At 66.5% G+C, this 54868-nt stretch carries 60 protein-coding genes and 1 tRNA gene (2 of these 61 only partly in view); 28 read left to right on the forward strand and 33 right to left on the reverse strand.

What is annotated here, in order from left to right:
- The 3 genes from CLG96_RS15245 to panB all read right to left on the reverse strand — a co-directional run.
- A protein-coding gene (locus CLG96_RS15245; RefSeq protein ID WP_107969129.1) for a mechanosensitive ion channel family protein crosses the window boundary here: on the reverse strand, positions 1-524 show its 5' portion. It extends 571 nt beyond the left edge of the window; 524 of the gene's 1095 nt are visible here — the first part of the coding sequence; its start codon is at positions 522-524; its stop codon lies off the left edge, out of view.
- Between the two features lie 93 nt (positions 525-617).
- Positions 618-1469 carry a pantoate--beta-alanine ligase gene (gene panC / locus CLG96_RS15250; protein WP_107969131.1) on the reverse strand — a complete coding sequence of 284 codons (852 nt, stop codon included), beginning with the start codon at positions 1467-1469 and terminating at the stop codon, positions 618-620.
- A 4-nt stretch (positions 1470-1473) separates the two neighbouring features.
- Entirely contained in the window at positions 1474-2325 is an 852-nt protein-coding gene (gene panB, locus CLG96_RS15255; protein WP_165799671.1) for a 3-methyl-2-oxobutanoate hydroxymethyltransferase, read from the reverse strand.
- Positions 2326-2476: 151 nt separating this feature from the next.
- Here panB and panD point away from each other — a divergent pair, with 151 nt between their 5' ends.
- Positions 2477-2854 carry an aspartate 1-decarboxylase gene (gene panD / locus CLG96_RS15260; RefSeq protein ID WP_107969133.1) on the forward strand — a complete coding sequence of 126 codons (378 nt, stop codon included), beginning with the start codon at positions 2477-2479 and terminating at the stop codon, positions 2852-2854.
- A complete protein-coding gene (coaA, locus tag CLG96_RS15265; protein ID WP_243395817.1) occupies positions 2851-3849 on the forward strand; it encodes a type I pantothenate kinase in 999 nt (332 codons plus the stop codon). The genes panD and coaA overlap by 4 nt, the downstream gene beginning before the upstream one ends.
- A gap of 100 nt (positions 3850-3949) precedes the next feature.
- On the opposite strand, the gene CLG96_RS15270 is transcribed toward coaA, so the two are convergent.
- From CLG96_RS15270 to CLG96_RS15280, 3 genes are read right to left on the reverse strand one after another with little or no spacing between them, the layout of a single operon-like run.
- The gene (locus CLG96_RS15270; protein WP_107969263.1) at positions 3950-5137 is read right to left on the reverse strand and encodes a dihydrolipoamide acetyltransferase family protein; all 1188 of its coding nucleotides are present in this window, start codon (positions 5135-5137) and stop codon (positions 3950-3952) included.
- 2 nt (positions 5138-5139) lie between these two features.
- The gene (locus CLG96_RS15275) at positions 5140-6144 is read right to left on the reverse strand and encodes an alpha-ketoacid dehydrogenase subunit beta (protein WP_107969265.1); all 1005 of its coding nucleotides are present in this window, start codon (positions 6142-6144) and stop codon (positions 5140-5142) included.
- A gap of 17 nt (positions 6145-6161) precedes the next feature.
- Positions 6162-7433 carry a 3-methyl-2-oxobutanoate dehydrogenase (2-methylpropanoyl-transferring) subunit alpha gene (locus tag CLG96_RS15280; protein WP_107969135.1) on the reverse strand — a complete coding sequence of 424 codons (1272 nt, stop codon included), beginning with the start codon at positions 7431-7433 and terminating at the stop codon, positions 6162-6164.
- 196 nt (positions 7434-7629) lie between these two features.
- Here CLG96_RS15280 and CLG96_RS15285 point away from each other — a divergent pair, with 196 nt between their 5' ends.
- Positions 7630-8244, forward strand: a complete 615-nt coding sequence (locus CLG96_RS15285; RefSeq protein WP_107969137.1) for a Pr6Pr family membrane protein — start codon at positions 7630-7632, stop codon at positions 8242-8244.
- A gap of 112 nt (positions 8245-8356) precedes the next feature.
- On the opposite strand, the gene CLG96_RS15290 is transcribed toward CLG96_RS15285, so the two are convergent.
- The 10 genes from CLG96_RS15290 to CLG96_RS15335 form a co-directional block, all read right to left on the reverse strand.
- Positions 8357-10474, reverse strand: a complete 2118-nt coding sequence (locus CLG96_RS15290) for a M3 family metallopeptidase (protein ID WP_243395818.1) — start codon at positions 10472-10474, stop codon at positions 8357-8359.
- 68 nt (positions 10475-10542) lie between these two features.
- Positions 10543-11892 (reverse strand): ATP-binding protein, encoded by a 1350-nt coding sequence (locus CLG96_RS15295; protein WP_107969139.1) that lies wholly within the window; start codon positions 11890-11892, stop codon positions 10543-10545.
- Positions 11892-12590, reverse strand: a complete 699-nt coding sequence (locus CLG96_RS15300; RefSeq protein WP_107969141.1) for a response regulator — start codon at positions 12588-12590, stop codon at positions 11892-11894. Before CLG96_RS15300 ends, CLG96_RS15295 begins: the two co-directional genes overlap by 1 nt.
- Positions 12587-13219: an EF-hand domain-containing protein gene (locus CLG96_RS15305; RefSeq protein WP_207796718.1), complete on the reverse strand. Its 633-nt coding sequence runs from the start codon at positions 13217-13219 to the stop codon at positions 12587-12589. The genes CLG96_RS15300 and CLG96_RS15305 overlap by 4 nt, the downstream gene beginning before the upstream one ends.
- Positions 13216-14424, reverse strand: coding sequence for an ABC transporter permease (locus CLG96_RS15310; protein WP_107969142.1), 1209 nt, complete (start codon positions 14422-14424; stop codon positions 13216-13218). Before CLG96_RS15310 ends, CLG96_RS15305 begins: the two co-directional genes overlap by 4 nt.
- Before the next feature lies 1 nt (position 14425).
- Positions 14426-15148: an ABC transporter ATP-binding protein gene (locus CLG96_RS15315; RefSeq protein ID WP_107969268.1), complete on the reverse strand. Its 723-nt coding sequence runs from the start codon at positions 15146-15148 to the stop codon at positions 14426-14428.
- Positions 15141-16535: an efflux RND transporter periplasmic adaptor subunit gene (locus CLG96_RS15320; RefSeq protein ID WP_107969144.1), complete on the reverse strand. Its 1395-nt coding sequence runs from the start codon at positions 16533-16535 to the stop codon at positions 15141-15143. Before CLG96_RS15320 ends, CLG96_RS15315 begins: the two co-directional genes overlap by 8 nt.
- Entirely contained in the window at positions 16532-18025 is a 1494-nt protein-coding gene (locus CLG96_RS15325; RefSeq protein ID WP_107969146.1) for an efflux transporter outer membrane subunit, read from the reverse strand. Before CLG96_RS15325 ends, CLG96_RS15320 begins: the two co-directional genes overlap by 4 nt.
- 125 nt (positions 18026-18150) lie before the next feature.
- The gene (locus tag CLG96_RS15330; protein ID WP_243395819.1) at positions 18151-20319 is read right to left on the reverse strand and encodes a S46 family peptidase; all 2169 of its coding nucleotides are present in this window, start codon (positions 20317-20319) and stop codon (positions 18151-18153) included.
- A gap of 140 nt (positions 20320-20459) precedes the next feature.
- Positions 20460-20936, reverse strand: coding sequence for a DUF1465 family protein (locus tag CLG96_RS15335; protein ID WP_107969150.1), 477 nt, complete (start codon positions 20934-20936; stop codon positions 20460-20462).
- Positions 20937-21163: 227 nt separating this feature from the next.
- Here CLG96_RS15335 and CLG96_RS15340 point away from each other — a divergent pair, with 227 nt between their 5' ends.
- Positions 21164-21646, forward strand: coding sequence for an Hsp20 family protein (locus CLG96_RS15340; RefSeq protein WP_107969152.1), 483 nt, complete (start codon positions 21164-21166; stop codon positions 21644-21646).
- Positions 21647-21838: 192 nt separating this feature from the next.
- Here CLG96_RS15340 and CLG96_RS15345 read toward each other — a convergent pair whose 3' ends face one another.
- Positions 21839-22036, reverse strand: a complete 198-nt coding sequence (locus CLG96_RS15345; protein WP_107969154.1) for a YdcH family protein — start codon at positions 22034-22036, stop codon at positions 21839-21841.
- Between the two features lie 205 nt (positions 22037-22241).
- Here CLG96_RS15345 and CLG96_RS15350 point away from each other — a divergent pair, with 205 nt between their 5' ends.
- Positions 22242-22418 (forward strand): YdcH family protein, encoded by a 177-nt coding sequence (locus tag CLG96_RS15350; protein ID WP_107969156.1) that lies wholly within the window; start codon positions 22242-22244, stop codon positions 22416-22418.
- 116 nt (positions 22419-22534) lie between these two features.
- On the opposite strand, the gene CLG96_RS15355 is transcribed toward CLG96_RS15350, so the two are convergent.
- The 4 genes from CLG96_RS15355 to CLG96_RS15370 form a co-directional block, all read right to left on the reverse strand.
- Entirely contained in the window at positions 22535-22921 is a 387-nt protein-coding gene (locus CLG96_RS15355; protein ID WP_165799672.1) for a PilZ domain-containing protein, read from the reverse strand.
- Positions 22922-23100: 179 nt separating this feature from the next.
- On the reverse strand, positions 23101-23556 hold the full coding sequence (gene dksA, locus CLG96_RS15360) for an RNA polymerase-binding protein DksA (protein ID WP_107969160.1): 456 nt from the start codon (positions 23554-23556) through the stop codon (positions 23101-23103).
- Between the two features lie 227 nt (positions 23557-23783).
- Positions 23784-24317, reverse strand: coding sequence for a hypothetical protein (locus CLG96_RS15365; RefSeq protein WP_107969162.1), 534 nt, complete (start codon positions 24315-24317; stop codon positions 23784-23786).
- A gap of 116 nt (positions 24318-24433) precedes the next feature.
- A complete protein-coding gene (locus CLG96_RS15370; RefSeq protein ID WP_107969164.1) occupies positions 24434-24877 on the reverse strand; it encodes a host attachment family protein in 444 nt (147 codons plus the stop codon).
- 115 nt (positions 24878-24992) lie between these two features.
- On the opposite strand from CLG96_RS15370, the gene serS reads away from it, so the two are divergent.
- The 9 genes from serS (at position 24993) to argC (ending at position 34334) form a co-directional block, all read left to right on the forward strand.
- Complete coding sequence (serS, locus tag CLG96_RS15375; RefSeq protein WP_107969270.1) at positions 24993-26273, forward strand: serine--tRNA ligase; 1281 nt, start codon at positions 24993-24995, stop codon at positions 26271-26273.
- A complete protein-coding gene (gene surE, locus CLG96_RS15380) occupies positions 26273-27037 on the forward strand; it encodes a 5'/3'-nucleotidase SurE (RefSeq protein WP_107969166.1) in 765 nt (254 codons plus the stop codon). Before serS ends, surE begins: the two co-directional genes overlap by 1 nt.
- On the forward strand, positions 27037-28173 hold the full coding sequence (locus CLG96_RS15385) for a M23 family metallopeptidase (RefSeq protein WP_107969168.1): 1137 nt from the start codon (positions 27037-27039) through the stop codon (positions 28171-28173). The genes surE and CLG96_RS15385 overlap by 1 nt, the downstream gene beginning before the upstream one ends.
- Positions 28173-29210, forward strand: coding sequence for a potassium channel family protein (locus CLG96_RS15390; protein ID WP_107969272.1), 1038 nt, complete (start codon positions 28173-28175; stop codon positions 29208-29210). Before CLG96_RS15385 ends, CLG96_RS15390 begins: the two co-directional genes overlap by 1 nt.
- Positions 29211-29264: 54 nt before the next feature.
- Entirely contained in the window at positions 29265-30599 is a 1335-nt protein-coding gene (gene rimO, locus CLG96_RS15395) for a 30S ribosomal protein S12 methylthiotransferase RimO (protein WP_107969170.1), read from the forward strand.
- Positions 30600-30672: 73 nt separating this feature from the next.
- Entirely contained in the window at positions 30673-32061 is a 1389-nt protein-coding gene (locus CLG96_RS15400; protein ID WP_107969172.1) for a leucyl aminopeptidase family protein, read from the forward strand.
- Positions 32062-32201: 140 nt separating this feature from the next.
- Complete coding sequence (locus CLG96_RS15405; RefSeq protein ID WP_107969174.1) at positions 32202-32534, forward strand: MarR family transcriptional regulator; 333 nt, start codon at positions 32202-32204, stop codon at positions 32532-32534.
- Positions 32458-33396: an NlpC/P60 family protein gene (locus tag CLG96_RS15410; RefSeq protein ID WP_423828207.1), complete on the forward strand. Its 939-nt coding sequence runs from the start codon at positions 32458-32460 to the stop codon at positions 33394-33396. Before CLG96_RS15405 ends, CLG96_RS15410 begins: the two co-directional genes overlap by 77 nt.
- On the forward strand, positions 33393-34334 hold the full coding sequence (gene argC / locus CLG96_RS15415; protein ID WP_107969176.1) for an N-acetyl-gamma-glutamyl-phosphate reductase: 942 nt from the start codon (positions 33393-33395) through the stop codon (positions 34332-34334). Before CLG96_RS15410 ends, argC begins: the two co-directional genes overlap by 4 nt.
- Before the next feature lie 218 nt (positions 34335-34552).
- Here the strand turns inward: argC and mltG are convergent, their stop codons facing one another.
- The 5 genes from mltG to fabD all read right to left on the reverse strand — a co-directional run bounded on the left by mltG (position 34553) and on the right by fabD (position 39115).
- Positions 34553-35557, reverse strand: coding sequence for an endolytic transglycosylase MltG (gene mltG, locus CLG96_RS15420; protein WP_107969178.1), 1005 nt, complete (start codon positions 35555-35557; stop codon positions 34553-34555).
- A gap of 69 nt (positions 35558-35626) precedes the next feature.
- The gene (gene fabF / locus CLG96_RS15425; RefSeq protein WP_107969276.1) at positions 35627-36889 is read right to left on the reverse strand and encodes a beta-ketoacyl-ACP synthase II; all 1263 of its coding nucleotides are present in this window, start codon (positions 36887-36889) and stop codon (positions 35627-35629) included.
- A 147-nt stretch (positions 36890-37036) separates the two neighbouring features.
- A complete protein-coding gene (locus CLG96_RS15430) occupies positions 37037-37273 on the reverse strand; it encodes an acyl carrier protein (RefSeq protein WP_107969180.1) in 237 nt (78 codons plus the stop codon).
- 143 nt (positions 37274-37416) lie between these two features.
- Positions 37417-38154, reverse strand: coding sequence for a 3-oxoacyl-[acyl-carrier-protein] reductase (gene fabG / locus CLG96_RS15435; RefSeq protein ID WP_107969182.1), 738 nt, complete (start codon positions 38152-38154; stop codon positions 37417-37419).
- 25 nt (positions 38155-38179) lie between these two features.
- Positions 38180-39115, reverse strand: coding sequence for an ACP S-malonyltransferase (gene fabD, locus CLG96_RS15440; protein ID WP_107969184.1), 936 nt, complete (start codon positions 39113-39115; stop codon positions 38180-38182).
- Positions 39116-39348: 233 nt separating this feature from the next.
- On the opposite strand from fabD, the gene rpsF reads away from it, so the two are divergent.
- Genes rpsF through rplI form a run of 3 tightly spaced genes read left to right on the forward strand, consistent with a single transcriptional unit; the run spans position 39349 to position 40619 of the window.
- A complete protein-coding gene (rpsF, locus tag CLG96_RS15445) occupies positions 39349-39780 on the forward strand; it encodes a 30S ribosomal protein S6 (protein WP_107969186.1) in 432 nt (143 codons plus the stop codon).
- 14 nt (positions 39781-39794) lie between these two features.
- Positions 39795-40019 carry a 30S ribosomal protein S18 gene (gene rpsR, locus CLG96_RS15450; protein ID WP_010125005.1) on the forward strand — a complete coding sequence of 75 codons (225 nt, stop codon included), beginning with the start codon at positions 39795-39797 and terminating at the stop codon, positions 40017-40019.
- Between the two features lie 12 nt (positions 40020-40031).
- On the forward strand, positions 40032-40619 hold the full coding sequence (gene rplI, locus CLG96_RS15455) for a 50S ribosomal protein L9 (RefSeq protein ID WP_107969187.1): 588 nt from the start codon (positions 40032-40034) through the stop codon (positions 40617-40619).
- Between the two features lie 161 nt (positions 40620-40780).
- On the opposite strand, the gene CLG96_RS15460 is transcribed toward rplI, so the two are convergent.
- Positions 40781-41479 (reverse strand): CHRD domain-containing protein, encoded by a 699-nt coding sequence (locus CLG96_RS15460; RefSeq protein ID WP_133175409.1) that lies wholly within the window; start codon positions 41477-41479, stop codon positions 40781-40783.
- Positions 41480-41795: 316 nt separating this feature from the next.
- Between CLG96_RS15460 and ku the strand changes: the two genes are divergently transcribed.
- A complete protein-coding gene (ku, locus tag CLG96_RS15465; RefSeq protein WP_107969191.1) occupies positions 41796-42668 on the forward strand; it encodes a non-homologous end joining protein Ku in 873 nt (290 codons plus the stop codon).
- A 139-nt stretch (positions 42669-42807) separates the two neighbouring features.
- Positions 42808-45222: a DNA ligase D gene (gene ligD / locus CLG96_RS15470; RefSeq protein WP_107969193.1), complete on the forward strand. Its 2415-nt coding sequence runs from the start codon at positions 42808-42810 to the stop codon at positions 45220-45222.
- Here the strand turns inward: ligD and folE are convergent, their stop codons facing one another.
- From folE to CLG96_RS15485, 3 genes are all read right to left on the reverse strand, one after another.
- Positions 45223-45840 (reverse strand): GTP cyclohydrolase I FolE, encoded by a 618-nt coding sequence (gene folE, locus CLG96_RS15475; protein ID WP_107969195.1) that lies wholly within the window; start codon positions 45838-45840, stop codon positions 45223-45225.
- A 129-nt stretch (positions 45841-45969) separates the two neighbouring features.
- Positions 45970-46054, reverse strand: a tRNA-Leu gene (locus CLG96_RS15480).
- Between the two features lie 47 nt (positions 46055-46101).
- Positions 46102-47610 carry a YifB family Mg chelatase-like AAA ATPase gene (locus CLG96_RS15485; RefSeq protein ID WP_107969278.1) on the reverse strand — a complete coding sequence of 503 codons (1509 nt, stop codon included), beginning with the start codon at positions 47608-47610 and terminating at the stop codon, positions 46102-46104.
- A 162-nt stretch (positions 47611-47772) separates the two neighbouring features.
- On the opposite strand from CLG96_RS15485, the gene CLG96_RS18835 reads away from it, so the two are divergent.
- The 8 genes from CLG96_RS18835 to CLG96_RS15520 all read left to right on the forward strand — a co-directional run bounded on the left by CLG96_RS18835 (position 47773) and on the right by CLG96_RS15520 (position 52190).
- Entirely contained in the window at positions 47773-47925 is a 153-nt protein-coding gene (locus CLG96_RS18835; RefSeq protein WP_165799673.1) for a hypothetical protein, read from the forward strand.
- 65 nt (positions 47926-47990) lie between these two features.
- Complete coding sequence (locus CLG96_RS15490) at positions 47991-48299, forward strand: hypothetical protein (protein WP_107969197.1); 309 nt, start codon at positions 47991-47993, stop codon at positions 48297-48299.
- Positions 48300-48389: 90 nt separating this feature from the next.
- A complete protein-coding gene (gene rpmH / locus CLG96_RS15495) occupies positions 48390-48524 on the forward strand; it encodes a 50S ribosomal protein L34 (RefSeq protein ID WP_107969199.1) in 135 nt (44 codons plus the stop codon).
- Positions 48525-48562: 38 nt separating this feature from the next.
- On the forward strand, positions 48563-48889 hold the full coding sequence (rnpA, locus tag CLG96_RS15500) for a ribonuclease P protein component (RefSeq protein ID WP_107969201.1): 327 nt from the start codon (positions 48563-48565) through the stop codon (positions 48887-48889).
- The gene (yidD, locus tag CLG96_RS15505; RefSeq protein ID WP_107969203.1) at positions 48886-49098 is read left to right on the forward strand and encodes a membrane protein insertion efficiency factor YidD; all 213 of its coding nucleotides are present in this window, start codon (positions 48886-48888) and stop codon (positions 49096-49098) included. The genes rnpA and yidD overlap by 4 nt, the downstream gene beginning before the upstream one ends.
- Before the next feature lie 18 nt (positions 49099-49116).
- Entirely contained in the window at positions 49117-50823 is a 1707-nt protein-coding gene (gene yidC, locus CLG96_RS15510; RefSeq protein ID WP_107969205.1) for a membrane protein insertase YidC, read from the forward strand.
- On the forward strand, positions 50820-51458 hold the full coding sequence (gene yihA, locus CLG96_RS15515; protein WP_107969207.1) for a ribosome biogenesis GTP-binding protein YihA/YsxC: 639 nt from the start codon (positions 50820-50822) through the stop codon (positions 51456-51458). The genes yidC and yihA overlap by 4 nt, the downstream gene beginning before the upstream one ends.
- Positions 51459-51524: 66 nt before the next feature.
- Entirely contained in the window at positions 51525-52190 is a 666-nt protein-coding gene (locus tag CLG96_RS15520; RefSeq protein ID WP_107969209.1) for a glutathione S-transferase family protein, read from the forward strand.
- 3 nt (positions 52191-52193) lie between these two features.
- Here the strand turns inward: CLG96_RS15520 and CLG96_RS15525 are convergent, their stop codons facing one another.
- The gene (locus CLG96_RS15525; protein WP_107969210.1) at positions 52194-52643 is read right to left on the reverse strand and encodes a cupin domain-containing protein; all 450 of its coding nucleotides are present in this window, start codon (positions 52641-52643) and stop codon (positions 52194-52196) included.
- Between the two features lie 48 nt (positions 52644-52691).
- Here CLG96_RS15525 and dapE point away from each other — a divergent pair, with 48 nt between their 5' ends.
- Positions 52692-53822: a succinyl-diaminopimelate desuccinylase gene (gene dapE, locus CLG96_RS15530; protein ID WP_107969212.1), complete on the forward strand. Its 1131-nt coding sequence runs from the start codon at positions 52692-52694 to the stop codon at positions 53820-53822.
- On the opposite strand, the gene CLG96_RS15535 is transcribed toward dapE, so the two are convergent.
- Complete coding sequence (locus CLG96_RS15535) at positions 53800-54339, reverse strand: Smr/MutS family protein (RefSeq protein ID WP_107969214.1); 540 nt, start codon at positions 54337-54339, stop codon at positions 53800-53802. The two genes, dapE and CLG96_RS15535, sit on opposite strands and share 23 nt — an antisense overlap.
- Positions 54314-54868 carry the final stretch of a murein transglycosylase A gene (mltA, locus tag CLG96_RS15540; protein WP_107969216.1) on the reverse strand. The gene runs 657 nt beyond the window's last position, so the window shows 555 of its 1212 coding nt (coding positions 658-1212); its start codon lies beyond the right edge, outside the window; its stop codon occupies positions 54314-54316. Before mltA ends, CLG96_RS15535 begins: the two co-directional genes overlap by 26 nt.

The raw sequence follows: 54868 nt of genomic DNA on the forward strand, positions 1-54868 counted from the left end.
GCCGACGCCATCAGCGTGACGCCCACATTGCGCACGCCCGGTATGCTTAGCAGCATGGCGGAGAGGGTGAAGAAGAGAATGACGAATATGGCGATGCGGGAAAGTATGCTCACCCGCGTGCGATGCCGCCGGGCGCGCAGATTGTCCGCCATGCTGATGTCGGCGCGCAGCTCCACCACGTCCCTGAACGCGCCCACCATGGCGATCAGGCCCCAGCCGAACAGCGCCGGCAGGATGAAGCCCGAAAGCTGCGTCCACAACCGATCCGCCCAGTCGCCGATCGGTATCACGCGCCGCCCGGCCGACAGCGCCACCACCACGAATATCCAGCGCAGCGGCGCGGCAATGCGGGCGATCACCAGATCGTCGGCCATGCCCTGCGTCCGCCGCACGATACGCGTCAGGATGCGCACCGCCATCCAGTGCGCGATCAGGGCGAGGATCAGAATCAGGCCGAGCAGCAGATAGGGAATGGCGTCGCTGAGCGCGATCCCGGCCAGTCGAGTGTCGAAAAGGCTGGTCATGGCCGAATCAACCGCAAAAGCCCCTCCCCGTTCCGCAGTGCAGCAAAATCCGCCCCGCACCCGGCCCGTTCCGTCGCCCCGCGCGCATGACGATCAGGATGCGGACGCAATCGGCCCCAGCAGGATATTGTCGAGCAGCCGGGTCGATCCGAACCGCACCGCGAGCGAGACGATCGCGCCTTCCGGGCCGATCCGGTCCAGCTCCGCCAACGTCACCGGATCGGCGATGCTGACATAATCGATCACGCCCGCGCTATCCCGCTCGATCCCCTCGATGATGGTCCGGCGCAGCGCCACGGCATCGCGGTCGCCTGCATCATGGCATGCCCGCGCTTGCTCCAGCGCCCGATATAATGCCGGGGCCTGCCGCCGCTGCTCCGCATCGAGATAGATGTTCCGGCTGGATAGGGCGAGGCCGTCGGCTTCGCGCATGGTCGGCCCGATCACGATCCGGCAGCGCATGTTGAGATCACGGACGAGCTTCCTGATCACCAGCGTCTGCTGCACATCCTTCTGGCCGAAGAAGGCGGCATCGGCCCCGCTGATATTGAGCAGCTTGCACACCACCGTCGCCACGCCCGCGAAATGGCCAGGCCGGATCGCGCCTTCCAGCCGTTCGGTGACCGGCCCGACATCGATGCTGGTGGCGAAGCCCGCCGGATAGAGCTCGTCCACCGAAGGCGTGAAGACCAGATCCACCCCCGCCTGCTCGAGCAGCGCCAAATCCGCCGCCAAGGTGCGCGGATAGCGCTGGAAATCCTCGTTCGGGCCGAACTGGGTGGGATTGACGAAGATGCTGACGGCGACAGCCTCGCACTGTTCCCTGGCCAGCGCGACGAGGCTCAGATGGCCCGCATGCAAGGCGCCCATTGTAGGCACGAAGCCCAGCCTGCCATATTCGGCGCGCGCCTCGCGGAATTCCGCGATCGTCTCGATCACGCGCATCGGATCAGCAGCCTTCCGCCGCTTCGAAGCGGGCAACGGCCTCGGCGACCAGCCCCTCGTCCATCGACGCCGCATTGGCCGCCGTCGGGAAGACGCCCGCCGTCACCTCGCCGGCATAGCCGCGCAGCGCCTCCTCGATGGCGGGGCCGATCGCGGCATATTGCCGGGCGTGGCGGAAAGGCGGGCGATCGAACAGGCCGAGCAGATCATGCCAGACCTGCACCTGCCCCGAACATCCCGCACCCGCGCCGATGCCGATCGTCGGCACCTTCAGCCGCTTCGTGATCGCGGCGGCGAGCGGCGCCGGAACCAGCTCCAGCACCACGGCACAGGCCCCCGCCTGTTCCAGCGCATGGGCATCCGCGATCAGGTCCGCCGCAGTTTCGAGCGTCCGGCCCTGCACCCGGATGCCGATCTGATGCGCGGATTGCGGCGTGAAGCCGAGATGCCCCACCACCGGGATGCCGAGCTCGACCATCCGGCGCACGATCGGCGCCATCGATCGACCGCCCTCGAGCTTCACCGCCCGGACACCCGCCTCGCGCATCATCCGGCCCGCCGATCGCACGGCATCGTCCACCATCGCATAGCTCAGAAAGGGCAGGTCGCCGATCACCAGCGCGTCCGGCGCGCCGCGCACGACCGCCGCCGAATGGGAGATCATCTCGTCCAGCGAGACGCGCAGCGTGTCGTCATGGCCCAGCATCACCTGGCCCAGCGAGTCGCCCACCAGGATGAAGCGCAGCCCCGCCCGCGCGACGATCAGCGCCGAGGCATAATCATAGCATGTCACCATCGGGATGGGCCGGCCCTCGGCCTTCATGCGCGCAAAGTCTGCCGTTGTCGTACGCACCATGATTACTGCCTTCATATTTTTTCCTTGCGCCCTGCTCTAGCGGTGGCGCCGGACCCCGGCAACTTCACCCATGGCGGAGGCAGGATCGACAATCGGGATTGATATTCTATATAGCGCGAGACCGGACAAAGAATGTGGTCGGAGAGTTGCCGTGCGCTGGGTTTTGCGTTCCAAGATTCACAATGCCACGGTCACCGAAGCAAACCTTGCCTATGTCGGATCGATCACGATCGATCAGGATCTTATCGACCGTGTCGGCCTGTGGCCGGGCGAACGCGTTCTGGTCGTGTCGAATACATCGGGCGCGCGCCTGGAGACCTATGTCATTGCAGGCGAACGCGGCTCGGGCGACATTTGCGTGAACGGCGCCGCCGCCCATCTGATCGGCGCGGGGGAGGAAGTGATCATCATGGGCTTCGAGCTCACGGCCGAGCCGATCACGCCGCAGGTCATCCTCGTCGATCGCAAGAACAAGCTCGTGCGACATCTTGTCGAAGAGCCCCGGACGGAACTGGCGTCCTTCGGTTGACGGCCTTGGCCGACGCCGATCGCTTGTCCGGCCTGCCATTGCCGGGGCAGATTTCCGAAATGGACGCCGCGACCCATTCCGAATTCAGCCGGAAGAGCTGGAGCCGGCTGCGCTCCGCCGTGCCGATGACGCTGGACGAGGAGGAACTGGAGCAGCTGCGCGGCGCGAACGAGCCGATCTCGCTGGGCGAGGTGGAGGATATCTACCTACCCCTCACCCGGCTCATCAACCTGCACATCGCCGCCGCGCGCGGCCTTGCCCGCGTGACCGACGATTTCGTTGGCCGCCCGGCGGCGGGCCGGCCCTATGTCGTGGCGGTGGCGGGCAGCGTCGCGGTCGGCAAGAGCACCACGGCGCGCGTGCTGCGCGCGCTGCTGTCCCGCTGGCCGGATCATCCGAAGGTCGATCTGATCACGACGGACGGCTTCCTCTATCCCACCGCCACGCTCCAGAAGCGCGGGCTGATGCGGCGCAAGGGCTTTCCCGAAAGCTATGACGTGCGCCGGATGATGGATTTCCTGGCGGAGGTGAAATCCACCGGGCGGGGCCTTTCGCCCGTCTATTCGCACCATGCCTATGATATTCTGCCCGGCGAATATCATGAGGTCGACCGGCCGGACATATTGATCTTCGAGGGGCTCAACGTCCTCCAGATCGGCGTGACCAGCGAAGCCAGCCGCCCCACCCTTTTCACCGCGAGCGACTTTTTCGACCTGTCCATCTATATCGACGCGGAGCCGGCCCATATCGCCCATTGGTATGAAGAGCGGTTCCTGCATCACCAGCAGACCGCCTTTCAGGATCCCGGCTCCTATTTCCACCATCTGGCGACGGCCACGCCGGAAGAAAGCCGCGCCTTCGCCCGCGAGCTCTGGCTCCAGATCAATCAGGTCAATCTGTTCGAGAATATCCTCCCCAGCCGCCCGCGCGCCGACGTGATCATCCACAAGAGCGCCGATCATGCGGTGGACAAGCTCTGGCTGCGGCGGCTGTAGAGCATTTTCCTACCCCACATGCTCACCCTGAGCTTGTCGAAGGATGCTGAGACTCCCCCCGACAGGCTCGGCCTAAGCGCGACGGTGCCTGAAAGCCGGTTCAGGCCACGAACAGCAGCGCGGGCGTCTCGATCAGCCGCTTCACCGCCTGGATGAAGCGCGCCGCATCATAGCCGTCCACCACGCGATGATCGAAGCTGGAGGAGAGATTCATCATCCGGCGCAGCTCGATCCTGCCGTCGATCGCGACCGGCCGCTCGACGATCCGGTTCACGCCCATGATCGCCACTTCCGGCCGGTTGATGATCGGCGTGGAGACGATCCCGCCCAGGCCCCCAAGCGACGTCAGCGTGATGGTCGATCCGCTCAGTTCCTCGCTGGTGGCGTGGCCCTGCCGCACGGCATCGGCCAGCCGCGCAATCTCGCCCGCCAGCGCCCAGATGTCGCGCGCCTGCGCGTTACGGATCACCGGCACGAGCAGACCCGCCTCGGTCTGCGTCGCGATGCCGAGATGCACCGCGCTATGGCGGGCGACCACCCCGGCTTTGTCGTCATAGCGCGCATTGATCATCGGAAAGTGCGGCAGCGCCTTCGCCAATGCCGTCGCAAGGAAGGGCAGCAGCGTCAGCTTCGGCCGCGCTCCGCGCTCCGCATTCATCGCCGCGCGGAGCGCCTCGAGCGCGGTCACGTCCACTTCCTCGACATAGGAAAAATGCGGGATGCTGCGCTTCGCCTCGGCCATATTCTCCGCGATCCTGCGGCGCAGCCCGACGAGCCTGATCTCCTTCACCTCGTCCCGCTCGATGGGGGCGGGCGCAGCGGGAGCTTTCCCCTGAAGCAGATAGGCATCGAGATCGGCATGGCGCACCCGCTCGCCCGAGGCGGGCTTCACCGCCGCCAGATCGATGTTCAGCGCCCGGGCACGCGCGCGGACGGCGGGCGAAGCCAGGATCTTCCCTTCCCTCCTCTTCTCCTCCCCAGCCGGCCGGGGCTCAGCCTCCGGTACGGGCGCCACGGCCGCCGGGCCTTCCGCCACCGCTACGCCCTCATCCGTCTCGAATACGGCCAGGATGGAGCCGATCGCGAGCTGATCGCCCACCTCGCCGCCAATCTCGACGATGCGGCCCGTAACCGGCGCGGTCATCTCGACGGTCGCCTTGTCCGTCATCATGTCGGCGAGCGGCTGATCTTCCTCGACATGGTCGCCCGGCCTGACATGCCAGGCGACGATCTCCGCCTCGGCTATGCCCTCGCCGATATCCGGCAGCTTGAAGGCGATCCGCGCCACCGTCATTCCTCCATCACTCGCCTGAGCGCTTCGCCGAGCCGCACCGGCCCCGGGAAATAGGCCCATTCCAGCGAATGCGGATAAGGCGTGTCCCAACCCGTCACCCGCTCGACCGGCGCCTCGAGCGAATGGAAGCAATGCTCCTGCACCAGCGCGGAAAGCTCCGCGCCGAAGCCGCCCGTCCGGGTCGCCTCATGGACGACCACGCAGCGCCCGGTCTTCTTCACCGACGCCTCGATCGTTTCGATATCGAGCGGCACGAGCGTGCGCAGGTCGATCACCTCCGCATCCACCCCCTTTTCCGCCACTACCGACGTCGCGACATGGACCATCGTGCCGTAGCAGAGGATCGTCACATCATTGCCTTCGCGCACGATCCGCGCCGTGCCGAGCGGGATGCGATAATAGCCTTCCGGCACCTCCGCCTCCGGATGCCCGCTCCAGGCTCTCGCCGGCCGATCATAATGGCCGTCGAAGGGGCCGTTATAGATGCGCTTCGGCTCGAAGAAGATCACCGGATCATTATCCTCGATCGCGGCGATCAGCAGCCCCTTGGCGTCATGGGGATTGGACGGGATCACCGTCTTCAGCCCCGCCACATGCGTGAATATGCCCTCGGGCGACTGGCTGTGCGTCTGCCCGCCGAAAATGCCGCCACCGAAGGGCGAGCGCACCGTGATCGGCGCGGTGAATTCGCCCGCCGAGCGGTATCGCAGCCGTGCCGCTTCGGACACGAGCTGGTCCAGCGCGGGATAGATATAGTCGGCGAACTGGATCTCGGGCACGGGCCTCAGCCCATAGGCCGCCATGCCGACCGACACGCCGACGATGCCGAGTTCGGTGATCGGCGTGTCGAACACGCGGGTCTTGCCATATTTCTTCTGGAGGCCCTCGGTCGCCCGGAAGACGCCGCCGAAATAGCCGACATCCTCCCCCATCACGACAATATCCGGATCGCGTGCCAGAAGCAGGTCGAGCGCCGAATTGATCGCCTGGATCATGTTCATGGCGCGCACGGGCCCGCTCATAAGCCCGCCGCCTCGCCTTCCTCCCGCATCTGCCGCGCCTGCTCCTTCAGGTGCCAGGGCATCTCCTCGAACACATCCTCGAACATGGTCGAAAGGGGCTGGTGCATGCCGTTGCCGAGCACGCCCTGCTTCTCCGCCTCGCGGGCGGCGAGGCGGACCTGCTCGGCCAGCTCGCGTTCCATCGCCGCCTGCCGCTCGGCATCCCACAGGCCGAGCCGCGTAACATGCCCACTCAGCCGCTCTATGGGATCGCCCAGCGGCCAGGCGCTCCGTTCGTCGGCGGCTCGATAGCGGGCGGGATCGTCCGAGGTGGAATGGCCTTCGGACCGATAGGTGAAATGTTCGATCAGCGTGGGGCCATGATTGTTGCGCGCCCGCTCGGCCGCCCATTCGGTCGCGGCATGGACGGCGAGCGCATCATTCCCGTCCACCCGGAGGCCGGCAATGCCATAGCCGATCGCGCGCGCGGCGAAGGTGGTCGCCTCCGCGCCCGCAAAGCCGGAAAAGGAGGAGATCGCCCATTGATTGTTGATGACGTTCAGGATCACGGGCGCGCGATAGACGGCGGCGAAGGTCATGGCGGAATGGAAGTCGCCTTCCGCGGTCGATCCCTCGCCGCACCAGGCGGCGGCGATGCGCGTGTCGCCCCGCGCCGCCGACGCCATCGCCCAGCCAACCGCCTGCGGGCATTGCGTCGCCAAATTGCCCGAGAGGGAGAAGAAGCTCGCTTCCTTGGCCGAATAGAGGATCGGCATCTGCCGACCCTTCAGCCGGTCGCCCGCATTGGAATAGATCTGGCACATCATGTCGACCAGCGGCCAGTCGCGCGCGATCAGCAGCCCCTGCTGGCGATAGGAGGGGAAGCACATATCGTCGCGGTGGAGCGCATGGGCGGCGGCGACCGAGGTCGCCTCCTCGCCGGTACATTTCAGATAGAAGCTGGTCTTGCCCTGGCGCTGCGCGCGATACATGCGCTCGTCGAAGGCGCGGACAAGCGCCATCTGGCGGAGCATCATGAGCAGCCTTTCGGGCGCGAGCTTCGGATCCCAGGGGCCGACTGCCCTGCCCTCCTCATCGAGCACGCGGACGAGCTGATAGCATAGCTCGCGCATGTCGGCGGGCGCGCTGTCGATCGGCGGGCGGCGCGTCTCGCCCGCGCCGGGCAAATGGAGATCGCCGAAATCGACCACGTCGCCGGGGCGGAAGCGCGGTTCGGGCACATGCAGCGTCAGCGGGCGCAAATTGCGGCCCGGCCCTTCGTCAGCCATGTTCAGTCCATCCTCGCGGCCGGCTTGTTGCCGGTCCGGTCAAATATCGGCGCGATGATCTGCGCCAAATCTTCTTTTACTGGATAGATATTTTATTTCAATATCCGGAAGTATTATTCCGCATCGCACAATCATTCTCTTGCATGGACCAAGCCGATGACGGACATGGACAGCGTCAGGGGGAGGAAAGCCCATTATGAAGGACAGGCGCGAACGGGCCGTTGCCGCGATCATCGCCGCCACCGCCTGGGGCGGCCTTTCCGTCCAGTTCATCGTCGTGGAGCAGCGTCTCGGCTCGATGCTCGCCGCACTATGGCGGCTGGCGGGCTATTTCACCGTCACGACCAACCTTGCGGTGGCGATCCTCTTCGCGGCCGTCGCGGCAGGCAGCCCGCGCGTCAGGAAGCCCTTGCTGTTCGCGGGGCTGGCGCTGTGCATGGCGCTGGTCGGCATCGTCTATGAAGTGGCGTTGCGCCACGTGCTGAACCCGCGCGGGCTGCAGAGCGTGGCCGATCTTCTGCTGCACGATCTAGGGCCGATACTGGTCGTGCTCTTCTGGTTCTTCTTCGCGCCCAAGGGGCGGATGCGGTTGCGCGATCCCTGGCTGATCGCGCTCTATCCGATCGCCTATCTCATCTATGCGCTGATCCGGGGTGTCGCGACGGGGCGCTATGCCTATCCCTTCATCGATGTCGAGCGGATCGGCTGGGCGCTCACCGCCGCCAACGCCGCCATCATCGCCGCCTGCTTCCTCACCGTCGCCCATTGCCTATGGTGGCTCGATCGGCGGCTAGCGACGAAGGGAGCGTAGCAACTCCGCCCTCCAACCCCGTCATGCCAGCGCAGGCTGGCATCCCTCCCGGCCATCCACTTGCGGCGACCATGGAAGGGCCCAGCCTGCGCTGGGGCGACGGGGAGGAATGTCACTCGGTCGGAAAGCCGCGCTGGCGGAGCAGCGCCTTCACGTCCGGATCACGGCCGCGGAAGGCGCGGTAGGCCTCGGCACGGTCGGTCTCGTTGCCGGTCGAGAGCAAAGTCTTGAGGAAACGGCCGGCAGTCGCCTCGTCCCAGGGATTGCCCGCCTCCTCGAACGCCGCCCAAGTGTCGGCATCCATCGTCTCGGACCAGAGATAGCTATAATAGCCCGCCGAATAGGCGTCCGACGAGAAGAGATGGCCGAACTGCGGCAGGCGATGGCGCATCACCATCTCCTTCGGCATGCCGATCCGCGCCAGCGTCTCGCGCTCGAAACTGTCGACGTCGACCACGCCGTCGGCCCGCTTGTGCAGATCCATGTCGACGATCGCGGAGGCGAGATATTCGACCGTGGCGAAGCCCTGGTTGAACTTCTCCGACTGCTTGATCTTGTCGACCAGCGCCGCGGGCATCGGTGCCTTGGTCTGATAATGGCGCGCGAACTTGTCGAGCACGTCGCGGGTGAGCACCCAATGCTCGTTCACCTGGCTGGGGAACTCCACGAAATCGCGCGGCACGCCCGACAGGCCCGGATAATAGATATCCTGCGACAGATAATGGATCGCATGGCCGAATTCGTGGAACAAAGTCTCGGCATCGTCGAGGCTGATCAGCACGGGCTCGCCCGGTGCCGCCGGCGCGAAATTATTATTATTGGATGCAAGCGTGGTGCGCGGTCCGTCGAAACGCTGCTGTCCGCGATAGGTCGTCATCCACGCGCCAGAGCGCTTGCCCGTGCGCGCGAAATAATCGCCGTAGAAGAGGCCGACATATTTGCCGCCCTTCGTCACCTCCCACACGCGGACATTCTTCTCGAACACGGGCACCGTGCCCGTAATCTCGCGGAACTGATAGCCATAGAGCCGGCCCGCCGAATAGAAGGCGGCCTGGATCATATTGTTCAGCTCGAAATAGGGCTTTATCTCCGCCTGATCGAGATCATAGCGCGCCTTGCGCACCTTCTCCGCATAGAAGCGGTAATCCCAGGGCTCGATGCTGATCTTCGCGCCTTCCTTGTCGGCGATCGCCTGCATGTCGGCGACCTCCTCCTTCACGCGCGCGACGGCGGCAGGCCATACCTTCATCATCAGCGCATCGGCCGCTTCGGGCGTCTTCGCCATCGTATCCTGCATCCGCCATGCCGCATGGCTGGGAAAGCCGAGCAGCTTGGCGCGATCGGCGCGCAGCTTCACGATCTTCGCGATGGTGGCGTTGGTGTCGTTGGCATCGCCATTGTCGCCGCGATTGACGAAGGCGCGCCACACCTTCTCGCGCAGGTCGCGCTTGGTGGCGAAGGTCAGGAAGGGATCGACCGCCGATCGGGTGTTGACGATCGCCCACTGGCCGGGCTGGCCGCGCTCGGCCGCCGCCGCCTTGGCGGCCGCGATGCCGGAGGCCGGCAGGCCCGCCAGATCGGCCTCGCTGGTGAAGAAGATCGCCTTGTCCTCATCCGCCAGCAGCTTGCTGCTGAAATCGGAGAAGGCGGCGGCAAGCTGCTGATTATAGGCGGAAAGCTGCGCCTTCTGCGCCGGCACCAGCTTCGCGCCCGAACGGACGAACTGCTCGTAGAGGCGCGTCACCAGCCGCTGCTGCTGCGGATCGAGCGTCGCGCGCTGATTATAGACCGCTTCGATCCGGGCGAAGAGCTTGGAATTGAGGATGATCTCGTCATTCGCTGCCGAAAGCTTCGGCGCCCATTCCTTGTCGAGCGCCTGATAGGCGGGCGAATTCATGTTGCTTGTCATCACGTCGAACAGCGAATTCACCCGATCGAGCGTCTGGCCGGCGCGCTCCAGCGCCTCGACCGTATTGGCGAAACTGGCCGGCTGCTTGCTGCCGGCGATGGCCGCAATCTCCGCGCGGCGCTCGGCGATTGCGGCGGTAAGCGCCGCCGGGAACAGCTCGGGCTTCACCCTGTCCCAGGGCGGCACGCCGCCATAGGGGCCGGTCCAGGCGGCAAGCAGCGGATTGGCCGTGGCCGGCGCTGCGGCGGGAGCGGCCTCGGCCGCGCTCATGACAGGCAGGACCAGCGCCACGGCGCTGGCGGCAAGGAGCAGTTTACGCAATCGGACACTCCACCAATGAACCAAGTCTCGGGGTGATTTGCTGATCTAAGCAGGCAATACGGCATAGATCAACCCGTGCGCGGAAAGCTGCATCGTGCCTCCAGCCCGCCGCCGGGCCGATTGGCGAGTGTCAGGGTGCCACCATGATCCTCCGCGATCGCGCGCGCAATAGTGAGGCCGAGGCCGATACCCCCCGTCTCGCGGTTGCGCGAGGGATCCGCCCGCTCGAAGGGCTGGAAGACGCGGTCGAGCAGTTCCTCCAGCAGGCCGGGGCCCCTGTCGGCGACGGTCACGATCGCGCGGCTGCCCTCCTGAAAGGCATGGATCACAACCGCGCCGCCATAAGTCACGCCATTGTCGATCAGATTCTGGAACAGCCGGCCGAGCGTCAGCGGATCGCCCGCGATCATCAGCGGCCCTTCCCCCGAAAAGGAGACGTCGCGCCCCATGTCGCGATCCTGCTCGACGATCGAGCGCAACAACGCCGCCAAGTCGAGCGGCCGCCGATCCGTCGGGCGCGCCGAATGGCGGACGAAACCGATGGTAGCGGCGATCATCGCGCGCATCTGCTCGATATCCGCCTGCACCTTTTCGCGCACCGGCTCGGGCGCGGCCTCGATGCGGAAGGCGATGCGCGCGAGCGGCGTGCGCAGATCATGTGCGATCGCGCCGATCATCGCGGTCCGCTCGCTCACATATTGCGCCAGCCGCTCCTGCATCCGGTTGAGCGCATGGGCGGTCATGCGCAGCTCGGCGGGGCCCTCTTCGGGCACGCTCGGCGCCTGCGGATCGGCGCCCAGCCGGTCGGCGGCGCGCGCGAAGCTGCGGATCGGGCGGGATATCGCGCGCGCGAAGAGCCAGGCGAAGGGAAGCAGCGCCACCGCGCCCACCGCGAACCACAGGATCAACCCGCGCTGCCAGGGCGCGATCAGCGGCTTGGGCGGCGTCTGCACCACGCGCCAGCCGCCATCGATCGTCCGAAGGCCCGCCACCACGCGGTTGAAGAAGATAGGTTCGCCCCGGCGGAGCGGCACCATCCGATGCCGATGCGATCGGAAGGGAAAGCCGCCGCGCTGGTCGGGCTCGAAATAGAGGCGCACGCGCGCGGGATCGACCTCCATCCGCCGCGCGAGCCGGCGGGTGAAGCGGGGCTCGCTCACCATCTCGTCGCTGGGCAGGGGTTCGGTCGGCTGGAGCACGGCCTCAAGGCGCCGTTCGCGCTGCCGCTCGCCGCCGCCATCGGGCATGCGCTGCACCAACGCATCGGCCACATCCGACAGCCGGTTGAAATCCGGCCGGGGCGGATCGAGCGAGAGCAGCAGCGTGAGCGCCACCGCCTGGCTGACGATCAGGCTGGCGAAGAGCAGCAGCAGCGTCTGCCAGAAGATCGGCAGCGCGCCCGGCCGCCAGCGGAACATCAATCCTCCACCCGGAGCGTGAACATATAGCCTTCGTTGCGCACGGTGCGGATCGGATCGTCGCGGCCGAGCTTCTTGCGCAGCCGGCTGATCGTCACGTCGATCGCGCGGTCGAACACGTCGCTGTCGAGCCCCTTGCCATGTTCGATCAACTGGTCGCGCGTCAGCACGCGCTGCGGCCGGTCGAGAAAGGCGGTCAGCGTACGGAACTCGGCGTCGGTGAGCGGCGCGGGCGGCTCGCCCGGGCGATGCAGCTCGCGCTGGACGATGTCGAGCGTCCAGTCGCCGAAGCGGCGCACCGGGCGGGCGCCGCCCGCCCCCTGCCCCGCCCGCCGCCTGAGCACCGCACGGACGCGGGCGAGCAGCTCGCGCGGGTTGCAGGGCTTGGGCAGATAATCGTCCGCGCCCACCTCCAGCCCGATGATGCGGTCTGTATCCTCGCCCATGGCAGACAACATGATGATCCCCGGCCCGCCCGGCCGGCGCAGGCGGCGGAGGATCGAAAGCCCGTCCTCGCCCGGCATCATCAGATCGAGCACGATCAGGTCGAATTTCGATTGCGCCAGCTTCGCATCCATCTCCGCGCCATTGGCGGCGCTTTCCACCTCCAGATGGTTGGCGGCGAGGAAATCGGAGACGAGGCCGCGCAGATCGGCATCGTCATCGACGACAAGGATGCGGGCGGGGGCTTCAGTCATTTCGGCGGCGCTGTCGGCGACGTTTCCGCGGGGCGAGGACGACAGGGCATGAGCGCCCTTTCCTGGGCGGGCGTGCGCGGCAGATCGTCCAGCGCCAGCCAGCCGCGCCCGCCCTGATCGAGCAGGGTGAAGCGACGGCGCGCGGCATTCAGATATTCGGCGAGGCTGATCGCACGGTCGAGATCGGCGTCGGTGGAGGAAACGGGCTCGGGAATGTTGAGCCAGGCCCAGCGCCCCGCCCCCATGCCGCCCCCATAGCTGGCGTCCGGCCGCTGCGCATAAAGCGCGATCTCGGGCGCCATGTCGCGCTCATAGGCGATCACCTCCTCGGGCACGATCTGCGCATCGCCATCCTTGTCGATCCGCTTGAAGAAGCGGGATGCATCGGCGACGAACTCGCCCGCCGTCACCCGCCCATCCCGGTCCGCATCCGCCCCGGCGAACCAGTCGGCGGAGGGATAGGGCCTACCCTGCTCGATCCGGAAGGGCTCCCCCATCGGCGAAAGGAAGAGCAGCTTCGCATCGGGCGCCATGCAGAAGGGAGCGTCCTTGGGAATTTTGGGCGGCTTCGGCGCGGCGATGGCGGGCGCGGTTGCCGCAAGCAAAATGAGAAAGGCCAGCCGCTTCATTCGTGCCTCAGCGCGTCGATGGGATTGAGCGAGGCCGCACGCCGCGCCGGGAAATAGCCGAAGACGACGCCGATCAGCGCGGAAATGGCGAAGGCGATCAGATTGATGCGCGGATCGAAGAGGAAAGGCACCTGCATCATCGGCGCGAGCGACAGCGAGGCGATCAGCCCGATCAGCAGCCCGATCAGCCCGCCCAGGCAGGCGAGCGCCACCGCCTCCACCAGAAACTGCATCAGCACCTCGCGCGCCACCGCGCCGATGGCGAGGCGGATGCCGATCTCGCGCGTCCGCTCGGTGACGGAAACGAGCATGATGTTCATGATGCCGATGCCGCCCACCAGCAGCGATATCGCCGCCACCGCCGTCACGATCTGCGTCAGGATCGTCGTCGTGCCGGAAAGCGTGTCCGAAATCTGCTTGGTGTCGAAGATGTTGAAATCATCTTCCTTGTCGCCCGTAATCCGCCGCCGCTCGCGCAGGAGCTGCTGAGTGGATTGCTGCACCGTCGCCGTATCATAAGCGGGATCGACCGCGACCATGATCGCGCGGATGTCGCGATTGCCGGTGAAGCGGCGCTGCACCGTCTTGATCGGCATGATGACGACATCGTCCTGATCATTGCCGAAGCCGCCCTGTCCGCGCGTAGCGAGCGTGCCGATCACCTCGCAGGACAGGTCCCTGATGCGGAAACGCTGGCCGATCGGATCCTCGCGGCGGAACAGATTGGCCTGAACGGTCGATCCGATGATGCAGACGGCCTTGCCCGCCTGCTCCTCGGCGCGCGTGAAGATGCGCCCGGTGGAGAGCTGCCATTGCTGGGCGATGAAATAATCATTGGTCGTGCCGTTGATCGTGGTCGACCAGTTGGCCGCGTTGCGCACCGCCATGCCCGTCGACTGCGCCTGCGGGGCGACCGCGGTGACGCCGCCGATCTGGTCGCGGATCGCCTGCACATCCTCTTCCTTGAAATCGGGCGGCTGCGGCCCGCCGCCGCCCCGGCCGAAGCCCTGGCCGGGCCGCACCTGAAGCAGGTTGGAGCCGAGGCTGGCGATCTGCGTCTGCACCGCCGCGGTAGCCCCCTTGCCCAGCGTCACCATGGTGACGACCGCCGACACGCCGATGACGATGCCCAGGATCGTCAGGAAGGAGCGCAGCAGATGCCGCCGGATCTCGCGCACCGCGAGGATGAGCGTCGTGCCCAGCATGTCAGCCCACCCTTTCCGCCGTCTCGCCCGCATAATGGTTGGCATCGACCCGCTCCACCAGCCCGTCGCGGAAATGGACGACGGTGCGGGCATAGGCAGCCATGTCCGGCTCATGCGTCACCATCAGCACGGTGATGCCGCTCTGCCGGTTGAGCCCGGTCAGCAATTCCATGATCTCGATCGACCTTTCGGTATCGAGATTGCCGGTCGGCTCGTCGGCGAGCAACACGTCGGGCTGGGTGACGATCGCGCGCGCGATCGCCACGCGCTGCTGCTGTCCGCCCGAAAGCTCGGCCGGCGTATGATCCCACCATTGGGCAAGGCCGACCTTCTCAAGTGCTGCCATGCCCACCTCGCGCCGCGTCTTGCGATCCTCGCCGCGATAAAGGAGCGGCAGCTCGACATTTTCGAGCGCGGTGGTGCGCGCGAGCAGATTGAAGCCCTGGAAGACGAAGCCGAGATAGCGGCGGCGCAGCAGCGCGCGCTGATCCCGGTCGAGCGCCTCGACATGATGGCCGTGGAACAGGAAATGCCCGCTGGTCGGCACGTCGAGGCAGCCCAATATATTCATCGTCGTCGACTTGCCCGATCCGGACGGGCCCATCACCGCGACGAAATCGCCCCGGGCGATGTCCAGATCGACGCCCTTCAGCGCCTGGAACATCGCCCCGCCCGATCCGAACGTCTTGGTGACACCGCGCAGCCGGATCAGCGGATCAGCCATTGGCGCCCCGCTGCCCGCCGCGCTGACCGCCACCCTGACGCTGTCCGCCGCCACCGGCCCCGCCGGCGAACTGGCCGGTGATCACCTCCATTCCGGGCTTCAGCTCCTCGCTCGTCACCTCGGTCTGGCTGCCGTCGCTGTCGCCCACCGTCACCCGGATCGGCTGCGGATCGCCGTCCGCGCCGACGACATAGACGCTTTGCCGGCTGCCGCGCCCGATCGTCACCTCGCGGGCCGCACTGCCGCCGCGCCGGCCGGGGCGGCGCGGGATGAGCACGCTGGTAACGCCGCCGCCGCCGCCCTGACGCGCCGCCCGCTCGGGCGAGAAGCGCAGCGCCGCATTGGGGACGAGCATCACATTCTGCTTTTCCATCGTCACGATATCGGCCGTGGCCGTCATGCCGGGGCGCAGCATCAGGTCCGGATTGGAAAGCGACAGTACGGCGGTATAGGCGACGACCGTATTGGCAGCGGCGCTGCTGGTCGAACTGGTCGTACTGCCCGTGGCATTGGCGCCGACATCGACCCGCTCGATCCGCGCGGGGAAATCACGGCCCGGAAAGGCATCGACGGTGAAGGCCGCGCGCTGGCCCGCCCGGACCTGGCCGACATCGGCCTCGTCCACCTTCGCTTCCAGCTTCATCCGCGAAAGATCCTCGGCGATCAAAAACAGCACGGGCGCGTTCAGCGAGGCCGCGACCGTCTGGCCGGGTTCGACGCGGCGGGACAGCACCACGCCATTGACCGGCGAGCGGATCGAGGCCTTACTGAACTGCGTCTGGTCGGACGAAAGCTGCGCGCGCGCCTGCGCGACCGAGGCTTCGGCCGATCGCACGCCCGCCACCGCGCGCTGATAAGCGGCACGCGCCGTATCGAGCTCGGTGGCGGACGGCACCTTGCCGCCCGAGAGGCGATAGACCTGCTGCAGCCGGTTGAGCGTCGCGCGCGTCTCGTCGACGGTCGCCTCAGCGGTGCCGACGCTCGCCTGCGCCACCTGAAGCGAGGCGAGGCTCTGGTTGATCGCATCCTGCAGCCTCGACGTATCGAGCCGGGCGAGCACCTGCCCTTTCATGACCCGGTCATTATTGTCGACCAGCACTTCGGCGATCAGGCCGGAAAGCTCGGAGCCCACTTCCACCTGATTGGTCGGCTGGAGATTGCCCGTGGCCGATACGGTGACGGTCAGCGCGCCGCGCTCGACGGGCCGCGTGGCATAGGCCGCCGTCTGGCCGCCGCCGAAGAAGCGCGAGGAAATCCACAGAATCGCGATCAGGCCGATCAGGATCAGCGCCCAGCGTATGTAGCGGCTCCGGCGCGAGGGCGGCGTCGCGCCGAGGAAATCGTCAAGCTCGGCCTGATCGGGAACGGTGGTGGCTTGATCCATCATGGCCTCGTCATGGTAGCAGCGGCGCGTTCAGCGGAGGAGAGCGCGGTCGCGGGCATCGGCGCCCCCTCCCAGCCGCCGCCGAGCGCCTTGTAGAGCTGAACGGTCGCGGTAGCGCGATTGGCCCGCGCGGTGGCGCGATTATCCTCGCTGGAAAGCAGGCTGCGCTCGCTTTCGAGCAGCGCCTGAAAGTCGATCAGCCCCGCGCGATACTGGCTGCGCGCGAGGATCACGGCGTTGCGCGCCGCTTCGTCCGCGACGATCAGCGCCTGCTCGCGCTGCTCGGCGGCGGTCAGCGACTGGAGCGCATTCTCCACTTCCTCCAGCGCCAGCAGCACGGCCGAGCGATAGGCGGCGAGCGCGGCATCGGTCGAGGCGCGCTGCCCCTCGATCGCGGCACGGATCTGCCCGCCCTGGAAGATGGGTGCGGTGATGCCCGCAACGAGATTGCCGATCGAGCTGCTCAGCACGTCACCGATATTGGTGGCGGATCCGCCGAACGTGCCGCTGAGCCTGAGCGCGGGATAAAGCTGCGCCGTCTCCACGCCGATCCGCGCGGTTTCGGCCGCGAGCGTGCGCTCGGCCGACGCGATGTCGGGCCGGCGCTGGAGCATGTCCGCCGGAATGGCGGCGGACAGCGCGGCAGGCGCGATCGGCACGGCGCGCACGGGATCGATCGTCGCGGTGACGGCGCCGGGTGCCTCGCCCAGCAGTACCGCAATGCGGTTCACCGCCGCGACATAGCTGGTGCGGAGCGCGGGAATGCTCGCTGCCGTCTGCGCGCGAAGCTGCCGCGCCTGTTCCAGATCGAGCGAACTCACAAGGCCAGCCTGCACCCGCCAGCCGACGATTTCCACCGTCTCGTCCTGCGAGGCGAGATTGCGCTCGGCGATCGCCAGCCGCGCCTGCGCCAGCCGCGCGTCGAGATAGTTGAGCGCGATTTCGGACGCGACCGTGATCTGCACGTCGCGCAGATCGGCCTCGCTCGCCTGCGCGCCCGCCCGCGCTGCCTCGACCGAGCGGCGGATGCCGCCGAATATGTCCGCCTCATAGGCAGCATCGAAACTGCCGCGGAAGATGGTCGTGTCGCCGCCGCTCGTGCCGATCACCTGGCCCGTGGTCGGATCGAAGACGCTGTTGCTGTCCCGCCCGATGCTGCGCGAGGCCGATCCGCTGACGGAGGCGCTGGGGAGCAACCCGCCGCGCGCGCTGCGGAGCGAGGCGCGCGCCTGCCTGAGCCGCGCGCCCGCTGCATCGATATCGAGATTGGCGGCAAGCCCGCGCTCGACGAGGCCGGTCAGCACCGGATCGCCGAACGCCGCCCACCAGCGTGCGACATCCACCTCCCCCACCGTCTGCGGCCGTGCGGCGCCGAAGGACTGGGGGAGCTTGAGGTCGCCGGCGGATGGTGGCCGATAATCGGGCCCCACGGCACAGCCGCCAAGCAGCGTCAGCAGCAGCAAGGCGCGGGAAGCCGGGGCGGTGATCGTCATAAGAGCTGCCTCTAAACGCGAATCATGTCCGCGGATTTCAGCCTTGAAACAGAAAAAGGGCGGCCGGGAAAACCGCCGCCCGCCCCCTCCCGCCGACGGGAGGGGACTTGCAGGACGAAAGGAGCCTATTTGACGCCCATCTCGGTCAGCAGCCGATCGGCGCCATCCACCTTCTCCATATTCCAGAGCATGTAGCGGCTGTCGACATGGATCGATCGGGTGATGACGGGATCGAATGCCCAGTTGGAAATCACGCCCTCGATCGTCCCGTCGAACAGCAGGCCGACAAATTCACCCTGCGCGTTGAGCGTCGCCGATCCGCTATTGCCGCCCGTCGTATCGACCGTCGAAAGATAATTGACCGGAACCGTGCCCAGCGCGGGCGCGGCATAGCTGCCATAATCCTTCGCCTTGATCGCGGCGAGCTGCTTTGCGGGCGCGTTGAAGGGCTCGCGGCCCGTATCCTTCTCGACAATCCCTTGGAGCGTGGTGAAGGGCGACCAGCTCATGCCGTCGCGCGCCTTGCCCGTCACCTTGCCATAGGTGAAGCGCAGGCTGCCATTCGCGTCGGGCGCGATCGCCCGGCCCTGCGACTCCGCATAAGCGAGCATGCCCTTCATATATTCGGCCCGGGCCTGCTGGTCGCGTCCCTCCAAATCCCTCGCCGCGTTGCGCGCCGCGACATCGCCCGGCCACATCGCCACCGCGAGCCGGATGAAGGGATCGTCGGACGCCTCGAAGGCGGCGGCCGGCTTGTCGAGCCAGGCAAGGCGCGTCGCCGTGTCGCCGAGCTTGCTGTCCGCATAGAGACGGTCGAGCCCGATCTCCTTCAGCTTCGCCTCGAACGCCGCGTCGCGCTTGTCGGCCGGGATCAGCGCATATTCGCCCAGCGCCTGTTCCAGGATGATGCGGTCCACGCGCGGATCGAAACGGCGCTCGATCTGCGTCAGCCGCTCGACGGTCTGCGCGCGGTCGCGATCCTGATAGCCGGCGTCGCGCCCGGCATCGGGCTTCTCGCGTTCCTTGGCCCAGCGATAGGCGGTGCGCGCCGCGAGCAGCAGTTGCGCGCGGTTGAGCGCGCTCTTGCGCAGGTCGACAAGCTCCTGCGCATTCGCTTCGGCGACGATCCGGTCGAGCGCCGCGGCGGCCGCGCCATAATCCGCCTGCCGGGCCGGATCGGCGGCGATCCAGGCCCGATAGGCCTGCTCCTCGGCCGCCTTGCGGCCCGCCAGACCTATCGCCTCGGCGCCCGCAAGCTGGCCGGCCGTATTCTTCTTGTAATTGTCCGCGCTCCGGAGCGCCGAGGCATATTTGATCGTCGCCCCCCTGTCGCCCGCCGTCGCGCGGACGATCGTATCCGAATAGTCGGACAGGAATTTCTGGAAGGCGGGAAAATAGGTCTCGAAATTGAACTTCGCCTCTTCCGCCGTGCGGTGGCGATAGGTCACGCCCGGAAAGCCCGCCACCATCACGAAATCGCCGTCGTTCAGCCCCTGCTTCGCGATCTTGAGGAAGGATTTAGGGCGATAGGGCACATTATCCTTCGAATAAGGCGCGGACGATCCGTCCTTCGCGACATAGGCGCGATAGAAGCCCCAGTCGCCGGTGTGGCGCGGCCACTGCCAATTATCGACCTCGCCGCCATAATTGCCGATCGCGCTCGCCGGCGCATAGACCAGCCGGACGTCCTTGATCTCGAGCTGCTGCTGCAGGAAATAAGTGGCGCCGCCATAATAAGCGCGCACGTCGCAGCGGCGGCTGGCCTGCTTCTCGCATTCCGCGATCAGCGCCTTGCGGTTGGCCTCGATCCGCTCATAGCGGGCAAGGCCCGACATCCTGTCCGTCAGCCCCCTCGTCATCGCCGAGGTCACGTCGCGCAGATCCTCGATCACGAAGATGCGCGTGCCGGGCGCGCCGGGCACCTCGTCGGCGAGGCTCGGCGCGAGGAAACCGTCGGTCAGATAATCCTGGCCGGGCTTGGAATTATACTGGACCGAGCCATAGACGCAGTGATGGTTGGTCACGACCAGCCCCTCGGGACTGACGAAGGAGGCAGAGCAGCCGCCGAGCGAGGCGATGGCGTTGAGCGGCGCGGCCTTCGGATTGGCGAGCAGCGCCGGATCGATCTGAATCCCTTCCTTGCGCAGATCGGCGGCGATGCTCGGCGCCTGGCTCGGCAGCCACATGCCCTCGGCGGCGATCGCCGGAGCGGCGGTGCCGAGCATCGTCGCAGCAGACAGGGCGGCCATCAGCCGGCGGCGGGAAAAATGCGATGAAAAGAGGATATCGGGCACCAGATGCTCCCATCTCGGCAGGACGGCCGAGCACCGCCCCGGCCCGCCAGGACGGCGGGATGATGCCCGTTCCTAGCCCAAGGACGGGAAAGCGTGCGAGAGTCTTTTCAGACGGTGGCCCGAGTCATGCGTTGCGGCAGTCAGGGCTGCTGCGGTTCCCCGGCGCGGAACGAGCGTTCCAGCCGGTGGAACAGGCCATGCGCCGGGCTGTCGGGCGGCACTTGCGGGCCGATGCCACGATCGATTCGCCGCGCCCGCTCATAAAGGTCGATCGTCGCCTCGATCATCTCGCGCGCGACGGGTGGCAGGGTGGCGACCAGATCGGCGTCGCTTTCCGGGGCCTCGCCCAGCGTGCCGGACGGCGCATCGGCGGTAAGTTCCCCCACCTCCGTCGCGCGCCGGTTGAGCAGCCAGGCGAGCACCTGCATCAGCCGGGTCGTCGCCTTCAGCGCCTCGCAGGAAAAGGCCACCTGCATCGCCGGCGCCAGCGTCTCGCGATCCTGCGCGCCCCGTTCGTCGAAATAAGCGCGCGCCTCATCCGCCAGCAGCATCGCCTCGGTATAGAGCGCGTCGATCAGCCGGGTCGTCAGCTTCAGTTCCTTGGCGCCTTCGGCCATATTTGCCTTTCTCGGGCCTGCCCTCCTTGGATCCCACGCCAGAATGCCACAGCCGGCCATCGGGGAGAATGGCAAAAGAAGGTGAACGAGCCTCTCTTGAAGCGCCCTGCCGCACACCTATCTGCCTCGTCGATGGCAGCCGTCGCCGGGTTCGGGGCGGCCGCCATCATGGCCCGGCGGAAGCCCGCGGGCCTTTTGTTCGATCGCTTCGAAGAAAGGATTGATCTTTGCGTACCCTCGATTTCACCCCCCTGCTGCGCTCCTCGATCGGTTTCGAGAATCTGAACCGGCTGGTCGATTTCGCGACGCGCGGCGAAGGCGACACCTATCCTCCCTATAATATCGAGAAGATCGGCGACGGCGCCTATCGCATCTCGATGGCCGTCGCCGGCTTCACCCGCGACGAGCTCGACCTCACCGTGCAGGACAATGTGCTGATCGTCACCGGCCGCGCCAATGAAGCGGAAGGCCAGGAGCGCCAGTTCATCCATCGCGGCATCGCCAAGCGCGCCTTCGAGCGCCGCTTCCAGCTCGCCGACACGATCAAGGTGACGAACGCCGGCTATGAAAATGGCCTGCTCAACATCGAGCTCGTCCGCGAGATCCCCGAGCATAAGAAGCCGCGCCGCATCGAAATTGGCGGCACCGAGCCCGCCCGGACGATCGAGGCGACCGCCGAGACGCAGCCTGCGGAACGTGAAACCGCATAAGGCGCGATGATCCCGAAGGACCGGCCCCCATGCGGGCCGGTCCTTCAACGGCGGGACCTTTGCGCAATCCACATCGTCATGCCGAACCTGTTTCGGCATCCACCCATCATCCACGCCGTCGCGCAGGCTTCATGGTGGACCCTGAAACAGGTTCAGGGTGACGATGGACTTGTGCCAAGCCCCGTCAACGGCTCAGGCGATGATGTCGGGGATCAGCTGATTCTGGAGCTGCGCGATCTCGTCCTTGAGCTTGAGCTTGCGCTTCTTGAGCCGCGCAAGCTGGAGCTGATCGGGCGAGGATGTGAGCGCCATCACCTCGATCGCCGCGTCGAGATCGCGATGTTCCTGCCGCAGCAAGCCGATGCGCCGGATGATCTCCGCTTCGTCCACCCGCGCCGTCTCCCCTCACAAAATCCCTTGGCCGAGCGTTAAGGGCAATGCGCCCATCGCTCAAGGCTCACGCGTTGCCGCCTTCTCCACGCCCCGTCGCCACCCCTTCTCGCCCGGTCGATTCATGGCGATTTTGTGACGCGACAACAGCCCGGGATCATGATCTAATGGCCTTCCCTCAATCGGAGACGAGAGGAGCTACCCTATGGAAAATTCCCATTGTTCCGCATTGTTGGCCAAGCATGCTGGCCTGGACGCCCGACTCGCGGCTGAAAACAGACGCCCCGCGCCCAATGACATGCTGATCGCGACGCTCAAGAAGCAGAAGCTCAAGATCAAGGAAGCGTTGGTGCAGCATAATCTCGTAACCAGTTCCAGATAGCAGCTTTTCCGCCGCGCGCTCTCCGGGCGCGCGGTGAGTATCCGCAAGAACCAGCCTTTTCCACACGAACCGTGCTCACCCCGAGCGCAGCGATGCAATGCGGGCGGGAGTTCGTTCTAGCGCTGTCCCTGCCGGCGCATATAGGCTGCGGGCTTCGTCGGCACCGGCTGCCGTCCGTCCATCACAGATTTACTCACCAGCCTGGGGTCGATCCGCCGGTCGAAGGCGACGCCCAGCCGCCCAGCCGCACCCGTCCAGGCGATCCGCCCCGACACCGGGCCCACGCCGCGCAGCTCCACCTCGATCGCCTCGCCGGGCACGAAGCTGCCGTCGCCCTCGGCCATCAGGCCGCCGCCCGAAATATTCCGCACGGTGACCGGCACAGCCGCGCCGCCGGGCCGTTGCATCGTCGCTGCCAGGAATATGCTCTCACGCGGCTCGCTGCGCGCATCGCCGATAGCTGTAGCGGCATCATCGCCGCCGAAGATGATGAAGCGTTCCACCGCCCCGTCTCCACGTTGAACCCGTTGGAGACGGTAACAGGAAAAAGTGAGCGATGCATTAACCATGTTGCAGCGCAACCATTGCCGCGCGCGCCATGCCGGCCCCGGCCTCCCAGGCCCCAAAAGCCTTCTCCCCAAGGCTGGCCAAAGGCCCGGCAGGCATAGCGGCCCGCCGGACGCTATTCGTCGCGGGAGACCTTCTCGTTGCGCTCGTGACGCTCCTGCGCCTCGACGGTCATGGTCGCGATCGGGCGCGCTTCCAGCCGGCCGAGCGAGATCGGCTCGCCCGTCACCTCGCAATAGCCATATTCGCCTTCCTCGATGCGGCGCAGCGCGGCGTCGATCTTGGCGATCAGCTTGCGCTGCCGGTCGCGGGTGCGGAATTCGATCGACCAGTCGGTCTCGCTCGACGCGCGATCGGTGATGTCGGGCTCGCGCAGCGAGTCGGTCTGGAGCTGGGCGAGCGTACCCTTCGCCTCGCGCAGGATCGACTTCTTCCATTCCAGCAGCTTGGCCCGGAAATAGGCCTGCTGCCTGGGCCCCATAAACTCTTCGTCCGGATACGGCCGATAATCCGGGTCCAGCACGATCTCCGTGCCTTTCGGGTCAGCCACGTCACTTACCGCCGTCGCCATATCTGCCTCCGCTACTTACCCGAGCAAATATGGCGCTTTACCACCATATCGGCCCGCCCCGCGCGGGCTATACCGACCGGCAGGGACGTGCACAAGACGGTAAGCTTTCCCCTATTCCCCAACATCACCAAGTCATTATTGCCATTTCGACAGACAAAAACGGCCGTCCCGCGAGGGACAGCCGTAAATGTTGCATGTCCATTACGGACAGGTTTCTTGTCAGTTCGTCAGTTGCGCGCGGTCTGCCCGCCATTGCCTGCAGCCTTGGTGGCGGCGTCCAGCTCGGCCGCGCTCAGGCCGATCATCAGCCCGCTCGGCCCCTTCGCGAAAGCCGTCTTGGGAAGGCGAACCTTCGCCGTGCTGGTTGCCACGGTGGCGAACTCGCCCTCGACCTTCTCGATCGTACCGAGCGGGGCTCCGGTCTTGTCGTTGACGGCGGCGCCCTCGGCGATGGCAGCGGCGGTATCCGCCTGCGCCTTGGCCTGCGCACCGGAGGCGGCGGCATCGACCTCGGCCTTGGTCATGGCGATCACCAGCCCATCGGGGCCGCCCCCGAACGAGGTCAGCGGCAGATTGACCTTGCTGTTGCCCGTCGAAAGCGTGGCGAGATTACCTTCCACCTTCTCGATCGTTCCGACCGCGCCGCCCGACGTGTCCTTCACGCTGGCGCCGACCGTCACGTTCGCGCTCTGCGCAAAGGCCGGCGCGGCGAACGCCGCCATGGCGGCCATGCCCGCGACAATAGCCTTGAAACGCTTCATTCCATTGCTCCCTCATTGCCCAATGCCCTGTGTCGCATCTGTTAATGCGGGGCGCGGCGGATGGTCGCCCCTATGATGGACGAACCGGGCCAAAGATGGGGTGAGGCGACCCGAAGCTATTGCTGCGCCGCGATGATCTTCTCGATTTCATCCACTGGATGGCCCGTCAGGTCCTTGGCGATCTCGGCGGCGAGGCGGCGCTCCACCTCCTTGTGATAATGTTTGCGCAACTCGCCCAGCATCCTCGGCGGCGCGACAATCACCAGCCTTTCATATTCCCCGCTGAGCGCGCCCTGCTTAAGCAGCTCCGCCGTCTCGGCGGCGAAGCGCTCCTCCTCGAGTTGGTGAAAATCCGTCTCGGCATAGGCGCTACGCTCCGATCCGACACTGGCGAAGGCACGGCCCGGCTCGTCGCTCTTCTGATCGCGATCGGGCGGATTAATATGCTCCTGCGCGCTGACGACAGTGAGTTTGGGGAAATCGGCGTCACCGTCATTGCGGAAGAAAAGCATCTTGCGGCCGTCCGCGACCATGACGAAGCTGTTATGGGGCAGGCGCATAAGCGGGCTCCTTCGGCGTCCACATCGTTATCGACAGGCAACGCGCCGATATCCGTTCCGGTTGCGCTCCGGTTGCGGCTTGCGTGGCCGCGCGCGCGCCGCCATAGCCCAGCCCATGCATGACATCCGCCTGATCCGCGACGATCCCTCCGCTTTCGATGCCGCGCTCGCCCGCCGGGGGCTGGAGCCCCGTGCCGCCGAACTCGCGGCACTGGACGAGCGCCGCCGCGCGATCGCGACCGAGCTTCAGGCCGCGCAGACACGCCGCAACGAAGCCTCCAAGGTGATCGGCCAGGCGAAGGCGCAACGCGACGAGGCGACCGCCCAGGCGCTGATGGCCGAGGTCGCGACGCTCAAGGAGCGCATGCCCGCGCTGGAAGCCGAGCAGGCGGAGGTTTCAGCCGCGCTCGATGCCGCGCTCGCCGCCATCCCCAACCTCCCCGCCGCCGACGTGCCGGACGGCGCGGACGAGGAGAGCAATGTCGAGATCGCCCGCTGGGGCGAACCCACGGCCTTCGACTTCACGCCCCGGGAACATCCCGACTTCGCCGGCCCGCTCGGGCTCGATTTCGAGAGCGCGGCCGCCATTTCGGGCGCGCGCTTCGTCGTGCTGCGCGGCGGCGTCGCGCGCCTCCACCGCGCGCTCGCCCAGTTCATGCTCGATCGCCAATCGCTCGAGAACGGCTATCAGGAGACGGCGCCGCCGCTGCTCGTGCGCGACGAGGCGCTGTTCGGCACCGGCCAGCTCCCCAAATTCGCCGAGGATCTGTTCCGCACCACCGACGGCCGCTGGCTGATCCCGACCGCCGAGGTGAGCCTCACCAATCTGGTGCGCGAGCAGATCGTGGACGAGAGCGCGCTTCCGCTGCGCTTCACCGCGCTCACCCCCTGCTTCCGTTCGGAGGCGGGCGCCGCCGGGCGCGACACGCGCGGCCTCATCCGCCAGCATCAGTTCGACAAGGTCGAGCTGGTCGCCATCGCCACGCCCGAGCAATCGGAGGCGGAGCATGAGCGGATGACGGCGGCGGCCGAGGGTATTCTCCAGGCGCTCGGCCTGCCCTATCGCAAGATGCTGCTCTGCACCGGCGACATGGGCTTTTCGGCCGCCAAGACCTATGATCTCGAAGTCTGGCTGCCCGGCCAGCAGCGCTATCGCGAGATTTCGAGCTGCTCCAATTGCGGCGATTTCCAGGCCCGCCGCATGGCCGCGCGCTATCGCCCCGCAGGCGAGGCGAAGGGCACGCGCTTCGTCCATACGCTCAACGGCTCCGGCCTCGCCGTCGGTCGCACGCTCGTCGCGGTGCTCGAAAATTATCAGCAGGCGGACGGATCGGTTCGCGTGCCTGAAATCCTGCGGCCGTACATGGGCGGCCTCGAAACGCTGGAGCCGGCCTGATGCGCATCCTGCTGACCAATGACGACGGCATAAACGCCCCGGGGATGAAGGTCCTCGAGGCGATCGCGCGGCGCCTGTCCGACGATATCACCATCGTCGCGCCCAATAGCGAGCAGTCCGGCGCCGGCCATTCGCTCACCCTCACCCGCCCCGTCCGCCTGCGTACGCTGGGCGAGGGGCGTCACGCCGTCGCGGGCACGCCCACCGATTCGGTGATGATGGCGCTGGCGCTGATCATGAAGGACAATCCGCCCGACCTGATCCTCTCCGGCGTCAATCGCGGCGCCAATCTCGCCGAGGACGTGACCTATTCGGGCACCGTCTCCGCCGCGATGGAAGGCGCTCTGGCCGGCGTCCGCTCGATCGCGCTGAGCCAGGTCTATTCCAGCGAAGGCATGGGCGACGAGGTGCCCTTCGATGCCGCCACCGCCTGGGGGGAGAAGGTGCTGCGCCCGCTGCTCGATGCGCCCTGGGCGCCGCGCACGCTGGTCAATATCAATTTCCCGCCTGTGCCGGCCGACGAGGTGCGTGGCATCCGCGTCGTCAATCAGGGCCTGCGCGATTATGGCCGGCTCAAGATCGATCATCGCGTCGATCCGCGCGGCTATGACTATTATTGGCTCAATCTCGGCATCGTGCCGCACACGCCGACGCATTCGACCGATCTGGAGGCGATCGCGGACGGCTATGTCGCGGTGACACCGCTCCATCTCGATCTCACCCATGGCCCCTCGCGGGACGTGATTTCGGAGCTTTATCGCTGATGTCCGCCCGGCGGGCCGCTCCGCTCGTCGCGGCCCTGCTGCTCGCCGCCTGCGTCGCCGATCGCTCGGCCAAGCCGCCTCCCGCCGCCGGCCCCACACGCATGCCGGCCGAGGCCTCGCCCCGCCCGCCCGCGCGCAAGCCCGCGCCGAAACCCACGACCAAGCCCAAGCCGGCCGCGTCCAAGCCGAAGCCCAGGCCAGCGGCCCCAAAGCCCGCTCCCACGAAGCAGCCGCCTGCTGCCTGGGAGACGCGCAGCGTCACCGCCAATGCAGTGGACGTTCCCGCCTCCACCTACACGGTCGTCGCGGGCGACACTCTGCGCCGCATCTCGGACAAGACCGGCGCTTCCTCGGAAGGGATTGCGCGCGCCAACGGCATCGGCGCGCCCTTCCTGGTGAAGCTCGGCCAGCGGCTCAAAATCCCCGCCGGCCGCTATCATCGCGTCGGCAAGGGAGAGAGCGGCATCGCCATCGCGCGCACCTATGGTGTCGATTGGTCGCGCATCGCCACGCTCAACGCGCTCGAGGAACCCTATATATTGCGCGATGGGCAGCGGCTGCTGATCCCCAGCCGGGCGGAGGTCTCCGCCATGACGATGGAGCAGCGCGCCGCCGCCTTCACCATCGATATCGACGATCTCGTCACCGGCGGCGAGCCCGCGCTCGCGCGCAACGCCGCGCCCGCGCCGCCCGTCCGCACCGCCCGGCGCACCTTGCCCTCCAGCGCCGCGCTCGCCGAGCCAAGCAGCTTCGCCGGCCGCTTCGTCTGGCCGCTCAGCGGCCGGATCATCCGCCCCTTCGGCCCGCTTGCGGGTGGGCAGCGCAATGACGGGATCAATATCGCCGCGAAGCTCGGCGATCCCATAATGGCCGCCTCGGACGGGGTGGTCGCCTATGCTGGCAACGGGCTCGCCGCCTATGGCGGGCTGGTGCTGATCCGCCATGGCGATGGCTGGCTCACCGCTTATGGCCATGCCGACGAGCTGCTGGTAAAACGCGGCCAGTCGGTGAAGCGCGGCCAGCTTATCGCGCGCGCGGGCGAAAGCGGCTTCGCCACCCAGCCGCAGCTCCATTTCGAGATCCGCCAGGGCCGCAAGCCCGTAAATCCCCTCCCCCTGCTCCCCCGGCCAAGTTGATCCGCCGCCCGCGCCTGCCCCGTCTCCTCCCCGAGGATGCCGCGCTCCGCCGCCGCCCGGCACTGTCCGTCTGGACGTCGCTGGGCTTGCGCATCATTCTCGCGCTGGCGCTGATCTGCATCGCGCTGGCGGTCCACTGGCTCGATCGCGCCGGCCTGCGCGACAATGTGGACGGGCATATCAGCCTGATCGACGTGATGTATTTCACGATGATCACCGTGACCACGGTAGGCTATGGCGATATCGTGCCGGTGAGCGACCGGGCGCGGCTGTTCGATACCTTTCTGCTCACGCCGATCCGCCTGTTCATCTGGATCATCTTTCTGGGGACTACCTATGATTTCCTCATCAAGCATGGCTGGCAGCGGCTGCGCATGCGGATGATCCAGTCGCGCCTTCACGACCATGTCGTCGTCGCCGGCTATGGCACCAGCGGTTCCGAAGCGGTGCGCGAGCTGATCGCGCGCAAGACTCAGGCCGAGGAAATCGTGGTGATCGACGAGCGGCCGGCCGCGCTGGAGGCGGCGGAGGCCTGCGGCGTCAATATCCTGGGGGGCGATGCCACGCGCAACGCCACCCTGGAGGCGGTCCGCATCGCCAATGCCCGCGCGCTGATCGTGGCGGCGGGGCGCGACGATACGTCGATCCTGATCGTGCTCACCGCCCGCCGGCTCGCGCCCAATATCCCGATCAGCGTGGTGATCCGCGCCGAGGATAATGAGGCGCTCGCCCGCCAGGCCGGCGCCACCACCGTCATCAATCCGGCGAGCTTCGCCGGGCTGCTGCTCGCCGGATCGACCCATGGGCCGCATATCGCCGATTATCTGGCGGACCTTGCGGCGGTCGAAGGGCGGGTCGCGCTCCATGAGCGGCCGGTCGCGGCGGAGGAGGTGGGCAAGCCGCTTTCCGCCATCGCCACGGGGCTGGGCGTCCGCCTCTATCGCAATGGCGAAGCGCATGGTTTCCGCGACGAGGAAGCGAAGCGGCTGGAGGCGGGCGACCTCATCGTCGAGATCGTGCCGCGCCGACATCGCTGACGCGCAACGTCCCCCTCGCAAAATCCGGCGCGATCCACTATGTGGCGCGCTCCCATGGCAACGAAACTCCCCACTCCGCCGAAGGTCGGCATGGTCTCGCTCGGCTGTCCCAAGGCGCTGGTCGATAGCGAACGCATCCTCACCAAGCTCCGCGCGGACGGCTATGCCATGTCGCCGGACTATGAGAATGCCGATGTCGTGCTGGTCAACACCTGCGGCTTCCTCGATTCCGCCAAGGAGGAATCGCTGGAGGCCATAGGCGAAGCGATCGCCGAAAATGGCCGCGTCATCGTCACAGGCTGCATGGGCAATGAGGCGGAGGTGATCCGCGCGCGTTTCCCCGACGTGCTCGCCGTCACCGGCCCGCATCAATATGAGGCGGTGGTGGGCGCGGTGCATGATGCGGCGCCGATGCCGCCTTCCGCCTTCCTCAATCTCGTGCCCGAGCGCGACTTGAAGCTCACGCCCCGCCATTACAGCTATTTGAAGATTTCCGAAGGCTGCAATCATCGCTGCAGCTTCTGCATCATCCCGTCCATCCGGGGCGATCTCGTCAGCCGCCGGCCGGACGCGATCCTGCGCGAGGCGGAGAAGCTCGTCGCCGCCGGCACCAGGGAGCTTCTGGTCATCAGCCAGGATACCTCCGCCTATGGCCTCGACCTCAAGCATCAGAGCTGGCCGTGGAAGGGCGAACCCGTCCGCGCGCACATGACCGATCTGGCGCGCGAGCTGGGCAAGCTCGGCGCCTGGGTGCGGCTCCATTATGTCTATCCCTATCCGCATGTGGATCAGGTGATCCCGCTGATGGCGGAAGGGCTGATCCTCCCCTATCTCGACATTCCCTTCCAGCATGCCGCGCCAAGCGTGCTGAAGGCGATGAAGCGCCCCGCCAATGACGCCAAGGTGCTCGAACGCCTCCGCGCCTGGCGCGCGATCGCGCCCGACATCGCGGTCCGCTCCAGTTTCGTCGTCGGCTTCCCCGGCGAGACGGAGGCGGATTTCCAATATCTGCTCGACTGGCTGGACGAGGCGCAGCTCGACCGGGTCGGCGCCTTCCGCTTCGAGCCCGTCGAGGGTGCGGCCGCAAACGCGCTCCCCGGCGCGGTGCCGGAAGAGGTGAAGGAAGAGCGCTATGCGCGCCTGATGGAGAAGACCGCCGCCATCTCCGCCGCCAAGCAGCAGGCCAAGATCGGCCGCACGCTCGACGTGATCATCGACGTGGTCGACGATGAAGGCGGCGCCACCGGCCGCTCCAAGGCCGACGCGCCCGAAATCGATGGCGAGGTCCATCTGCGCGACGCGCAGGGCCTGGCGCAGGGCGATATCGTGCGGGTCGAAATCGAGGATGCCGACGAGCATGACCTGTTCGGCGTGCCGCTGAACGCCTGATCGGCCCTTATCTCGGGATATGCCGCGCCCGGCCGGGGTGACGAAGCGGACATCGATCGGCTAAACCGTGGCGATGACCGATTTCGCTCCCCTTCTCGTGCCCGACAAGGGCCAGCACGCCCATATCCTCTATCCCGTGCGCGCCGCCGGTTTCGAGGAGTGGTTGGCCGGGCAGCCCGAGCGCAGCCGCGCGATCGTTGCCGCCAGCCGCTTCAAGGGCAAGCCGGGCGAATTCCTCATCATCCCCGGCAACAAGCCCGACGAATGGAATGCCGCCGTCGGCGTCTCCGAAACGCTGGGCCCCTGGGATCTCGCCCCCGCCGCCGCGAAGCTGCCGGAGGGCAGCTACAGGTTGGCCGATGGCGTGCCCGGCATCGCCGCGCTCGGCTGGCTGCTCGTCCATCACCGTTTCGATCGCTACCGCCGCGATCCCGATCCGATCCCCCAGCGCACGCTCGTCACTCCCGAACCCGCGCGGATCGACGAGACGGTCCGCCTCGCCCAGGCGGTGGCGCTCGTCCGCGACATGGTCGATACGCCCGCCGCCGATATGGGGCCTGCCGATCTCGCCGCCCTGGCGGAGAAGATCGCCGCCGAACATGGCGCCGCCTTCTCCGTCACGCAGGGCGATGCATTGGCGCAGGGCTATCCGATGGTCGCCGCCGTCGGCCGCGCCGCCACGCGCGAACGCGCGCCGCGCCTGATCGAGCTGATATGGGGCAAGGGGGGCGCCGATCATCCCCGCATCGCCATCATCGGCAAGGGCGTCTGCTTCGATTCGGGCGGTCTGGATATCAAGCCTTCGGCCGGCATGCTCCTGATGAAGAAGGATATGGGGGGCGCCGCCCATGCGCTGGCGCTCGCCCGGCTGGTGATGCAGGCGAAGCTGCCGGTCACGCTCCACCTCCTCATCCCCGCGGTCGAAAATGCCGTCTCCGCCGACGCCTTCCGCCCCGGCGACATTTTGCGCGCACGCACCGGCAAGACGGTGGAGATCGGCAATACCGATGCCGAGGGCCGGCTGATCCTGGCCGATGCGCTGGCCCGCGCCGTGGAGGAAAAGCCCGCGCTGATCCTCGATTTCGCGACGCTCACCGGCGCCGCCCGCGTCGCGCTGGGGCCGGAGCTGCCCGCGCTCTTCGCCAATGACGATGCGCTCGCCGCCGATCTGCTCTCCGCTGCCGAGGCCATATCCGATCCGCTGTGGCGCATGCCGCTGTGGAAACCCTATGTGGAAATGCTGAAAAGCGAGGTGGCGGACATCAACAATGCCGGCAGCGGCGGTTTCGCCGGCGCCGTTACCGCCGCGCTGTTCCTGGCGGAATTCGTGGCCGACGACATCCCTTGGGCGCATCTCGATACCTTCGCCTGGCGCCCCGCCGCCAAGCCCGGACGGCCCAAGGGCGGCGAGGCGCTCGGCCTCAGCGCGGCCTGGGAAATGCTGCGCCGTCGCTTCGGCTGACCCTGCCGCACATGAATCGCATCACCCATGAAACGATAGTGCGTCCCGCGTGTTTTTCCGCCGACGGAGATGGGTTTTTCCTCTCTCCGGGAAAAGAGGCGGCAGGATTTATGATCCACGATGGTTCATTGTCGGGATGGATGCAGACGCTGGTAGGCTATGTACGCTCCGGGCAGCCCGACCTCACCAACCGGCAGATGGCGCTGCTGCTGCTCGTTTATATGACTCCCGGCCCGCATACGGTGCGCGGGCTGGCACAAAGCCTGGGCGTGTCGAAACCGGTCGTCACACGCGCCTTGAATACGCTGGGCGCGCTCGGCTATCTCCGCCGTGAGCGCGACGAGGCCGACCGCCGCAACATCTTCGTCGCGCATACCGAAATGGGAGCGCATTTTCTTGAAGGGTTCGGAGGCCTTATCGACGGCAGCATGCCGGAACACGCGCTCGACAAGGCGCCTGCAACCGCCCACTGAGCGGTTTCGACTCGACGGGCCGACGCGTGCCCTCGATCCGCGCGTCCATGCCGTCCGCCGCGACATTGCCGATATCGCGCTCGCCGGCCTGCTCTTCGCGCCCCATTATGCCCAGCCGCTGCCGCGCGCCTGCGCCGCCGCCTCGGCGATGCTGCGCACAGCACCCGCCGAGGATGCCGAGGCCGTATCGCAACTGCTACGGGGCGAGCGCTTCGATGTGCTCGACATCGCAGGCGGCTGGGCCTGGGGCTATTGCGTGCATGACGATTATGTCGGCTATGTCCCGACGGACAGCCTGAGCGAGCCCGCGCCCGCCGACCATATCGTCACGGCGCCCTCCGCCCTCCTCTTCTCCCGGCCCGACATAAAGTCCCCCGTCCGCGCCGTCTGGCCGGTCGGCGCGCGCTTCGCGGGCATCGCCAGCGATGCCTTTGTCGAGACGGAGCAGGGCTTCATCCACCAGCGCCATGCTGCCCCGCTCACTACCATCGCCGCCGATCCCGTCACGGTCGCGGAATCGCTCCTCGGCCTGCCCTATTTGTGGGGCGGACGCGGCGGCGACGGGATCGACTGTTCGGGCCTCGTCCAGCAGGCGCTCGCCCGCACGGGCCATGCCGCCCCCCGCGACACGGATCAGCAGCGCTCCGCCATCGGCGAGGAGATCGCCGAGGATGCCCCCCTCCGACGAGGAGACCTGATCTTCTTTCCCGGCCATGTCGGCCTGATGGTCGATGGGACGCGGCTGATCCATGCCAATGCGCATTGGATGGCCGTCACCGTCGAGCCGCTCGCCGATGTCGTCACCCGCCTCCTCCCCAATCACGACCGGCCGATATTGGCCCGTCGCCGGATAACATCATGACCACGAAGATCTTCATCGACGGCGCCGTAGGCACCACCGGCCTCGAAATTCGGGACCGGCTTTCCGGCCGCGCCGACCTCACGCTCATCACCCTCCCCGAAGTACAGCGCAAGGATGCCGCCGCGCGCGCCCATGCGCTGAACGAAGCGGATATCGTCATTCTCTGCCTGCCCGACGATGCCGCGCGCGAGGCCGTCTCGCTGGTCGAGAATCCCGACACGCGGATCATCGACGCGTCGACCGCGCACCGAACCGATCCCGCCTGGATCTATGGCTTCCCGGAACTCGAGCCCGGCCGCACGGCCGCGCTAGGCAGTGCCAAGCGCGTCTCCAATCCCGGCTGCTATCCCACGGGCTTCCTGGCGCTCGTCCGCCCGCTGGTCCGCGCCGGGCTGGTGCCCGCCTCCCATCCGTTCAGCGTGAACGCCACGTCGGGCTATTCGGGCGGCGGCAAATCGATGATCGCGGCCTTCGAAGATCCCGCGGATCCCAATGCGACGGACACCGCCTTCCGCCTCTATGCTCTGGGCCTAGGTCACAAGCATGTGCCGGAAATGACGGTGCATGCCGGGCTCGATCATGGCCCGATCTTCTTCCCCGCCGTCGCGCGCACCTATCGCGGCATGCTGGTGGAAGTGCCGCTGCACCTCCATCTCCTGCCCGGTACGGTGAAGGCCGCCGATCTGCGCGAGGCGCTGCACGAGGCCTATCGCGGGCGCCCGCTGGTGCGCGTGCATGATACGCAGCCCGGCTTCCTGACGCTCGAGCATGCGGCCGACAGCGACCGGCTCGAACTGTTCGTCTTCACTGACGAGAAGGCCGGGCAGGCGCGCCTGGTGGCCGCGCTCGACAATCTCGGCAAGGGCGCGGCTGGCGCCGCCGTCCAGAATCTCAACCTGATGGCCGGCGTCGGCGAAACCGAGGGCCTGAGGCTTTAAGCGACTTATATCGCCTTATATCGCCTTATATCGCCGCGCTCACCCCAAGCTTGTCGAAGGGTGAGCGCGGTTGGACATTTGGAACCCGTCATGCCGAACTTGTTTCGGCATCCACCCTTCATCCGCACCGTTGCACAGGTTTCGAGGTGGACCCTGAAACAAGTCCGGCGTGACGATGCTCTTGCGCAAAGGTCCCGCCTCCACGGCTTGACGGGACGTTACATCTCTCCGCGCGCGCGGCGGATCGCATAATAACGCTGCACATTCGCCTGATGCTGCCCCAGCGTCTCGGCGAAGACATGACCGCCCTTGCCGTCCGCCACGAAATAGAGCGCGTTGGATGGCGCCGGATCGAGCACCGCCGCGATCGATTCCCGCCCCGGATTGGCGATCGGCCCCTCGGGCAGCCCGGCGATCGCATAGGTATTATATCCGTTGATCGCATCGAGCTCGGAACGGCGGATGCGGCGGCCGAGCGGCTTGCCCTTGGTGATCGGATAGATGGTCGTGGGATCCGCCTGCAGCCGCATGCCCGTACGGATACGGTTGGAATAGACCGCCGCCACCATCCGCCGTTCGGAAGGCACGCCCGTTTCCTTCTCGACGATGGAGGCGAGGATCACGGCATCCTTCTTCGATTTGACGATGGTGGCCGGCTTGCGTGCCTTCCACAGCGTGTCGACCGTCTCGCTCATCGCCGCCTGCATGCGCTTCAGCACCGCGGCGCGCGGTTCGCCGCGCTCGAAGCTGTAACTGTCGGGCAGCACCGATCCTTCGGCCGGCACTGCGACCGGACCGGTCAGCAACGGCTCGGCCATCAGCTTCTCATGCACCAATATGGCGGGCATGCCCTCGGGGATGGTGACGAGCCGCTGCACCGTCTTGCCCGATTGCAGCAGCTTCAGGATATCGGCGCCACTCGCGCGCGCCGGTACCTCATATTCGCCCGCGCGGATCGGATCGTCCGAACCGAACCAGCGCGCGAATTTCAGGAAGTTGGTGGTGGATCGGATCGCGCCCGCCTTTTCCAGCGAACGCGCGGCGGCGGCGAGGCTCGATCCCTTCTGCACCACCACCGTCACCGGCGCCTCGTTCGGCCCCGGCCCGGTCCAGCCGCGCGTCATATAGACGATCGCACCGCCCACCAGCGCGATCGCTATTCCGAGGACGATGAACAGCCGCCCCAGGCGGGACGAGGAACGGCGGCGACGCTTGCGGGCCATGCTATTTCTCTCCGTGAGAGGTTCGGCGGTTCCCGAAACCTTCAACCGTCGCCCCTGCTGCAAAGGCGATCAATCGACCGCCTTCATCACCAGGCTGGCATTGGTCCCACCAAAGCCGAAGCTGTTGTTGAGCACCGCGCGTACCCGCCGCTTCTTCGCGACATGCGGCACCAGGTCGACGCCCGCCACGCCCTCGCTCGGATTGTCGAGGTTGAGCGTCGGCGGCACGATCTGGTCGCGCAGCGCGAGGATGCAGAAGATCGATTCCACCGCGCCCGCACCGCCCAGAAGATGGCCGATAGCGGACTTGGTCGAGCTCATCGACACATCCGCCATCGCATCGCCGAACAGGCGGCGGACCGCGCCCAGCTCCAGCTCGTCGCCGAGCGGGGTCGAGGTGCCATGCGCATTGATATAGTCGATGTCGGCCGGCGACATGCCCGCCTTCTTGAGCGCCATCTCCATCGAGCGATAGGCGCCCGAGCCTTCCGGATGCGGCGCCGTCACATGATAGGCGTCGCCCGACAGGCCATAGCCCACCACCTCGGCATAGATTTTGGCACCACGCGCCTTGGCCCGCTCATATTCCTCGAGCACGACCACGCCCGCGCCCTCGCCCATCACGAAGCCGTCGCGATCCTTGTCATAGGGGCGCGAGGCCTTTTCGGGCTGGTCGTTGAACGCGGTCGAAAGTGCGCGCGCCTGGGCGAAGCCGGCAATGCCGAGCGGGCAGATCGCGCCCTCGGCGCCGCCCGCCAGCATCACGTCCGCATCGTCGAGCGCGATCATCCGCGCGGCGTCGCCGATCGAATGGGCGCCCGTCGAGCAGGCGGTGACGACCGCATGGTTCGGCCCCATCAGCCCATATTTGATCGAGACCTGGCCCGAGACGAGGTTGATCAGCCGGCCATGGACGAAGTGCGGCGAGACGCGGCGTGGGCCCTTCGCGGCCAGCACCAGCGATTCGCTCTCGATGCCCGGCAGGCCGCCAATGCCCGATCCGATCGAGATGCCCGCGCGCAACCGTTCGGCCTCGGTCATCTCGGTCAGGCCGGCATCCTCGATCGCCTGGCCGGCGGCATCGATGCCATAGACGATGAAGGGATCGACCTGGCGCTGGACCTTGTGATCGACGCGCTTGTTCGGATCGAAGCCATATTCATGGTCGGCCGGCTTCACCTCGCAGGCGATGCGGCACGCCTGGTCGGACGCGTCGAAGCGGGTGATCGGGCCTGCGCCCGATTTGGAGGCGAGGATATTGGCCCAAGCGGTCTCGACGTCCGCGCCGAGCGGCGTCACGAGCCCCAATCCGGTTACGACCACGCGGCGCATGGCATTCTCCTGCAACTAGTCAATCTCGGCCGCGAACGGCCCGGAACGGCAAAACGGCCCCCCGAACCCAAGTCAAGCCGGGGCCGGGAAGCCGTCATCTGCCAATCGGCTGGATAAGCCGGGCCGCCCTGCGGGGCGGCCGGCCGATCAGCCCTTGTTGGTCTCGATGTAGGTGATGGCATCCTTGACGGTCGCGATCTTCTCGGCCGCGTCATCGGGGATTTCCACGCCGAACTCTTCCTCGAAAGCCATCACCAGCTCGACGATGTCGAGGCTGTCGGCGCCCAGATCGTCGATGAAGCTGGCTTCCTCGGTCACCTTCTCGGCCTCGACGCCGAGATGCTCGACGACGATCTTCTTAACGCGCTCGGCAGTCTCGCTCATACAATCAACCTTTCCTGCAATTTCTTGGGGCCGCCCTAGCCAAGCGCCGTGGCACTGGCAAGCATGTGTTGTTCCGCATCCGGCCTATCGCCTCCCCGGATCGCTCTGCGCGAACATGGGGGGAGGCGTGATAGGCGATATCCTCAGATCATCGCCATGCCGCCGTTCACGTGCAGCGTCTGCCCCGTGACATAGGATGCTTCCCGGCTGGCCAGATAGACGACGGCGGCAGCGATGTCAGCCCCCTCGCCCAGCTTGCCCGCCGGAATGCGCGCGGTAAGCGCTTCCTTCTGCGCATCCGGCAGCACATCGGTCATGGCCGATGCGATGAAGCCCGGCGCCACGCAATTGACGGTGATGTTGCGGCTCGCCAACTCCTGCGCCAGCGCCTTGGACATGCCGACAAGGCCCGCCTTGGACGCCGCATAATTGGCCTGTCCGGGATTACCCGTGGTGCCGACTACCGAGGTGATCGAGACGACCCGGCCGAAGCGCGCCTTCATCATCGGCTTGGCCGCCGCGCGGACCAGGCGGAAGGCGGCTTCGAGATTGACGGAGATCACCTGATCCCATTCCTCGTCCTTCATCCGCATGGCGAGATTGTCGCGCGTCACGCCCGCATTGTTGACGAGTATGTCGAGCTTGCCCAGCGCCTCGACCGCACGCGGCACCAGCCCGTCGACCGCCGCCGGATCAGAGAGGTCGCACGGCAGGATGACGACATCGCCGCCAATCTCCTCGGCAACCTTCCGGAGCGCCTCCTCGCGCGTGCCGGACAGCGCCACCCGCGCACCCTGCGCGCTCAGCGCCCTGGCGATCGCCGAGCCGATCCCGCCCGACGCGCCCGTCACCAGCGCCGTCATGCCACTAAGGTCGAACATTCTTTCCTGTCCTTTCAAAGTCTTTTCAGAGCGAGGCCACCAGCGCCTCGATATCCGCCATCGTCACCACGCTCGTCGCAGTCGCGTCCGGCGCGATGCGCTTGACCATCGATCCCAATACCTTGCCGCCGAACTCGACGAACTGCGCCACGCCCGCCTCATGCATGGCAGTGACGCTCTCGCGCCAGCGCACCGTACCCGTCACCTGCTGCACCAGAAGCTCGCGGATCCTGTCCGGGGCGGCCACGGGCGCCGCCGTCACATTGGCATAAACGGGAACGAGCGGCGCCCGCAGCGCGGCACCCGCCAGCGCCTCGGCCATCACATCCGCCGCCGGCTGCATCAGCGAGCAATGAAAGGGCGCGGAAACGGGCAGCAGCAGCGCACGCTTGGCGCCCTTGGCCTTGGCGATCTCCATCGCCCGCTCGACCGCCGCCTTGTGGCCGGAAACGACCACCTGCCCCCCGCCATTGTCATTCGCGGCCTCGACCACCTCGCCCTCGGCGGCTTCCTCGACCACCGCCTTGGCTGCATCGAAATCGAGGCCGAGCAGCGCCGCCATCGCGCCCTCGCCCACCGGCACCGCCGCCTGCATCGCCTGGCCGCGCAGCTTCAACAGCTTCGCCGTCGTCGCAAGATCGAGCGCTTCGCCCGCGCACAGCGCCGTATATTCGCCCAGCGAATGGCCCGCGACGAAATCCGCCTTGTCGGCAAGGCGGATGCCGCCTTCCTTCTCCAGCACGCGCAGCGTCGCGATCGCATTGGCCATGATCGCGGGCTGGGCATTTTCGGTCAGCGTCAGGTCGCCCTCGGGCCCTTCGGTCATCAGCCGGAAGAGATGCTGGCCGAGCGCCTCGTCCACCTCCTGGAACACTTCCCGCGCCGCCGGGCTCGCGTCCGCCAGCGCCTTGCCCATGCCGACCGACTGGCTGCCCTGCCCCGGAAATATGAATGCGCGCATGCTGCCCTCTATTGCTGTCGCCGCCCCGGGCGACGGAAAGGCCCGCGCCTAGAATATAGAGAGCCGCAAAGGCAACCCGCGCTTGCTTTCCCGCGCGATTTCCGTCATGAGCGCCGCCGATCGGGTGGAAGCCATGCGCTTTCCGCCCGGTTCTGCATTTGAGACGACAGCCGGAGGGGCGTCCGTGATGGGCACGGCGTCAGCGATCGGCCAACATGAAGGAACGTGGGCACATGGCTCTGTACGAGCACGTGTTTCTCGCGCGTCAGGATCTGGCCCAGGCCCAGGTCGACGCGCTGGCGGAAAACGCCGCCAAGATCGTCGAGGAAGGCAATGGCAAGGTTGTGAAGACCGAGACCTGGGGCCTGCGCGGCCTCGCCTATCGCATCTCGAAGAACCGCAAGGCGCATTATGTGATGCTCGAGATCGACGCGCCGGCCGGCGTCGTCGCCGAGCTGGAGCGCCAGACCGCGATCAACGAAGACGTGATCCGTTACATGACGATCCGCGTCGACGCGCATGAGCAAGGCCCGTCCGCGATAATGCGCCGCAATGAGCGCAGCGAGCGTGATCGCGGCGGCCGTGGCGATCGTGGCGATCGTGGCCCGCGCGGCGATCGTGAGGACCGTCCGCGGCGTGACCGCGACGATCGTGACGCGGCCTGAGGAGACAGATAGACATGGCACGCCCCTTCTTCCGCCGCCGCAAGAGCTGCCCCTTCTCCGCGAAGGATGCTCCCCGGATCGATTATAAGGACGTCCGTCTGCTCCAGGGCTTCGTGTCCGAGCGTGGCAAGATCGTCCCGTCCCGCATCACGGCGGTCTCCGCCAAGAAGCAGCGCGAGCTCGCCAAGGCGATCAAGCGCGCCCGTCATATCGGGCTGCTTCCCTACATCGTTAAGTAAGGAGACCACGGTATGGACGTGATCCTGCTCGAACGCGTCGAAAAGCTGGGCCAGATCGGGGACGTCGTCTCCGTCAAGGCCGGCTTCGCGCGCAACTATCTCCTGCCGCGCAAGAAGGCGCTGCGCGCCAACGAGACCAACAAGAAGGTCTTCGAGGCGAACCGCGCGCAGATCGAGGCGGACAATGCCGCCCGCCGCACGACCGCGCAGGAAGATGCGAAGGGCATTGGCGGCACCACCGTCACGCTCATCCGCCAGGCTTCCAACACCGGCCAGCTCTACGGATCGGTTTCGGCCCGCGACCTCGTCGAAGTGCTCGAAGCCGATGGCCACAAGGTCTCGAAGAGCCAGATCGTGCTCGATCGCCCGATCAAGGCGATCGGTGTGCATGAGGTGAAGATCGTCCTCCACGCCGAAGTGTCGGTCACCATCAAGGTGAACGTCGCCCGCTCGCCCGAAGAGGCCGAGTTGCAGGCGCAGGGTGTGGACGTCATGGCCTCGATGTTCGAGCGTGACGAAGCCGGCTTCACCGAGGAATATGACGCGAACGCCGAGCCCGGCACGATCGCGGTCGAGGAGCCGACCGAAGCGCAGGGCTGATCCCCTCGCCCTTCGCGAAAATGAACACTTCGCGAAAATGAAAAAGGGCCGTCCGGAGCGATCCGGGCGGCCCTTTTCTTGTTCCACCTAATATGCCGCGCCCAGCCTGAGCGCAGCGATTCAACCCAGCCAGAAATCCTCCCAGCCCCGCGAAGCGCGGATCAGGCCGGAACCAGACGGCGCACCCCGCCGATCGAGCGCCAGAATCGCATGCCTCCCAGCAGCGCAAGGCTGACGATCATCATCGCCCATGTCTCGGGCTCGGGAATGGGAGCAGCGACGGCGACGAGCTGCCCGCGAATTTCACCGCCCGGATAGAGCGTGCTGTGCAGGTTGAAATAGCTGGTGCCATTCTGCAGCCCGCCGACCAATGCGTTGCGGGCGCCCTCCACCGTGCCGCCATTCGCGGTGACGAAGGCCGGATTATAGGTCGAGGGATCGAGCAGGTTGAAGGTCCGGGCATAGCTGCCTTCCGTCACGCCGAGCGGAAAATCGGGAAAGGTCGGCACTGCCGTCGCCACGTCCGCATTCGTGCCCAACGGCGCGCAGCAATGGATGTGCGCGGCGGTGCTGCTTCCCGAAAGATTGGCGAAACTGACCCTGATATCCATATTATCGAGTGCGTCGGAAAGCGTCACGACCGCCGTTCCGCTGCCGTTGCTGGCGACCGGCGGAACCTCGTTCGCGCCACTGAGCGTCGTGGAGAAGGCCGATTTCCCGTACGGCCCTCCATAATATCCCCCGTTCGACCCGCCATAGGATCCCCCATAGGATTCCTCATGCGCCAGGGCGCTGGACCCCAAGGTGCTGGCACCAAGCAGGATCACCAGCGCCGTCGTTCTGAAGAGTGCATGGACCATGTCAGCCTCCTTCCAGAAGAACAATCCGCTCGGTCAGGCCAGACAAGACGGCCCATAAGAGAGGACTGACCAAGGGCCACCCGCTTCGCCAGGATTGCTCAGCTTTTCTACATTTCCCCTACTCTGTTTTTACCACAGCAGTCGCCGATCTTTGTTAATTGTAGGATTTATTACCTTACATCTATTCCATAATATGGATGACGTAAGTATCGCGCTTTCCCACCGACCTGCCCGCCATATCCGCGCGGCCGATCCGCCGGAACCACCGCCATCCCTCGCTCATTGACTCGATCTCGCAACGAGGAGGCCTAAGCTCATGGCCGCGCGTGCTTATTGGCAAGGGCAGATCCGTCTGGCGCTGGTTTCGATCCCGGTCGAAATCTATTCCGCCACGAAGAGCGGCGCTTCCATCTCCTTCCGCCAGATCCACGAGCCTTCGGGCAAGCCAGTCAAATATGAAAAGGTCGTGCCCGGCATCGGCCCGGTCGATCCAGAGGAGATCCTCAAGGGCTTCGAATATGCGAAGGGCAATTATGTCCTGCTCGATCAGGGCGAAATCGATGCCGTGAAGCTGGAGAGCAAGAAGACGCTCGAGCTCACCCAATTCGTCGATTATGATGCGATCGACCCCATTTATTACGACAAGCCTTATTATGTCGTGCCGGCGGACGATCTCGCCGAGGAGGCGTTCGTCGTGCTGCGCGAAGCGTTGCGCCGGGCGCGCAAGGTGGGGCTCGGCCAGCTCGCGCTCCGGGGCCGGGAATATGTGGTGAGCCTGAAGCCCTGCGGACGCGGGCTTGTCCTCGAAACGCTGCGCTATGCCGATGAGGTCAGCAAGGCATCCGCCTATTTCCACGACATTCCCGATATGAAGCCGGAAGAGGATCTGCTCGATCTCGCCACCACGCTGATCGAGAAGAAGACGGGCAGCTTCGATGCCTCCGAATTTCATGATCGCTATATCGATGCGCTGAAGTCGCTGATCGAGCGCAAGAAAAAGGGCCGGACAATCGAGGCGGAGGAGGAGCCCGCCCCCGCCTCGCGCGGATCGAATGTCGTCGATCTGATGGCCGCGCTCAAGAAATCGCTCGAAAGGCCGGGTACCGCCGAGACGAGAACGCCCGCGAGGAGATCGACCACGAAGAAGGCCGCCTCGCCCCGCAAACCGGCGCCCCGGAAGCGCGCATGATCGCCCGCTTCCTCCTTCCGTCGCCCCTGCTCGGCTTCCCATCCAACTCCTATTTTGATGGGGCCTACAGGCAGGGGCCTATATCTCTCTTCAGGCAAGCCGATGGAGATCCGGGCCCCTGCGACGGGAGGGGGAGCTGATGGCCAGCTCCGATCCCCTCGCCGCCTATAATGCCAAGCGCGACTTCGCGAAGACCGCCGAGCCCGCCGGCAAGGCTGCACGCGGCAAGGCCGGCAATATCTTCCTGGTCCAGAAGCATGACGCCACCCGGCTTCATTATGATTTCCGGCTCGAACTGGATGGGGTGCTGAAAAGCTGGGCGATCACGCGCGGCCCCAGCCCCGATCCCGCCGACAAGCGGCTCGCGGTGCGCACCGAGGACCATCCGCTCGCTTATGCCGATTTCGAAGGCACCATTCCCAAGGGCGAATATGGCGGCGGCACGGTGATGCTGTGGGATCGCGGCACATGGGCCCCGGTTGCCGGCAAGGACCCGCATGAGACTTTGGAGGAGGGGCATCTCCACTTCATGCTCGATGGCGAGCGGATGAAGGGCGAATGGCTGCTCGTCCGGATGAAGCCGCGGCCCGGCGAGAAGCATGAGAATTGGCTGCTGCGCAAGGTGGCGGACAAACATGCCGGCGCCTCGGGCGCGCTCGTCGACCGGGCGATCAACAGCATCGCCACCGGCCGGACGATGGCGGAAATTGCCGAAGGCAAAAAGACACCTGCGAAAGCCAGGCAGCGGCGGAAGGGGAATAGCACCGCCTTCCCCGCCTTCCGTCCGCCCCAGCTCGCCACGCTCGTCGACAGCGTGCCCACCGGGTCCGGCTGGCTCCATGAGCTGAAATATGACGGCTATCGCTGTCTTCTCGCCGTCGCCGGGGGCAAGGCCAAGGCCTATACCCGCACCGGGCTCGACTGGTCGGATCGCTTCGCGGCCATCGTCGATGCGGCGACGCGGACCATCCCCGGATCGGCGCTGATCGACGGCGAAGTGGTCGCGATGGACGAAAAAGGCCATCCGAGCTTCCAGACATTGCAGAATGCGATGAAGCAGGGCGGCGCGCTCCGCTTCTTCGCCTTCGATCTGCTCGAACAGGATGGAGAGGATCTTACCGAGCTTCCCAATATCGAGCGAAAACGAAGGCTTGCCGTCCTTCTCTCCAACGCCTCCGAGCCGATCGCCTATTCCGATCATGTCGCCGGCAACGGCGAAAAGCTGTTCCGCGAACTCTGTCGCGAGGGCTTTGAGGGGATCATCTCGAAACGCGCCGACGCCCCCTATCGCAGCCGCCGCAGCCAGGCCTGGCTCAAGATAAAATGTCTTCAAAGACAAGAATTTATCATCATAGGCTGGACGGAAAGCGAGCGTCGCTCCGGCTTCCGCTCCCTCCTCCTCGGGATAAATGAGCATCATAAGCTGCGCTATGCCGGCAAGGTCGGCACCGGCTTCGATTCCGCTACGATCGCGATGCTGACGGAACGGCTCCGCCCTCTGGAACGCAAGACCCCTCCGGCCGAAGTGCCCCGCACCGCCGCACGCGACGCGCATTGGGTGAAGCCGGGCCTCGTCGCCGAAATCGCTTATGCCGAAATCACCCAGGACGGCGTGCTCCGCCATCCGAGCTTCCTCGGCCTGCGCGAGGACAAGCCGGCGCGGGAGGTGGTGGCGGAAAAGCCCCAGCCGGTCCTGCCGGTCATGATCAGCAATCCCGATCGCATCATCTTCCCCGAAGCCAGCATCACCAAGGGCGAGCTCGCTGCTTACTATGCCCGGCTTGCCGATCCGCTGCTCAAATGGCTGGCCGATCGGCCGGTAAGCCTCGTCCGCTGCCCGCAGGGACGCGCCAAACATTGTTTCTTCCAGCGGCACGATGCCGGCAGCTTCGGCGATCGGGTCCGTCAGGTCATGGTCCGCGAGAAGGACGGAAAGAGCGAACCCTATCTCTATGTCGACAGCGCCGAAGGGATGCTCGCCTGCGTGCAGATGGGCACGATCGAATTTCATGGCTGGGGATCGAAGGTCGATGCGATCGAGCGGCCGGATCGCATGGTGCTCGATCTCGATCCCGACGAAGGGCTCGGCTTCGGGCGCGTGCGCGATGCCGCCTTTCACCTGCGCGACATATTGGCCGAAATGGGCCTGCTCTCCTGGCCGATGCTGACGGGCGGCAAGGGCATCCATGTCGTGGTCCCGCTCGACGCCGGCGCGGAATGGCCGGCGGTCAAGGATTTTGCCAGCCGTTTCGCCAAGGCGATCGCAGCCGCGCATCCCGAACGCTTCACCGCGAATATGAAGAAGGCCAGACGGCACGGCCGCATCTTCCTCGACTGGATGCGCAACCAGCGCGGGGCGAGCGCAATCCTGCCCTATGCCGCGCGCGCCCGCGCCAATGCCCCCGTCGCTGCCCCGCTCAGCTGGGACGAGCTGCACGAGACGGACCGGGCATCGCGCTTCACCATCGCCGATGCGGAAGAATTGCTGGACCGTGCCGGATCGGATGCGCTGAAGGACTGGGCCGTCGCCGCCCAGCCGCTGCCCGACTATTAATTAATAGCCCATCAACGCGAGCACCTCGCGCCGGCTACGCTCATCGTCGCGGAACACGCCCATCATGCGGCTCGTCGTCATGGCGACGCCGGGCGTGCGCACGCCGCGCGCCGTCATGCAACCATGGCTCGCTTCGATCACGACGGCGACGCCGAGCGGATTGAGATGATCCCAGATGCAGTCCGCCACCTGCGCCGTCAGCCGCTCCTGCACCTGCAGCCGCCGGGCGAAACCATGCAGCACGCGGGCGAGCTTCGAAATGCCGACCACCCGGTCGCGCGGCAGATAGGCGATCGCCGCCTTGCCGACGATCGGCGCCATATGATGCTCGCAATGCGACTGGAAGGGTATGTCGCGCAGCAGCACGATCTCGTCATAGCCGCCCACTTCCTCGAAGGTGCGGCTGAGATGGAGCGCGGGATCGCTCTCATAGCCCTGGCAATATTCCTTCCACGCCCGCGCCACGCGCTTGGGCGTGTCGAGCAGCCCCTCGCGATCGGGATCCTCGCCCGACCAGCGCAGCAGCGTGCGGATCGCGTCTTCCACATATTCCGGCACGGGAATCTTCGGGGTGGGGGCGACGAGATCGCCGTCCTCCGGCTCGGGGCATCCGCTCATGGCACTCCAATCGCTCTACGGTCGACCGGCTCATAGACGGCGATCGAGCGTATCGGAACCCTCGGAAGATCATGACGGAATAGGATGGCGAACCGCACGGACGGGCCCGCAGCACCATTCCAGCCTTTTTGGTGCCCCTGGCCGGGCTCGAACCAGCACTCCTTTCGGAACCCGATTTTGAGTCGGGCGCGTCTACCAATTTCACCACAGGGGCACGCGGCGGCATGCCTAGCCCAGCCGAACGGCCGTAGCAACCATGCATCAATTGACCGGCGCGCGCCGCCTATAGCTCAGCGCCTCCGCCACATGGACGCGCCGGACCTCGTCCGATCCGGCAAGGTCCGCGATCGTGCGACTCGTCCTCAACACCCGATGATAGCCGCGCGCGGACAGGCGCATCGCCTCCGCCGCCTGGGCGAGCAGCTTGCGGCCCGGCTCGTCGAGAGTCGCCACCGCATCGAGCAGCGCGCCGTCCGCCTCGGCATTGGTGCGGATGCCATGGCCATCATAGCGCGCCGTCTGGATGTCGCGGGCCGCCTTCACCCGTGCCGCGACTTCGGCGGAACCCTCGGCGGGCGGGGGCAGGACGAGATCGGCGGCGGTGACGGCGGCGACCTCCACATGAAGGTCGATACGATCGAGCAGCGGCCCGGAAACCTTCGCCTGATAATCGGCGGCGCAGCGTGGCGCGCGGGCACAGGCAAGCGCGGGATCGCCGAGATGGCCGCAGCGGCACGGGTTCATCGCCGCGATAAGCTGGACCCGCGCCGGAAAGGTGACATGGGCATTGGCGCGCGCGACCGAGACGCGCCCCGTCTCGAGCGGCTGGCGCAGCGAATCAAGCACGGCGCGCTGGAATTCGGGCAGCTCGTCCAGGAACAGCACGCCGAGATGGGCAAGGCTCACCTCGCCTGGCCGCGCCTTCGCCCCACCCCCGACCAGTGCCGCCATCGAGGCCGAATGATGCGGGCTGCGGAACGGACGCGTGCGGACCAGCCGCCCTTCCTGCAACGTGCCCGCCACCGACGCCACCATCGACACTTCGAGCGCCTCGGCGGGCGTAAGTTCCGGCAATATGCCGGGAAGGCAGGCGGCCATCAGCGACTTGCCCGCGCCTGGGGGACCGGCCATCAGCAGATTATGTCCGCCGGCCGCCGCGATCTCGAGCGCGCGCTTGGCGCTTTCCTGCCCCTTCACCTGCCGGAGATCGGGTCCGGCGGCAGGCGGATCGGCCATCTCCATCGCGGGTGGCGGCAACTGCATTCCGCCACGGAAATGATTGAGCAGCGACACTATGTCCGGCGCTGCGACCACCTCGATCGTGCCGGCCCAGGCGGCTTCGGGGCCCTGTGCCGCAGGACAGAGCAGGCCCAGCTCTCGCTCCGACGCATTGAGCGCCGCGAGCAGCACGCCCGGCGACGGCGCCAGCCGTCCGTCGAGCCCGAGTTCGCCCACCGCGACATAGGATGCCAGCGTCTCCGCATCGATCACGCCCATCGCGCCGAGCAGGCCGAGCGCGATCGGCAGATCATAATGCGATCCTTCCTTGGGCAGATCGGCGGGCGACAGGTTCACCGTGATCCGCTTCGGCGGCAGAGCGAGTCCGATCGCGGCAAGCGCGCCGCGCACCCGTTCCCGGCTTTCGGCGACCGCCTTGTCCGGCAGCCCCACGATGATGAAGGCGGGCAGGCCGGGCGTGACCTGGACCTGCACCTCGACGGCGCGTGCCTCCAACCCCAGAAACGCCACTGTGGATATATGCGCGACCATGAACGCTCCCTGGAGGCGATGTTTGCCGCCCGGCCGGAGCGATGTCGAGACGAAAGCAGGATTTTCGTGGACCAACGGAAGCAATCCGCAAGAAAGCATTAACCTATTAAGTCCAGGGTCGAGCGGCCGATCATTTCGACGGATGGACGAGGAGCAGTCAGAATGGCGTCGTTGCTGGGCCCGGTCGCAATGGCTGTTTTCGGCCTGCTGCTTATCGGCTTCGGCATCGTCTCGGTCAGGAAAGACGATTGGGGCTCGGCCCTGGTCGCATTCGTGCTGGCGATGGCCGCGTTCGGATCGTCCGCCCAGGTCTGACCCGCGCGAAAATCCTCCGGCCGCGCCGTCTTGCGGAGGCGGAGGCGGAACGCCACATCCCGGCGATGAATCTTCGAGCAAGCTGGCGTGCCGCAGGACGCAACGAGACGGTCAGGCTCTGCCTGTTCCTGCTCGGCTGCCTGCTAATCGTCGTGACGCCGGCGGTGGCGATCCTTCCGGGCCCCGGCGGCATCTTCACATTCGCCGGCGGTCTGGCGCTGGCGCTGCGCAATTCGGCCTGGGCGAAGCGGCGATATGTGGAGATCAAGCGGCGCTGGCCGAAGATCGGCTCCTGGTGCGACTGGGGATTGAGGCGGCGCAGCGCCAAACGGCGCGGCAAGCTCGTCCGGACAGCAAAGGGCAAGTCGGATTGACTTTCGGCGGCTCTTTGCCTATCCGCGCCCCCACAGCGGCCGCCGTGCATTCGGCGGCCCTTTTCTATTCCGGTTTTGAGGTAATTAGCAATGAAGCGCACTTTCCAGCCGAGCAACCTCGTGCGCAAGCGTCGTCACGGCTTCCGTGCACGCAGCGCGACGCCCGGCGGCCGCAAGGTCCTCGCCGCCCGCCGCGCGCGTGGCCGCAAGACGCTTTCGGCCTGAGTCACGCCACTCCCACAGGCGCCGGACGAGGCGCTGACGTGCGGACGCTCGACCGACGCGCCGACTTTCTGGCGGCGAACGCGGGCAAGCGTGCGCCCATGCCGGGATTCGTCCTGCTCGTGCGCGAGCGGGGCGATGGCGACGACGCCAAGCGCGTCGGCTATACGGTCACCAAGAAGATCGGCAAGGCGGTCGTCCGCAATCGGATGAAGCGTCGCCTGCGCGCGCTTGCGCGCGAAATCCTGCCGCAGGAAGGCGTCGCCGGCGCCGATCATGTGCTGATCGGCCGCCCGGGCGGCATCGAGCGCGATTTCGATTCGCTGCGTCACGAACTTTCGAAGGCGCTCCGCAAGGTGCGCCGATGATCGCCCGCGCGCTGATCCTGCTCGCCAAGGCATGGCAGCGCGGCCCTTCCGCGATCCTGCCGCCCAATTGCCGCTACATGCCCTCCTGCTCGACCTATGCGATCGAGGCGCTCTCGCGCTATGGGGCGGCGAAAGGCGGCTGGCTTGCCGCCAGACGAATCCTGCGATGCCATCCCTGGGGTGGGCATGGCATCGATCCTGTACCTTGATCCGGGGGAATTTCTGACGTGGAGAACCAGCGCAACCTGATCCTCGCGATCGTGCTGTCGGCGCTCGTGCTGCTGGGCTGGACCCTCTTGTCCGATCGCTTCCTGCCGACCGCCAATCCCCCGTCCACCAAGGTGGTGGACGGCAAGGTCGTGCCGCTGCCCCAGCCGGAAGCGCTGCCTGCCGCCCCCACCATCCGTGATCGCGCGGTGGTGATCGCGGATACGCCGCGCGTGCGGATCGAAACGCCGCGCCTCGCCGGCTCGATCAACCTGAAGGGCGCGCGCATCGACGATCTGGTGCTCAGCACCTACAAGGAAACGATCGCCAAGGATTCGAAGCCCGTTCGCCTGCTCTCGCCGGGCGGCGCGCCCGACGCCTATTTCACCGGCTTCGGCTGGACGGGCGACGGCGTGACGCTGCCGGGGCCGGACACCGTCTGGCAGGCGAGCGGCGACGTCCTGGCACCGGGCAAGCCCGTGACGCTTAACTGGGCCAATGGCCGGGGCCAGCGCTTCCAGATCCTGCTGGAAGTCGATCCCAGCTATATGTTCACCGTGCGCCAGACGGTCGGCAATGGCGGCACCGGCGCGATCGCGGTGAAGCCCTATGCGCTCGTCAGCCGCGTCGGCCACAGCAAGGATCCCGATAGCTGGACGATGCACACCGGCCCGATCGGCACGTTCAACGGCAGCGCCAATTATGGCATCAATTTCAAGGACCTCGACGAGGATCCGGCGGGCGAGCGTTTCTCGACCACCGGCGGCTGGCTGGGCTTCGGCGACAAATATTGGCTGACCGCGCTGATCCCGGACCAGCGCAGCACGGTGGATGCCGGCTTCCGTGGCGGCGAGAGCCAGCGCTATCAGGCCGATATCGCCTCCGCCGCCACGATCATTCCCGCAGGCAAGGCCGTCACCACCACCACGCGTTTCTTCGCCGGCGCCAAGGAAGTGGCGCTGCTCGACGGCTATGAGAAGAGCCTCGGCATCTCGCAGCTCGACAAGGCGATCGACTGGGGCTGGTTCTACTGGTTCGAAAAGCCGATCTTCTACCTGCTCGACTGGCTGTTCCGCATGGTCGGCAATTTTGGCGTGGCGATCATCCTGCTCACCTGCATCGTGCGCGGCCTGATGTTCCCGATCGCGCAGAAGCAGTTCGCCTCCATGGCCGCGATGCGCGTCGTGCAGCCCAAGATGAAGGCGCTGCAGGAGAAATATAAGGACGACAAGCAGCGCCTCCAGCAGGAGATGCTGAAGCTCTATCAGGAAGAGAAGGTCAATCCGCTCGCGGGCTGCCTGCCGATCCTGCTGCAGATCCCGATCTTCTACGCGCTCTACAAGGTGCTGATGCTGACGATCGAGATGCGTCACCAGCCCTTCGCGCTGTGGATCAAGGATCTGTCCGCGCCCGATCCGCTGACGCCGCTCAACCTGTTCGGCCTGATCGACTGGGCGCCGCCGCAATTCATCGCGATCGGCGTGCTGCCGATCCTGCTGGGCGTGACCATGTATTATCAGTTCAAGCTCAACCCGCAGCAGATGGATCCGGTGCAGCAGCAGGTGTTCAGCATCATGCCGTGGATCTTCATGTTCATCATGGCGGGCTATGCGACGGGCCTGGTGCTCTACTGGTGCGCGTCGAACATCCTCACGATCGCGCAGCAGAAATGGCTCTACAGCCGCCATCCGGCGCTGAAGGCCGCCGCGCCGGCCGCACCCAAATGAGCGTCTATGACGAAGAGGCGCTGGAGATCGCCCGGCGCCTCTTCGCCGGGCCGATCGGCTTCCTGAAATCCGCGCCCGACCTCAAATTTCTGCCCGATCCGGACGTGCCGGAAGTGGCCTTTGCCGGCCGCTCCAATGTCGGCAAGTCGTCGCTCCTGAACGCGCTCGCCAACCGCAACGGCCTTGCGCGCACCTCCAACACGCCGGGGCGCACGCAGGAACTCAACTTCTTCGACATCGGCGAGCCGCCCGTGTTCCGGCTGGTCGACATGCCCGGCTATGGCTTTGCCAAGGCGCCCAAGGACATGGTCCGCAAATGGCGTTTCCTCGTGAACGACTTTTTGCGCGGCCGTGCCGTCCTCAAGCGCACGCTGGTGCTGATCGACAGCCGCCACGGCATCAAGGATGTCGATCGCGACATCATGAAGATGCTCGATGAGGCGGCCGTCTCCTATCGCCTCGTGCTCACCAAGGCGGACAAGGTGAAGGCGAGCGATCTCGCCGCGACCAAGGCCAGCGTCGCCGCCGAGGCGCGCACCCATGTCGCGGCGCATCCCGACATACTCGTCACCTCGAGCGAGAAGGGCATGGGGATAGCCGAGCTGCGCGCGGCCGTCCTCGAAGCGATCGGCTAGACTTCGCGCCCTGCCCCTTTAAAGCGACCTTGCGGCCGGAGTCGCGACGACGAACAAGGCAAGTGCATGCTCAAGCTCTTCATCGGCAACAAGGCTTATTCCTCCTGGTCGCTGCGCGGCTGGCTCGCGGTGAAGCAGTCGGGCCTGCCGTTCGAGGAGGTCGTCGTTCCGCTCTATGACGAGGAATGGGACCGGCGCCGCGCGGGCGACGAGTTCGCGCCCTCATCGGGCAAGGTGCCGATCCTGTGGGATGACGAGGCGGTGGTGTGGGACAGCCTCGCCATCGTCGAATATCTCGCCGACAAGGTCGGCCGCGACCGTTTCTGGCCGGAGGACAATGCCGCCCGCGCCATGGCCCGCTCGATGGCGGCGGAGATGCATTCGAGCTTCGCCAACCTGCGCCGCGAATGCTCGATGAACGTGCGCCGCCACTATCCGGAGCGGCAGCTTTCCGATGAGACGATGGCGGACATCGCCCGCATCGTGAGCCTGTGGGCGGAGGCGCGGGCGCGCTTCGGCGGGACGGGCGACTTTCTGTTCGGCGATTTCAGCGCGGCGGACATCATGTTCGCACCCATCGTGACGCGCTTCGTCACCTATTCGGTATCCCTGCCGCATTTCGCCGCCAATTATGGCGCTGCGGTGCTGGCACATCCCTGGATGGTGGAATGGCTCGCCGCCGCGCAGGAGGAACCCTGGATCATCGAAAAGTTCGAGCAGCCCACCCAATAAGGCTCAATAAGGCGTGCCGTCGCGATGCGCATAGCGTTGCGTCGCTCCGTCGAGATAGAGGTCGATATCGGGATAGTGGCAGGCGGATGCGGCGGGCCGGCCGATCGCGATGAAGACGCATGGGCGCTCGCCCTCGTTCACGAGATGATGCGCATTGGCCTTGCCCTTGGGAAAGGCGGCGCAGTCGCCCGCGCGCATGACGACGCGGCTCCCCTCCTCGACCAACACCGCCTCACCCGAGAGCATGACGACAAACTCGTCCTCCCCCTCATGCCAGTGCCGCTGGCTGGACCATGCGCCGGGCTCGAGCGTCACATGCGTGACGCCGAAATCCTCGAGACCGGCGCCGGGCCCGAGCCGGCGATACCTGCGCCCGGCAACATCCGCCGAATAAGGCGCCGGATAGCCCGTCCGGTTGGTCAGCGGAAAAGCATCGAGATCGAGCTTGGGCATGGCAGGCTCCGGCTAGGCAAAGCAGGCAGGCGACGCTAGGCGACGGCCATGTCCACCACAACCGATCCCATCGCCCTCACACAAAGGCTGATCGCCTGCCCCAGCGTCACCCCCGCCGATGCCGGCGCCATGGCGGTGATCGAGGCGGCCCTGACGGGGATCGGCTTCACCGTCCATCGCTTTGCCGCGGGCGAGGCGCCCGACGGGCCCGTCGAGAATCTCTTCGCGACGCGCGGAGAGGGCGGAACGCATCTCGCCTTTGCAGGCCATAGCGATGTCGTGCCCCCCGGCCCCGGCTGGACGAGCGATCCCTTCACGGCGACGATCCGGGGCGACCTGCTCTATGGGCGCGGCGCGGTCGACATGAAGGGCGCGGTGGCGGCCTTCATCGCGGCGGCCGCGCGCGTGCCGGACCATGACGGCACGATCAGCCTGATCATCACCGGCGACGAGGAAGGCCCTGCCACTTTCGGCACGGTCGCGCTGATGGACTGGATGGCCGAGCGCGGGATCAGGCCGGACCTGATCTTGGTGGGCGAGCCCACCTCGTCCGCTAGGCTGGGCGACATGATCAAGATCGGCCGGCGCGGTTCGGTCAATATGTGGATCGAGGTGCCGGGCACGCAGGGCCATGTCGCCTATCCCCATCTCGCACAAAATCCCATCCCGCCGCTCGTCGCCGCGCTGAACGAACTTGCGGCGCTGACGCTCGACGAGGGCACGGACTGGTTCCAGCCGTCAAATCTGCAAATCACCGACCTCCATGTTGGCAATGGCGCGACCAATGTGATCCCCGGCGGCGCGCGCGCGCGGATCAACATCCGTTTCAACGATCTTCATCGTGGCGAGGCCCTTGTCGCCCGCGTGCGCGAGATCGTCGCGCGCCATACGCCGGACGCGACCGTCACCGCCAAAATATCGGGGGAAGCCTTCCTCACGCCACCCGGCGCGCTTTCGGAGATGGTTTCCGCCGCGATCCACCGCATCACCGGCCTGACGCCCGAGCTTTCCACCAGCGGCGGCACATCCGACGCGCGTTTCCTCTCGAAACTCTGTCCGGTGGTCGAATTCGGCCTGACCAACGCGACGATGCACAAGCTGGACGAGGCGGTGGCGCTCGCCGATCTGGAAGCGCTGACCGAAATCTACGTCGAGATCATCCGCTCCGCTTGCGCCTGAGGATGATGTAGAGCGCGCCCGCGCCGCCATGGCGCGGATGCGCGTTGCGGACCGCGGCGATGCGCGCGGCATGGCGCGATCCGGCCAGCCAGTCGCCGATCGAAGCGCGAATCAGGCCACGCCTGGCGGTGCCGTCGCGATCCGCGCGCGGCGGCCGACCCGTCACCAGCAGCAAGATGCGGATATCGTCCGCCAGCGCATCCGCCAGCCCCTGTTCGAGCGCGATATGCGCGCTCGCCAGCGTATGGCCGTGGAGATCGATCGTCCGATCCGGCGCGACGATGCCGCGCCGCAATCGCCGGTCCCATCCGCCGTCGAGCGTCTCGCCGGGCCGATTCGGCTTGGGCTTGGCAGGGGCATTTACGGGCGTCGACCGATCCGGATCGAGACGCACCGGCCGGGAAGGCTGGGGCAACGCCAGATCGTGCGCCGGGGCGGATTTGCCCAGCGGACGCACCGTCGCCGTCACCTGCGCCCAGAGCGCCTGTTCGTCAGGGCCGAGCCGCCGTCCCGCCATCGCCGTTCAATCGCGCAATCGTGCCAAGCGGCAGCAGCAGCAGCGCCTGCCCCCGGCCGGACATGCCCCCCGCAATCCACCGCGCCTCATCGCCCGCGCCCCAGAAAGTATCGAAACGATTGGCGCCCTTGATCGCGCCCCCGGTGTCCTGTGCGACCCACAGACCCGACGCCTCGGGCCGGTCGAGCGTCAGCAGGACGGGCGCGCCGAGCGGCACGAAAGCGGGATCGGCGGCGACGGTCGACCGCCCCGCAACGGGCACGCCGAGCGCGCCGAGCGGACCCGACCCGTTCAGCTCGCGAAAGAAGACGAAGCTCCTATTCTCGCGCATGATCGCGCGGCCTTCATCGGGATGCGCGCGCAAATAGGCCATGATGCCCTGCATCGATGCCTGGCCGGGCGCGAGCAGGCCGCGTTCGCGCATCAGCTTGCCGATGCCGCTATAATCCCGCCCATTCTGGCCATCATAGCCGATCCGCATCACCTGCCCGTCAGGCAGCCTGAGCCGTCCGGAGCCCTGGACCTGCAG

The organism is Sphingomonas oleivorans (genome assembly GCF_003050615.1).
GTDB classification, from domain to species: Bacteria; Pseudomonadota; Alphaproteobacteria; order Sphingomonadales; family Sphingomonadaceae; genus Sphingomonas_H; species Sphingomonas_H oleivorans.

Excerpts from the sequence above, each read along its gene's own strand:
- CLG96_RS15335 (WP_107969150.1), bottom strand. The coding sequence starts at position 20,936 with ATGGCCGAAGGCGCCAAGGAACTGAAGCTGACGACCCGGCTGATCGAC.
- CLG96_RS15280 (WP_107969135.1), bottom strand. The coding sequence starts at position 7,433 with ATGGCTGACGAAGGGCCGGGCCGCAATTTGCGCCCGCTGACGCTGCAT.
- mltG (WP_107969178.1), bottom strand. The coding sequence starts at position 35,557 with ATGGCCCGCAAGCGTCGCCGCCGTTCCTCGTCCCGCCTGGGGCGGCTG.
- serS (WP_107969270.1), top strand. The coding sequence starts at position 24,993 with ATGCATGACATCCGCCTGATCCGCGACGATCCCTCCGCTTTCGATGCC.
- ligD (WP_107969193.1), top strand. The coding sequence starts at position 42,808 with ATGGCCAGCTCCGATCCCCTCGCCGCCTATAATGCCAAGCGCGACTTC.
- CLG96_RS18835 (WP_165799673.1), top strand. The coding sequence starts at position 47,773 with ATGGCGTCGTTGCTGGGCCCGGTCGCAATGGCTGTTTTCGGCCTGCTG.
- CLG96_RS15305 (WP_207796718.1), bottom strand. The coding sequence starts at position 13,219 with ATGAAGCGGCTGGCCTTTCTCATTTTGCTTGCGGCAACCGCGCCCGCC.
- panB (WP_165799671.1), bottom strand. The coding sequence starts at position 2,325 with ATGGTGCGTACGACAACGGCAGACTTTGCGCGCATGAAGGCCGAGGGC.
- surE (WP_107969166.1), top strand. The coding sequence starts at position 26,273 with ATGCGCATCCTGCTGACCAATGACGACGGCATAAACGCCCCGGGGATG.
- CLG96_RS15370 (WP_107969164.1), bottom strand. The coding sequence starts at position 24,877 with ATGCGCCTGCCCCATAACAGCTTCGTCATGGTCGCGGACGGCCGCAAG.
- CLG96_RS15325 (WP_107969146.1), bottom strand. The coding sequence starts at position 18,025 with ATGACGATCACCGCCCCGGCTTCCCGCGCCTTGCTGCTGCTGACGCTG.
- folE (WP_107969195.1), bottom strand. The coding sequence starts at position 45,840 with ATGAGCGGATGCCCCGAGCCGGAGGACGGCGATCTCGTCGCCCCCACC.
- yihA (WP_107969207.1), top strand. The coding sequence starts at position 50,820 with ATGAGCGTCTATGACGAAGAGGCGCTGGAGATCGCCCGGCGCCTCTTC.
- ku (WP_107969191.1), top strand. The coding sequence starts at position 41,796 with ATGGCCGCGCGTGCTTATTGGCAAGGGCAGATCCGTCTGGCGCTGGTT.
- CLG96_RS15320 (WP_107969144.1), bottom strand. The coding sequence starts at position 16,535 with ATGATGGATCAAGCCACCACCGTTCCCGATCAGGCCGAGCTTGACGAT.
- CLG96_RS15525 (WP_107969210.1), bottom strand. The coding sequence starts at position 52,643 with ATGCCCAAGCTCGATCTCGATGCTTTTCCGCTGACCAACCGGACGGGC.
- fabF (WP_107969276.1), bottom strand. The coding sequence starts at position 36,889 with ATGCGCCGCGTGGTCGTAACCGGATTGGGGCTCGTGACGCCGCTCGGC.
- argC (WP_107969176.1), top strand. The coding sequence starts at position 33,393 with ATGACCACGAAGATCTTCATCGACGGCGCCGTAGGCACCACCGGCCTC.
- rpmH (WP_107969199.1), top strand. The coding sequence starts at position 48,390 with ATGAAGCGCACTTTCCAGCCGAGCAACCTCGTGCGCAAGCGTCGTCAC.
- rimO (WP_107969170.1), top strand. The coding sequence starts at position 29,265 with ATGGCAACGAAACTCCCCACTCCGCCGAAGGTCGGCATGGTCTCGCTC.
- CLG96_RS15405 (WP_107969174.1), top strand. The coding sequence starts at position 32,202 with ATGCAGACGCTGGTAGGCTATGTACGCTCCGGGCAGCCCGACCTCACC.
- CLG96_RS15350 (WP_107969156.1), top strand. The coding sequence starts at position 22,242 with ATGGAAAATTCCCATTGTTCCGCATTGTTGGCCAAGCATGCTGGCCTG.
- CLG96_RS15300 (WP_107969141.1), bottom strand. The coding sequence starts at position 12,590 with ATGACTGAAGCCCCCGCCCGCATCCTTGTCGTCGATGACGATGCCGAT.
- panC (WP_107969131.1), bottom strand. The coding sequence starts at position 1,469 with ATGCGCGTGATCGAGACGATCGCGGAATTCCGCGAGGCGCGCGCCGAA.
- CLG96_RS15275 (WP_107969265.1), bottom strand. The coding sequence starts at position 6,144 with ATGAACATGATCCAGGCGATCAATTCGGCGCTCGACCTGCTTCTGGCA.
- dksA (WP_107969160.1), bottom strand. The coding sequence starts at position 23,556 with ATGGCGACGGCGGTAAGTGACGTGGCTGACCCGAAAGGCACGGAGATC.
- rpsF (WP_107969186.1), top strand. The coding sequence starts at position 39,349 with ATGGCTCTGTACGAGCACGTGTTTCTCGCGCGTCAGGATCTGGCCCAG.
- CLG96_RS15535 (WP_107969214.1), bottom strand. The coding sequence starts at position 54,339 with ATGGCGGGACGGCGGCTCGGCCCTGACGAACAGGCGCTCTGGGCGCAG.
- CLG96_RS15385 (WP_107969168.1), top strand. The coding sequence starts at position 27,037 with ATGTCCGCCCGGCGGGCCGCTCCGCTCGTCGCGGCCCTGCTGCTCGCC.
- CLG96_RS15520 (WP_107969209.1), top strand. The coding sequence starts at position 51,525 with ATGCTCAAGCTCTTCATCGGCAACAAGGCTTATTCCTCCTGGTCGCTG.
- CLG96_RS15485 (WP_107969278.1), bottom strand. The coding sequence starts at position 47,610 with ATGGTCGCGCATATATCCACAGTGGCGTTTCTGGGGTTGGAGGCACGC.
- CLG96_RS15430 (WP_107969180.1), bottom strand. The coding sequence starts at position 37,273 with ATGAGCGAGACTGCCGAGCGCGTTAAGAAGATCGTCGTCGAGCATCTC.
- yidD (WP_107969203.1), top strand. The coding sequence starts at position 48,886 with ATGATCGCCCGCGCGCTGATCCTGCTCGCCAAGGCATGGCAGCGCGGC.
- rpsR (WP_010125005.1), top strand. The coding sequence starts at position 39,795 with ATGGCACGCCCCTTCTTCCGCCGCCGCAAGAGCTGCCCCTTCTCCGCG.
- dapE (WP_107969212.1), top strand. The coding sequence starts at position 52,692 with ATGTCCACCACAACCGATCCCATCGCCCTCACACAAAGGCTGATCGCC.
- CLG96_RS15285 (WP_107969137.1), top strand. The coding sequence starts at position 7,630 with ATGAAGGACAGGCGCGAACGGGCCGTTGCCGCGATCATCGCCGCCACC.
- fabD (WP_107969184.1), bottom strand. The coding sequence starts at position 39,115 with ATGCGCGCATTCATATTTCCGGGGCAGGGCAGCCAGTCGGTCGGCATG.
- CLG96_RS15460 (WP_133175409.1), bottom strand. The coding sequence starts at position 41,479 with ATGGTCCATGCACTCTTCAGAACGACGGCGCTGGTGATCCTGCTTGGT.
- rplI (WP_107969187.1), top strand. The coding sequence starts at position 40,032 with ATGGACGTGATCCTGCTCGAACGCGTCGAAAAGCTGGGCCAGATCGGG.
- CLG96_RS15490 (WP_107969197.1), top strand. The coding sequence starts at position 47,991 with ATGAATCTTCGAGCAAGCTGGCGTGCCGCAGGACGCAACGAGACGGTC.
- CLG96_RS15365 (WP_107969162.1), bottom strand. The coding sequence starts at position 24,317 with ATGAAGCGTTTCAAGGCTATTGTCGCGGGCATGGCCGCCATGGCGGCG.
- CLG96_RS15400 (WP_107969172.1), top strand. The coding sequence starts at position 30,673 with ATGACCGATTTCGCTCCCCTTCTCGTGCCCGACAAGGGCCAGCACGCC.
- CLG96_RS15295 (WP_107969139.1), bottom strand. The coding sequence starts at position 11,892 with ATGTTCCGCTGGCGGCCGGGCGCGCTGCCGATCTTCTGGCAGACGCTG.
- CLG96_RS15315 (WP_107969268.1), bottom strand. The coding sequence starts at position 15,148 with ATGGCTGATCCGCTGATCCGGCTGCGCGGTGTCACCAAGACGTTCGGA.
- fabG (WP_107969182.1), bottom strand. The coding sequence starts at position 38,154 with ATGTTCGACCTTAGTGGCATGACGGCGCTGGTGACGGGCGCGTCGGGC.
- CLG96_RS15310 (WP_107969142.1), bottom strand. The coding sequence starts at position 14,424 with ATGCTGGGCACGACGCTCATCCTCGCGGTGCGCGAGATCCGGCGGCAT.